Raw genomic sequence first — 55414 nt, 5'->3', positions numbered from 1 at the left:
GTAATCAGCCGCGCGACCAGGAGAGAGAAGAACACCGCGATGGCGACCGTCAGGCCAAATTCCCGAAAATAGAGGCCAACGACGCCGCTCATCAGACCCACCGGCGCGAAGACAGCGATGATCGTTGCGGATATCGCGATGACCGCGAGGCCGATTTCGTCGGAAGCATCCAGGGCCGCCTGATATGCAGATTTCCCCATGTTGCGGTGGCGGACGATATTCTCGATCTCGACGATCGCGTCATCTACCAGAATGCCAGTCACCAGCGTAATTGCCAGCAGGCTCAGGATGTTGAGCGAAAAACCGAGAAGATCGAGGGCGAAGAATGTGGGGATGATCGAAAGCGGCAGCGCGACGGCAGCGACGATGGTCGCGCGCCAATCGCGCAGAAACAGAAACACGACGACAATCGAAAGTGCGGCTCCCTCAAGCAGCGTGTCCATCGCCGAGCGGTAGTTCCCCGCCGTGTAGGAGACATTGTCATCGACAAGCCGAAAGCGGACGCCAGGGTTTCCAACGCCCAGTTTCGCAACGGCTTTGGCGACCGCATCGGCGACAGCCACATCGCTTGCGCCTTGAGAGCGATAAATGGAGAAACCGACGATGTCATCGCCATTCAACGTCGCGAACGCGCGAGGCTCTGCGATCGTATCGCGGACGCTGGCCACATCCGCCAGTCGTACGCTGTTTTCGCCCGAGAGGGCCAGGCGCTGTTCGGCAAGCTCCGCCACCGTCTTTGCCGCTGCCGCGGTCGTCAGAACCTGCTCATTGCCATCGATGTCGCTGCGGCCGCCGGAGCGGTCGAGCTGGGTTTGCATGATCGCCTCGTTCACCGCGCTGACGGAGAGCGATAGCGCCTGCAATCTATCAGCATCGAGCTCCACATGGATTTCGCGATCGGCGCCGCCGATCCGCTCTACGCGCCCTACTCCAGCCAGAGCCTGGAGATCACGGGTGAGAATATCGTCGACGAACCAGGAGAGTTCCGCCACTGTCATGTCCTGACTGGCGACCGCATAGGTGACGACGGACTGCGCCTCCTCCTCGATCCGCTTAATCACCGGCTCGTCTATGGTGCTGGGCAGATCGCCCCTTATGCTGGCGACCGCATCCCGCACGTCGTCCATCGCCCGATCGGGTGAAACGGAACCAAGCTCGAATTCCACGGTTGTCACGGACCGGCCCTCGCCGATGGTCGAAGCGAGTTGCTTGATGGCGGGCAGAGAGGCGATTGCGTTTTCGATCAGCCGCGTCACTTCGGTCTCCAGCTCGATCGGAGTCGCTCCCGACTGTTCGATGGTGACGCTGACGGCCGGTTCGATGATCGTCGGGAAGTAGGTGACGGGCAAACGGGTAAAGCTGTAAAGTCCGACGGTGGTCAACACCACGAACAGCAGGATGGACGGAAGAGGATTACGGATGGCCCAAGCCGAGATGTTGCCGTTCTTCACTGCACGACCTCCTCGCCGTCCATGTCCGGAAGCGACGCCAGACGATCTCCCGGCCGGCGGCTCAACGCGGCGATGACCGGCTGGACCTTTTCCTGAGCCTTCAGGAAACCGCCGGACTTCAGGACGACCATTTCTCCGTCGCTCACACCGTCCACGATCTCCACGAAGCCATCTTGCCGCGCACCGACAGTCACGCTGCGAACGTTCACGATCCCTTCCTTGACGACGAAGACACTACTCATGCCGCTCGTGGTTTTGACGGCGCTCCCCGGCAGCAGAATGTTGCGGCGCGAGGAGGTGTTAATGCTGCCGCGGGCGAAAAGACCTGGCGGCAGCCCTTCGTGCGCATCGAGTTCGATGCGCACCTCACCACTGCGCGTTGCCGGATCCAGTTGCGCGGCGTTCAGTCTCAACGTGCCGCCAAGCGGACCATCGCGCCCAGGCAGGGTGATGTCCGCGCGCATTCCCTCATTGAGTCCCATGAAACTGGTTTCGGTAATCTGGGCGACGAACTCCACGACGGCATCTTTCGCGATGACGAAAAGCGGGCCACCAGAGCTCGATGTCATGGCGCCGATACGTGCATTTCTTTTCAGGATGAGCCCTGCGTCCGGGGCCCTGACCGTGCTTCGTTCGATCGTCAGCTCGATCTCCTTCCGTTCGCGCGAGATGAGCTCTGCGTCCGCCTCTGCCAGAGCAAGCGATTGCCGCGCGAGTCCCAGTTCCGCAACGGCGCGTGCATGGGCGTTCTGATGTTCGTCCAACACCTGCTGGGAAACCGCGCCTTTGGGCTGAAGCGCACGACTGCGCTCCAAAATCTTTTTGGCTTCCGCTTCGCCGACCAGCGCTACCTCGAGCTTGCTTGCTTCCACAGAAACGGCGGCCTTGGCCCGCAGGATGTTGACCGAATTCTTCTCAAGCAGCATCCGGGCATCTGTGGTGTCGAGCACGGCCAGCGCCTGTCCCTTTTCGACAAGTTGGCCGGCTTCGACCAGAATCTGTTCAATCGCCTGCCCCTGAATCGACGGATGAACCTGAATCTCCTCCCTGGCAGCGAGCGAACCTACAACAGGGATCCGTTCTGTCACCGCACTTTGCCTTGCAACGACCACCGTGACAGGCATCGCCTCTTGGGCCTGAGATACGGCCAGGACGCCAAGCCAGAGGAGCACGGCGCCCGTCGCTGGACGCGCATGTGATTTGATTGATCGAGATATCCCACCCATGAAACGACCTTCCGTTTGACCAGGAGGCAATTGCCTCATGGCGATCGAATGAGACCGTAGCGATTGCGCGCGGTTATCAGTGTGTCGTCACATTAAGAAACGTTACGCCGCTCCCGGAGATCGCGTGCGCGCATGCACTTCCGATGTCTGGCCTTGCATCTAGTTTAAAGCGACACACCGAAGCGGGATGCGAAGAGTATCTTTAGGCGGGTGGCATCCTCGGCCTCGACCACAGGATCGGTAAGCGAGATCCAGCAATCGATATAATGCTGCGGCGCGTAGATATGGCCGTAGCCGACAGGCGAGGTGGTCGCGATCATCATGTCGAACAGAAGCTGAAGCATGGTTACGACCGGTATCCAGGTGAGCTCCGGCGAGACATCGGGAGCGCGTGGCGGCTTCATCCATTGCGGCTCTCGGAATGCCGATGAGGCGCTGAAGAACACGACCGGATCACTCGCATATTGCAGATATACCAACCTCAGCGGCCCCCAGGGGGCAGCGCTCCGGTCAGGTGCATGTTCCTGATTGGCAAAGCGGATGACCGATCCGTCGCGGAAGGTCGGAAGCCATTCCGGCGTATCGGGATTGCGACCCGCGATAGCTGTTTTCCATTTGGTGCTGCGGAAGGGAGGGCCGCTCCACAATGCGCCGTTGATCGGATCCCCGACGACATTGTAGATGTCGAGTGACTGCTGCGAGTTCAAGGCACCGAGGCTCAGCCCATGCAGATACAGTTTAGGGCGTTTATCGCGCGGAAGATGGGACCAATAGCCATAGACCGCATCGAAAAGATCACTCGCAGCTTCCTCGCCCTGCTCCGGTTCGAACAGAAGCGAAAGCCAGCTCGTGAGGTAGGAATATTGCACGGCAACGCTCGCAACGTCACCGCGCTGGAGATATTCGAGCGTATCGATCGCGGCAGGGTCTACCCATCCCGTGCCGGTTGGCACGATCACCACCAGTAGAGATCGATCGAACCCACCCTGTCGCACCAGTTCCTGGAGCGCCAGCGCTGCACGCTCCTTGCTCGTCTCGGCATTGTTCAGCCCGGCATAGACCCTGATCGGCTCTTGCGCGGCACCTCCCCAGAAGGTTCCGATCTCCGCGGCCTGGGGTCCTGACGCAACGAAATGGCGGCCCTGCCGTCCTAGTCCCTGCCACGAGATAAGCGAGGAGGCGCTGCCCGCCTTCATCGCGCTTTCCGGCCGTGGCTGGTCGTTCTCGATCAGCGCGTCCGCCTCGCGGAAGGAGGCATCTGCCGCGTCCAATGCGAGGCGAAGCAATATGCCCTGGCCAATCGACCAAAACAAAGCGCATGCAAGCATGAGTCCGACCACATTGGAAAGCCGCCGCGGAACCACGCGTGAAAGCCAGCCCGAAAACAGAAGGCAGGCATTGCGAAACGAGCGGCCGACAATAAGGGCGACCAGGAAGGTCGCTGCTGCCACGGCCGCCAGCCACAACGGCTCGGCACTGGCGATCGGCGGCATCTTCCAGAGAAGCCGGACGGAATTCTGCCAAAGCGCCGCATGCCAAAGCGCGAAAAGGCAGAGAAGCAAACCGGCAAGGCAGACGCACCACAGCGCCCACCTCGGCGGCTTATTCGGCACGGGCAATTCGAGATAGCGCCAAAGCCATGTGAGACCGGCGCCGAACATATAGCCGACAGCGGCGCTTAGTCCGGAAAGCACGCCCTGCACGAGATAGGACCGGGGCATGAGGCTTGGCGTCAGCGATGCAGCGAAGAAAACGAGACCGATGACGATGCCTGGAAGCGAGAGGGAGCGAAACATTCCGGTGAGCAGGCGAAGCATGTCACTCCTTTGCGGTCAGCTTTCGAGATGCTAAGGCAATGCTGATCGAAACGCCATCGAATGTATGAATGATGGAGAACGCGTTGCGCCGATTCGCGGACGCTTGAGGAGAAAAATATTCATTGCCATCGGCAGTCGGCGTGAGCGTTTTACCGTTGAACATAGCCGTAAACCATACAGCATGTCGGGGTATAAAACGCCCGATAACTTGCACCGCCTCTCCGGCAATCTCCAACGTCTCTACCGCTTTCAATCACTGGTGCTGGCAATGCATGCGGCAGCTTAGGAAACAGCTGATGGAGCCTTTGGCAGGAAGAGGTGGACGCTGGTGCCTGCACCGACCTCGCTGTCGATGTGAATATGGCCTTCGGATTGGGTGACGAACCCGTAGACCTGACTGAGCCCCAGGCCAGTGCCTTCGCCCTCACTTTTCGTCGTGAAAAAAGGCTCGAAAACCTGGGCCAGGACATCCTTGTTCATCCCGCACCCGGTATCACGCACTGTCACGCGCGCGAACCCCGTCTCTCCGCTGGGAAAATCGGCGACATTCGATTGGGCATGGGCGGTTTCGATGGTCAGCGTGCCGGCATCCTTCATTGCGTGCCGCGCGTTGACGGCGAGGTTGAGAATGGCAACGTCGAGCTGGTTCGCGTCGATCTGAACGTTTCCAACTGACGGCTCGAATACACATCTGAGCTCGATGTCCCGACCAAGCGTGCGCTCGATGAGGCCAGTGAGCGAGTCAAGCCTTGCGTTCAGGTCGACGTTTTCGGGAGAAAGCTCCTGCCGCCGGGAAAAGGCGAGCAACTGTTGCGTCAGCGCTCCGCCGTTCTCGGTTCGCCGCAGCAACTCCTCGATTAAAATCGCAGCTTTTGGATCGGCGTTTTCCGACCCAAGTTGCTTTCGCAAGAGCCGTAGCCCTCCCCCAAACGCAGCAAGCAAATTGTTGAGGTCATGGATGATGCCCGCAGCAAGCCGACCGACAGCTTCGAGCCTTTGCGCTTGGCGAAGCCGCGCCTCATGCGCTCGCCGGGCCGAGACATCGCGCAGGCTTGCCAGCAGGGCGGCTTCGCCGTCCCACGTGACCTCGACCACGCGCATCTCGACTTCGGCGGCCTCACGGCCGGGACGATGGACGGTGATCGTCGTGGTTTCTCCTGATGTTACAGGACGGCCGAGCGGGACATGCAGCAGTTCTTCGCGAGAATGCCCGAAGATTTCGGAAGCAGCCGGGTTTGCGTACAGAACGGCGCCGGAACGATCAACAACGAGGACCCCATCCGCGGTGGTCTCAATCAGTTTCTGAAAGCTCGGCTGGGGAATGCCGGCGAGACTTGCCCCCTCCGCACTCCCGCGGCGTTTACCGCGGCGGCTATTCAGGTCGGTGATTTCACTCATCGCTGCTCGTTTCCGCAATGGCGCCACCGCCGAACACGTCCGGCGCAGAGACGGCATGCCCCAGATGCATGCCCTGACTGTCGATCGTAAAGCGCCGGATCTGCTTATCGTGCTCGCTACCGCGCATCTTCAGCACCATCAGCCCGCGATGCATCATATCGGCTTTCTGTATATAACGCAGCAGGATGATGGAATCCGTCAGAGTCGAAATGTGTTGCTCACTGGCGCTCGTGCCGCCCACAAGAGACTTGTCAGTCGCCGTGCACAGCCCCGCAATTTCGCGTTTCTTGATGAAGGAGGTCAAACTGATCAGGAATTCCCGGAAACCTGTCTCGGGAGCGACCCGCTCAAGCGCCGACAGGCTGTCGATGGCAATGCGGTCAGGCTTGAATTCTTCAACCAGCTCGCGGATCATCAACAGGTGATCGGGCAGGCTCTGGGCTTCCGGATAGAGGCAGACCACTTTAAGCTTGCCTTCGGCCTCCATTGTTTCGAAATCGACCCCCCAGCCTTGAGCATTGCGGAAGAGCTGGCCGCGGCTCTCCTCGAAACCGACGAGCAGGGCGCGCTCCCCCGCTTCCACACCGCCCGCAAGAAAATTGGTGACAAGCAGTGTCTTGCCGGTTCCGGTTGCGCCGCTCACAAGCGTAACGCTATCGCGGAAAAAGCCGCCGCTGGTCATTGCATCCAACTCGACATTGCCGCTGGTCACGCGCTTCATGCTGGATTGCTGTTCAAGCCGCAGGGAGGAAAGCGGCACCGCAACAATGCCCTTCTCCTCGACGAGCGTGATCGGAACTTCACCCTCCACATGCCGGCTGCCACGCATCTTTAGGACCTCGATCGTACGCCGGCGCCGTTCGCGGTCGAGAGCGTTCCGGAGAATAACGACGTTATCGGCGACGAACTCCTCGATCCGGTGACGGGAGATCTCGCCATACTCGCTGTTGCGTTCGGCGGTCATCAGGATCGTCAGTCCCTCCCGTTTGAGAGTAGATGCGATCCGCAATAGCTCGCGCCGAACAGCGGTAGGGTCGGCCACGAAGTGATCGAAGAGCTGGGTGATCGAATCCAGGACAATGCGCTTGGCCTTGGCCGTCTGGGCCGCATGCAGCACCCGCGCGAGGAGGCCCGACAGATCGAAGTTGCCGATCACCACCTCGTCGCGCTCACGCGGACTGGCATCGACGAAAGCAAGCTTGTTGTCCTTCCGCCAGCCGGCGATGTCCCAGCCGAAGCTTGCCATGTTGACCTCGATGTCCGAAGGGGGCTCTTCGAAGGTGACGAACACGCCTGGTTCGTCTCGATCGGTGATGCCATGCGCCAGAAACTGCGTGGCAAAGACCGTCTTGCCGCTGCCTGGGGTTCCGCCGACGACAGTCGTGCGTCCACGCGGCAAGCCGCCCATCACCAGATCGTCGAACGCTTCGATGCCTGTTTTCACCCGCTCCAGAACGGGATCAATGGGGGGCTCTTCTGCAGTCATGGGATGGCTTCCTTTTTGCGATAGCCGAAGAAATCGAGAACCTGCGCCACGTCTCCGATATCACCGATCAGGCGACGCGGCGGCTGCGAGGCGTCGGATAGGGTTGGGGTTGCGAGAATGCCGGCATGCTCCGCCTCTTCCGGGCGATCGAGGATGTCAACGATCTCGATGTCGAGGGCACCGCCCATGGCCTCGATGAGCAGCATGCGGCTTTCCAGTGCACGAAGCGCGCCAGGCGTCTCACCCGCGATGTAAAGCCACAAGTCAGGGCGGCTGGCTGGACCGGATACGTCTTCGATGCTCATACGTCACGCCCAGCTTCTAGGAAAGGTTAGGTGTCGGCGTGCTTGGTGCACCCCCCGGAACTCACAGATAGGCATTGCTAATCTCCCGAGCGGCATGCTGAGTTTCGCTCGGGAGACGATATACTATCGCTCGCGCTCGATAAGGTCTGATCGGCCCTTGTGTGGGGTTGTAGACAGAACTTCATTTTCTGTCTGCCCACTAGTGAACATTCAAGGCCTCTGCACGTTAAGAGCTTCTATGACAAAGAGGCTTTGACAATGGATGCACGCAACCGCGGTCATGATTTCATCGGCAATAACCTTCTACGCGCACTTCGAACCGATGACTGGACGATCCTCCAACCCATGCTCGAGCACTGGTCGGCAGACACGGGCACACCGCTGCATGAACCGGGAGATAATGTTCGCTACGCCTATTTTCCGTGCGGATCGAGCCTGATTTCCTATTTGGTCGTGATGGGAGATGGACGTGCCATCGAAACGGCGCTCATCGGTCGGGAAGGGGCGGTGGGAGGTATCGTCAGCCAAGGTCGGCTACCCGCCTATTCGCGTGCGGAGGTGCAGCTCGGAGGCTTATTCTACCGCATTGATTTGCATAAGCTCGAGGAAGCGAAATCGCGCTCACTGACATTGCGCTATTTGTTTGCTCGCTATGCGGATTGTCTTATGGCGCAAGTATTCCAGTCGGTGGCCTGCAATGCCGCACATTCCATTGAGCAGCGAACGGCGAAATGGCTTTTAGCCGCCATCGAACGGACCGGCGCGATTGAAGTGGGGCTTACCCAGGAACAGCTCGCAGCAATGTTGGGTGTCGGTCGCAGTTATCTCAGTCGGGTAATCCAGGATTTGAGATCACGGAAAGTCATCGAGACACGACGCGGACGCATCGGCGTCAGCAATGTCGAGGGCTTGCGCGCGCTCGCTTGTGAATGCAACGCTTGCGTCAGCCGCCACTTCGACGACGTCCTGAAAGGCGTGTATCCCGCCGAGGAGAACGGACTGGCCGCGAAATAGGTGTAATACTCAATTATGTCGATCCGCGATGATCAGCTGGTGGGTGCCTCCATCTCTTTCCTACCACTTCGCGCCGGATGCCAGCCAGGCGGCTGGTCTGCATTCCAAGGCGAGAAGGCTGGGATGAGACGAAGGAAAGATTTCGTTGTCCCAGCCTTCCGATCCTACGCAGCGCTTAGCAGTTCCTCGCTTTTCGCCCAAAGCTGCTCAGCTTTGCCAGTGTCGAGCGCATACGACCTTACGCCGTCGGCAAACGGGTTGGCCGTGTCATCGATCGGCGTTCAGATGCCGATACCACCGGCTATGTTCACGGTCTCACCGCTGATGTAGCCCGCATGTGGTCCGGCGAGGAAGCAGACGGTTTCGGCCACCTCTTCGAGGGTTGCAATGCGACGGATCGGATGCATATCTAGTATAGCGTCAAGGTTCGGAAGCTCACCGGCAACCTCCGCCGCCATATCCGTCGGCATAATGCCGGGCTGCACGACGTTCACGGTGATGTTGCGGGGGCCAAGGTCGCGTGCGATGCCCTTCGCGTAGCCGGCAAGCGCCCACTTTGTTCCGGCATAGTCGGCGACACCCGGGAAAGGCACGACTGAACCAAGGCGAGAGCCGATGAAAATGATACGGCCGCCGTCGGTCAGTCTGGGCGCCGCCGCGCGCGTGTTGGCGATTGTGCCCATGACGTTGACCTGCCACTGGCGATTATATTTGTCTCCATCAAGCGCGGGATCGTCCACCGTGTGCCCTTGAATCGCAATTCCGGCATTGTTTACGAGGATGTCGAGCTTGCCGAATTCGGCAATAACCCGCTCGATCAATGGCTTAGCGGTAGAAAGGTCGGCCTGGTCGCTCTGGATCGCGAGAGCCTGCACGCCCTTCTCCTTCAGCTTCTCAACCACGACTTGGGCCTTCTCGCCCGAGGCGGCGTAGCTGATCGCGACGTCCGCCCCCTGATCGGCAAGCGCCTCCGCCACGGCAGCGCCGAGGCCGCGCGAACCGCCGGTCACGAGAGCGACCTTGCCCTTCAATATGTTCGACATGGGAATCCTTTCTATACGCCATTAAGGCGCCGCCTGATCTTGGCGAGCGACAGTGTCGTTTTCATAACGATCATTACGATAACGATTGTTATGAAATGTAGACAGGCGCTGTCAAGTGGTTTAATAATGGTCATTATGAAAAAGCTCGGGTTGGACTGATGGGACGCCATCGCGAATTTGACGTGGAGAAAGCCCTGGACGCGGCGCTATGTGTCTTCTGGCGCAAGGGCTATGAGGGTGCCTCCTATGCGGATTTGGTCGAGGCTGCCGGCGTGGAAAGACCCGCCCTCTACTCTGCATTCGGCAACAAGGAAGCGCTCTTCCGCCGGGTCTTGGACCTCTATTACGAACGATACTTGGACTACATCCCGGAGGCGCTTCAGCTCCCGACGGCGCGGGAAGTTGCGGCGCACATCCTGTACAGTGCAGCCGACCTCAATACGCGCTATCCCGACCACACAGGGTGTCTCGGCATCCATGGAGTCCTGGCGGGATCGGATGAAGCGGAACCTGTGCGACAAGCCTTGATAGATGCTCGCGCGGCCGGTGAGGCACAGCTTCGCGAACGCTTCGAACGGGCAAGGGCCGACGGCGACTTGCCGGAGATGGCCAGACCCGATGCCCTTGCGGCATTCGTGATGGCTGTCCTTCACGGGATGGCGGTGCAGGCTAAAGCCGGCTTTACCCGCGACAGGCTGGAAGCTGTTGCTGAGCAAGCGCTTTCCACGTGGCCTAAAGGGAGTTCCACGCTTTCCGGAAAATCATCCTGAACCGCTAGGTGAGAAGCGCGCCGGTGCGGGCGTCCCAGCCCGTGAGCGCCATGCGGGCAACTGCCTCCAGCTCGGTGCGCCCGGTCCCATCGCGAGCCAGGATAGACATGCCAAACTGAACGGTCTGCACGAAGCGCGCAAGTGCATGGACGTCAGTGGCGACTGGAATTTCACCATCTGTCACCGCTTGTTCTAGCCGTGCCTTCAGACGTTCGAACGTGACGGCACGTGCTGACCGCACAAGTTCGCCCAATTCCAGATGGCCTTCACTGCCGACCGATGAAAGGGCCACCATGCAGCCAGCCGGGATGTCTGCAACACAGCCGGTCAGAGCCGCGGCCGAATCCAGCAGAAAAGACGAGATGGCTTCACGCGCCGTATTCGCAGAATGGAAGTTAGCCCATACGAGCGCCTCGTAGCTTTCGCGGTAAAAACCAACCGCCTCCGCGTAAAGCGCTTCTTTTGAACCAAAAGCCGCATACAGGCTAGGTGATCCGATTCCCATCGCCTCGGTCAGATCAGTCATCGAGGTGGCCTCGAAGCCCTTGAGCCAGAAAAGGCGGGTGGCCTGCTCCAAGGCAGCTTTTCGATCAAACGCGCGGGGACGCCCGCGAGCGCGGGTCGTGCCCTGATACCTCTTGGCCGGTATGGGGAGCCGCAAGATGTGGCTGCTGCCGTGGCCTTCCTTGTAAGTCCTGCCGCACGACACATTACAGGAACTATCCTCACCGTGGATGGCGGCTTGAACACCTGAATAGGAGCACATGCGGAACTCAAGATGCGGGGACCGACAGATGTCGCCCTCGCGTCTACTCAAAGGACGGGCTGACGACCGTCTTCGTGTCGATCAAGCGACAGGGACCGCATCGACGGCAGCCCCTGCAGCGTCGCGCCGTCGATGCGCGTTTATCTAAAGCAGCGCAATTGCTCTTGTCGGCCCGCCCGTGGCGCCTTTGACTTTCGGCGTCCCTAGAAACATATGCGCGCCGGCCTCGGGAATGGCATCGAGATTTGCTAGACATTCAACGCCCCACCGGCCGCTTCCGAGCCATTCGTAATGGACGGGGAACGCGCCGCTTGAATTGAGGCCGGTATCGAGTGACAAAGTATCGACCCCGATACCTTTTACCTTCCTCTCTGAGATCAGAAACTGCACCGCCTCCACATGAAACCCCGGCGTGTGATTGCGTTTCTGGCTGTCATTGCTGGTGAACTTCGGATCTCCCACAAGCTTATGCCAGCCCGAATTCATCACGACGCAACACGCTTCCGGAAGGGGACCGTTCCTGGCTTCCCACGTCTTGATGTCATCTGGAGTTAAGGCGGTATCGGGATCGTCAGCCGCCCTGGCTCGGATGTCAATCACAGCCAAGGGGACGATCAGGTCTGAGATCGGAATCATATCTGCAGTCGTTCCGTCCGCAGAAAAGTGTATCGGCGCATCAATGTGAGTGCCGCTATGCTCCACAATCATCCAGCGATTTAGGTTGACCCTGTCCTTCGCGAATGTGGCAAGGTGCTCGACTGTGAACCATCTCTCGCCACTGAAGGTTGGAAATCCCTCGTAAAGTGAGTGGGAAAGATCGACGGTCTCGTTGATGGTTACTTTTGGAGACGGCGCAGGCGCGGCCATCGACGGTGCGGCCGCCATGCCGAAACCTAACGCAAATCCAGCCTTCAAAAGACCGCGTCGCGTTGCCTGTTCGCATATGGCATGAAAGCATCCTGGAGGGCACATGGAATTCTCCGTTCTCGCGATCGCGGTGGCACGCCCAACGGCGTTGGATGGTTTATGTCGCGGGTCTAAGGATGAGCGGCGGCGCTCGGAGCTGCCGCTCTTACTCTCAATCCCGGGGACCGGCGCCCGGAATGCGCCCCGGAGCCGCACCTGGTGCCGACTGAGGAAGCGGGTTTGCTGCGATGAAGTTGATGCCGGCAGGATTTGATGGTGTCGTCGTAAGTGTCTCATCGAACGTCATGGCGCTGTCATTGGCGGCGCTCCACGGCTTCCACTCGACCTCCTTCGTCTGCGGGTCGCCCGTATTCGCAAAAGCAATGAGGCTCGCCATCATCTTCTCGGAAAGATTACGATCGGCGTCCGTCCAAGCCCGTCCTTGACGGAACTTGTTGAACGTCTCAAGCGTGCCGAACCAGAACGGTATATCGGCGGTGTGGTAGGCTCCGACCCTCTTCTCATCGATATCGGCATAGTCCACGCCGGGAGCAAACGAGTGCTTTCGGGAGAACATGCTGATATAGGCGGGTGACTTGTTGTGCTTTGCCTGGAGCATTGCGCAATGACGGGCGTTCTTTGCAAGGCGTGAGTCCAAGGCAATCTGCGTAATCTGACTTGCCGCTTCGGCATCCGTGGTGGCAGGATAAATCGTGAGAAACTCCTTGGCCTTGCTGCCGTAGATACTCTCCGCCATGTCTGTATAGCCCTTGAGGGTCTTCACTGCTGAAAAGGGTGTGTTTGTCTCGTCCCGGTTGTAATGCGCGATGATCGGCACGTCCGACATCTCGTTGCTGGTCAGGATTTCTTTCTGGCTTCTGGGCGTGAAGTAACCGTCGATCACACCGTTGGCTTTGACACCCTCTCTTTTCGTGCCGACCTGGGATTCGCTTTGGATCGCCAGAATCTTGTCGGCGGGGATGTTTCTCATAGCGGCGAGGTTTTTGGCGCCGAGCAATTCCTGCGCCTTCAATCCGGTTTTCTCACCCTCGGCAAGCGTATCGGTTTCAATGTCCCAGGCGCATCCGGAAGACATGACCGCGCCGCTGAACAGGCCCTTGGAAAGCGGACTAAATATCTGCTCTGTGACCGATCGGGCACCGGCTGACTGGCCCATGATCACGATGCGATCCGGATTGCCGCCGAATTTGCCGATGTTCGCTTTAATCCACTTAAGAGCCGCGTTTTGGTCGAGGTAGGCGTAGTTGCCGGAGTGACCGTCTTGTTCGGCTGTGAGTTCGGGATGAGCCATGAAGCCAAGGAGGCCAACACGGTAGTTGAAGTTGACAAATACGGCGCCTCGTTTGGCGAGTTCCTCACCTTTGTAGGAATCCATGCCGCTGGAGCCGATTGTACCGCCTCCGCCATAGATGAACACGATCACCGGCAACTTGCTGCCTTCCTTGGCATCTCCGGGCGACCAGATGTTCATGTAAAGGCAATTCTCGGAAGTCGGCTCCTCGCCGAAATAGTGGTTGATGTCATGTGGACGCAGCACCTGGATGCATTCCGGGCCAAGCCGGTCTGCGTTCCAGACCCCTTCCCACGAAATCGGCTGCGGCGGTCGCCATCGCAGATCCTGTACGGGAGGAGCAGCATAGGGCACACCGAGCCACGCCTTGACCCCGGACTTTAGGGTCTGTCCCGCAATGAGCCCTGACTCGGATCTGATTGGCGCAAGCGGAGAGACAACCTGGGAAACTGCCTGGGGAGCCAGAGCAAGAAGCCCAGCTGCGAACGCTAAGCATCGAAGCCTGGATGTTGACGGTGCCTGGTGGTCCGATCTTCTGCCTGGGGTCGTATGCATATGTTTCCTCCTTGCGTTTGATCTGATCGCGCAGCGCGAAAAATCGGCATAGAGTTCAGTGCATCAGAGGAGGAATAGACGCGGCTCACCATCCGGGAACCCGATGGGTTTCGGTGCAATAGCTCAAGAATGTCTGAGAAGCGCGTGCTTCTCCTCCCATCTCAAATTGATAACGAACTATTTCGTTAATTCAAGTGGGAGACCCTCGAATTCTGCCGTTCGGCTGTCAGCGAGATCGACCGCCGTGCCGCATGACGCGCCGCGATCGCTCCGAAGACGATTGCGGGCCCGATCGTGATTCCAGGTCCAGGATAGGCTCCGCCCATGATCGATTGCAGGTCGTTGCCGCAAGCGTAGAGCCCGTCGATCGTGGACCCGTCCTTTCGCAACAGACAAGCGTTCTCGTCGCCGACAAGCCCGATTGCCGAGCCGATATCGCCGGGCCACAGCTTCACGGCGTAATACGGCGCGGTTTCCAAGGCTCCAAGCGTCGGGTTCGGGCCATGCGCGGGATCACCGTTGGCCTTCTCGTAAACCGTCATGCCGCGCGCAAAGTCGCTGTCGATGCCGCTCTTTGCAAAAGAGCTCATGCGTGCCACGCTATCCTTCAGCCCACCGGGGTCGATGCCGAGCTTGGCAGCAAGCTCTTCAAGGGTCGCACCTTCCGTCAGATATCCATCGGCGAGGAAGGGCCGGAGATTAGCGCCGCCGGGACGGATCATTCCCATGCCGTACTTCGCAAGCGCCTTTGAATCGGCAATCAGGTAGACGGGCATATGGCTTCCATCCCGGTCCGCCGCATACATGGCACAGACGAACAGATGATAGCTGGTGCTTTCATTGACAAAACGCCTCCCGTCGCGGCCGACAGAAATGATGCCCGGTTTGGACCGGTCGAACACGAAATGCGGGAACACGGCCATGGATCCGTCGCTTCGCCGGCGCCGCGATACCGGTGCCCAAAAACAAGGCTGTCCCGGTGCATCGCTGTGATAGGCACCGAGGGCAAGCGCCAATTCATGCAAAGCGCCCGTACTGCCGGGCGCAGATGGCGAGAATTCCGGCTGCGGTTGCGGCAGTTTTTCAGCGCGCATCCGCGGGTGCTGTGCGAATCCGCCGGTGGCCAGGATAATCCCGCCCCTTGCGGCAATCGTGCGTTCCGTATTCCCTTGCCGCAAAGTGACGCCGGTCACGCTCCGCGCGCTCGTCTCCAGTGCGACGGTTTCCGTTTCCGCGACGGTCGTGACGCCAAGCTTCCTGGCGGCGAGCAACATCCGTCCGATCAGGGCACTCCCCATCACCAGTCGGGGACTGCGTCCGTATCGGAGCTTTCCGAAGACGTGACGCGCGATCAGTCTTGCCGAATAGGCCGCTGACCTGGCGGATTTCGCGATCTTCATCAGATGCCCGATATCGTCGCGGTCAACCATCATTCCGCCGAGAACGGTGAACTCGGGGATCGGCGGCCTGATGAGTTTCAGGTCCTCGCCGAGCGGCGCGGCATCGAAGGGAAGTGGTTCCAAGGCCCTTCCGAAACTGGTCGATCCGTCCAGCTCGTAAAGGTAGTCGGGATGGAAAGGACGGGCGCGAAACCTGACGTCCGTTTTTTTCTCCAGTGTCTCGACCACATCCGCGCCTGCCAAGATGAAGGCTTCGCGCAACCCTCGGGGGCTCTGGTTGCCGACTGCCGCATCCAGAAAGCGGGAGACCTTGTCGACACTGTCTTCCGCGCCGACCGATTTCGAATGCCGGGTCAGCGGAATCCAGGTCGTTCCTGCGGAGAATGCCGAAGTGCCACCGAGATATTCCGTCCGCTCGACGAGGAGCACGCGGGCTCCTTCGAGTGCAGCGAAGATTGCTGCCGACATTCCGCCGGCTCCCGAGCCGAGCACGACGACATCATAACTCTGTTCGGTTTCCGCCAGGACCCGATGCATGTCTGTTCCTTCCGCAGTTTCGGTCGAGCCGGTCTGAGCGACCTCGGCTCAGTGATGAGCGAGAATCTCACCCAGGAACGCCCGGGTGCGTTCGTGCTTCGGAGTGCGGAAGAACGTTTCGGGATCGTTTTCCTCGATGATCTCACCGTCGGACATGAAGATCACGCGATCGGCCACCTGGCGCGCGAAGCCCATTTCATGGGTCACGCAGATCATGGTCATGCCGTCGCGGGCAAGCGAGACCATTGTATCGAGAACCTCCTTGACCATTTCGGGATCGAGCGCCGAGGTCGGCTCGTCGAAAAGCATGGCTTTCGGCTCCATGCAAAGGGCACGGGCGATTGCAACGCGCTGCTGCTGGCCGCCGGAAAGCTGGGCTGGATATTTCTCGGCCTGATTGCCGATCCTGACCCGCTCCAGATACTTGCGCGCGGTGGCTTCCGCTTCGGCACGGGAAAGCTTGCGCACCCGCATCGGCGCCAGGATACAGTTTTCCAGAACGGTTTTGTGTGGAAACAGATTGAACTGCTGGAACACCATGCCGACTTCCCGGCGAACAGCATCCACCGCCTTTTGGCTGTCGTTCAGCCGGTGGCCGGCAACGTTGATCTCGCCGCTCTTGATCGTTTCAAGGTGATTGATGCAGCGAATGAGCGTCGACTTGCCGGAGCCCGATGGACCGCAAAGCACGATCTTTTCGCCCTTGGCAACCGTGAGATTGATATCCTTCAATGCATGAAACGCACCGTAGTACTTTTCGACCTGCCGCATCTCGATCATTGAACTGCGCGCGTCGTTTGCCGTTGCACGGCCATTGATTTTTGCTGTTTCTGTCACATTCCTCTCCTCTTATTTTGCAACGCCCGCCGACATCTGTCGCTCCAGGCGTCGGCCCCAGAGCGATAGCGGCCAGCACATGACGAAATACATCGCCCCGACGACGCTGAAGACGAGCAGCGGTCTGTAGATCTGATTGGAGACGATGGTGCCGGCCCGGGCGAGTTCGATGAAGCCGACGATTGCGGCGAGCGATGTCCCCTTGAGCAATTGCACCAGGAAGCCGACGGTCGCCGGCAGCGACAACTTGAAGGCCTGCGGCATGATGATATCGACCATTCGGCTGCGGGCATGCAGGCCAAGCGCCTGCGCCGCCTCGTTCTGGCCTGGCGGCACGGCCTGAATGGCGCCCCGCCAGATCTCGCCGAGGAATGCCGAGGCATGTGCCGTCAGCGCGATCGAGACCGCCCCCCAGGCCGGCAGGTCGAAGGCCAGCAGAGGCAGACCGAAATAGGCGACGAACAGCTGCATCAAGAGCGGTGTTCCCTGAAACAAGCCGATCCAGCAGATCGCCGGTATCCGAAACCACGGGGAAGCCGAAACCCGCATCAGGGCAACGATCGTCCCGAACACGATGCCACCGGCAAAGCCGATGGCCGTGAGAAATAGCGTCCAGAGGAGACCCTGCAGAAGATAGGTGATTTCCTGAATTCCCATCGCGCGTCCTCCTCAACGTTGCGGATAGCTGAAGGCCCAGCGGCCAATGGACGCGAGGAGCCACATCGTCGCGAGCGAGATCACCAGGTAGATGCCGGTGAGCGTGAAGTAGACTTCGAAACTGCGGAACGTTTCGGCCTCGATCCGCTGTCCGACCGAGGTCAGTTCATAGGCCGAGATCGAGGTGCAAATCGCTGTCGTCAGCGTCAGAAGAATGAACTGGCTGGAAAGAGACGGATAGATTGCCCGCAGTGCCGGCGTGAGCACGATGAGCCGAAAGACCTCATGTTTGTGCAGGCCAAGCGCAAGACCGGCCTCGGTCTGTCCCTTGGGGATACTTTCCACACCACCCCGGATGATCTCGATCGCATAGGCTCCACCATTGACGCCAAGCGCGATGACTGCCGTCATCGTCGGATTCAGGCGTATGCCGGCGAGCGGAAGCGCGAAGAAGATGAAGAAGATCTGCACCAGAAAAGGCGTGTTGCGAACGACCTCGACGAAGGCGTTGACGAGCAACGAGGGCAGCCACATCTGGGCTCTGAGGATGACGACACCTAAGATGCCGATGATCATGGCGATAACCATGCCGGCAAAGGCCAGGAATAAGGTGCCGAGCGTACCGAAAAGCAGGGACTGCCAGGCATCGGTCACTACGCTGAAGTCGAGTGTCATTGTTCTCCCCTATCCTGGGTCTTTCTTATTCGTCCCATTCCGGTTCCCAGTCGAAGCGGGAATAGCGTTCGCCGCGCGCAAGCCGATGGATCGCTTCCATGTCCGCGGCTGAAAGCTCGAAATCGAATATGTCGAGATTGGCTTGCATGTTCTCCTTGCGGGAAGAACGCGGGATCGCTCCAACGCCGTCCTGCTGGATCAGCCAGCGTAGCGTCACCTGCCCTGCCGTCTTCCCGTATTTGCGCCCCAGTTCATTGAGCAGGTCCGAATTGAAGACCTTGCCGCGCGCGATCGGCTGGTAGGCGTTCAGCAGCATGTCTGCGCGATGCATGCGGGCGAGAAGCTTCTGCTGGGACAGGAACGGGTGGTATTCCACCTGATTGCAGAAAAGGTCGGCTTTGTGCAGGTCGAGCGCCTCGTCGAGCAGCGCCACCGTGAAGTTGCTCACGCCGATCAGTCTCGTGCGCCCCTTCGCCTTCTCCTCGCCGAAGGCGGCCAGCGTTTCCCCGAGAGGGGTTTCTTTGGTGGGCCAGTGAACGAGCAGCAGGTCCACCTGATCGAAGCCGAGCCGCTCGAGGCTTTCTCCGACGCGGCGGGAGACCGTCTCCGGCGAGAGATCATTGAACCAGATTTTCGTAGTAACGAACAACTCGTCTCTCGGCACGCCTGATGCTCGGATGGCTCTGCCGACTTCGACCTCGTTTCCATATCGTATCGCGGTATCGATCTGCCTGTATCCGAGATCGATCGCGTCCCGGATGGCCGCCTCGCCCTCGGGCCCCGTCAGCTCGAATGTTCCAAGCCCAAGCGCCGGAATGGTGACGCCGCGGATTTCTTTCGTTGTCGAAATCGCCATCAGCCGGCCCTCGCAGGTATGGCATCCAGTATCGAAAGGCTGGCGCGCTTGGCTCTTTCCGCCCAGGTAGCCGGAGAGAGGCCTGCCGATTGCCGGTCGTTCGGAACCTCCACCGCGATCGGCAGACAGTCGGGAAGGCTGGAGAAGATCGAACCGAGATCGATCGCTCCCTCCCCGGGCATCAGCCGCTTGTGGCGTGCGGCAAAATTCAGACCCTCGCGTGTCGGCGGGATCTCCGCTGGACCGTCGCAAATCTGTGCGTAGTTCAACCATTCCGGTGGAACGTCCTTGATCAGCGCCACCGGCGTGCCGGATCGCGAAACATGGAGCGCGTCGATGATGACACCTTGATTGGGCTGACAAGCAGCCTTGAGGACACGCATCGCTGCGGAAAGATCGTGCAGTTCCGATTGCGGCATGAATTCGAGATCGGCGGAGAGCCCGAATTGTGCGGCTGCCTGGCATAGCTCGACATAGGACCCGGTCAGCCGCTGCTCATCGGGATCGTCGCCGGCGACGAGGATGGCACGGGCGCCGAGCTCACCCGAGCATTCGAGGAACGGGAGGTATGGCTCGGCTTGGAAATCCGCCGAGAGGCGGATCATCTCGACATCGAAGAGGCCGATCCCTTGATCAGCCATCAGGCCACGGAGGTCCCGGAGCCGGGCCGGGTCGTTCATGAGCGGAAAGGCGATGCCGCCGGGTGCAGCAGGCAGCATGCGAAAACCGACATAGTCATATCCGGCCGCGGCAGCAGCCCGCACGGAATCTTCCGGCGTCGCACCGAGGCAGGTTAGGAAGGAGAGGGAAAGCTTCCTCGTCACGCCGCGGCCCTGCCTTCACTGAGCATCTCCGCCAATGTGATCGTCCGATCCTCCCGGGCGGCACGGTCGACGGCGAGCGTCGCGGCGAGTGTCGCCATTCCGTCGCGGGCGGTGATCAGCGGCTTCTCTTTTCGCTGGATGACGGCGACGAAATGCTCGAGCTGTTTGCGATAGGTCGGCGCTCCACCGACACCACGGAATTCACGCACCAGCGGATGCTGCCAGTGCTCGTCCTGACCGGAATGTCGCCAAAGATACATGTCGGAAACCGACAGCGCTGCCTTGCGTCCGGCAAGGAACAGGCAAGGGCCGGGCTGCGTGGGATGATAGAGCGCCTCGCCGGAGGTGTATTCCCACGCCCAAGGACTGACGGCGTTGTCGGAGACGATAAATGTTCCGAGAACGCCGTTGACGAAGCGAATGGAGAGGCTGGCGGTATCTTCGACTTCAAATCCACGTCGTGCGTTGGAGGTGAAGGCTCGGATGCTGTCGATCTCTCCCACAAGATACCGCAGGACATCGATGTCGTGGATGAGATTGATGAGGAGCACCCCTCCTCCGAGCTTCTTCCGCCATTCCATGTTGAAATAGTTGGCCGGCTTGTCGAAAAGCGTCATTCCGTTGACGGCGACGAGTTCGCCGAGTTCGCCGGCATCGATCGTCTGTTTGGCTGCGCGTATGTCGGGACTATGGCGTCGCTGGTGACCGACCAGAACCGGCACGCCCGCCTGCTCGGCAGCCTCGGCAATTGTCGCAGCCGAGGCGATGGTGTCGGCCACCGGCTTTTCAATGAGGCAAGCGATCCCCCGTTCGATGCAGGCCAGCGCCGCAGGAGCATGGAGCCGATTCGGCAAGGCGACGATCACGCCGTCCGGCCGCATCTCATCCAGCATCGACGCGTAGTCGGCGCGATGCGGAACGGACAGGCGCTCGGCCAGAGCGGCGGCCTCCGGGGAAGGATCGCATATCGCAGCAATTGATACATCCGGATGCGATGCCAGCAGTTCGGCATGTTCGCGGCCGATAAGCCCGGCACCGAGCAAGGCTATTCTGGTCATTTCGTCATCTCCGCCATGGCGCGCAAGGCAAGCCGGTAGCCGTAGGCGCCGAAACCAGCCATGACGGCCGTCGCCGTCTTCGAGACCAGGGAATTGTGATAGATCTCTTCCCGCTGATGGACGTTCGAGATGTGAAGTTCGATCTTCGGGCCGCTGAAGGTCTTGAGCGCGTCCAGAATGGCGATCGATGTGAACGTATAGGCTGCGGGATTGATGATGATGCCGGCGGCCGCGTTTCGGGCGGTGTGAACGGCCTCGATGATCTCGCCTTCGAAATTCGATTGCCGGAAGTCGATGGCAACGCCAAGTTCCACGGCATCGGCTTCGCACCAGCCGCGAATTTCGTCGAGTGTGGTGCGGCCGTAGATGTCCGGTTCGCGCTGGCCGAGAAGATTGAGGTTCGGACCGTTCAGTATGAAAATTGTTCGCATGTCGAAACTTCCTGCTGCCGATCGAGGGCGCGGCTCCGCAAGCGTTGCCGCGCATCCCGTCTTCGTCATGGTTTGAATGGAAGCAGTCGCAGGCTGCTATTCGACGGTGAACGGAACGCCGTCGAGCTTTTCAGGAAAGTTCGGCAGCTTGTCTTCGCCGAGCCATTTCTTGTTGATGGCCTCAAGGCGGCCGTCGGCGCGGATCTTGTCGATGAACTGGTTCAGCCAGGCGTTGATTTCCTTATCACCCAGCTTGGTGGTGATGCCCATCCACTGTTCGTTGAAGACGATTTTCTGTTCGAAGTCGTTGCCCGGGGCCGCCTTGTCCAGATTGATCTTGTAGGTGGTGTTGCCGCCGATGGCATCGACCTGACCGGACACGAGAGCCTGCATGTTGGAGCTGTCGTCGTCGAAGCGGCGGATATTGGGAACGTCACCCAAAAGCGTGGTGATCGCCTTGTCCTGCGCTGCGCCGCGCGGCACGCCGATACGCAAATCCTTGGCGTCTTCGATCTTCTCGATCTTGTTCTTGGAGCTGGACAGAAGGATGATCTTCAGGCCGGCGTAGGGCTTGGTGAACTGAACCGCCTTGGCGCGATCAGGATACATGCCCATGACGGCCATCTGCAGATCGACCTTGCCGGTGAGCAGGTTCGGAATGCGGGCAGCGACCGCGTTCGGCACGAACTCCACCTTGACGCCGAGCTCCTCGCCGATGAGCTTTGCCACATCGACATCGTAACCGATATTCTGGCCGCTGGCGTCGATGGAGCCCCACGGAGCCTGCTCGCCCATGACGCCGACGCGAACGACGCCGGCTTCCTTGATTTTTTCAAGCGCCTGCGCATCCGCCGTGGATGCGACGCCCGTGAGGCCCAAGCCTGCTACGACGGCAAAGGCTGCGGCACGAAGTGAGAAATTACCCAACATAGATCCTCCTCTGGGTTGCTAGTCCTGACCGAACTTCGGTCCAGTATCTGAAAAGGGCGCCAACTCCTCCGACGCCTGTTTCCAATTCCCTAGTTGCCTCGTTATTAACCAACCAGTTGGTTGATGTCAATGTTTATGCTATCCAGCATGACAAAGCTCGTTCGTTCGGTTCAAATTACCGCTATGAACGGCCGTTGACTTGCAGTGCCGATACGAGGGGCCGAGATGACGAAGATTGACGAGAGCAACGGCGGACTTGGCGCCGGCGAACGCGCGCCGGAGCGCCGCCGGCGCGCATTGCTTGATTCCGCGATACTGGAGTTTTCCACCTTCGGGATCGGTGGCGCGCGCGTGGACAGGATTGCCGAACGCGTCAACACCAACAAAGCCATGCTTTATCACTATTTCGGCAGCAAGGAGGAACTCTACCTTGCGGCGCTGCAGGACATTTACACGGATATTCGAAGCGCCGAGGAACGACTGGAACTCGATGTGTCCGAGCCGGTTGCCGCCATCGGCATGCTGGTGGCCTTCACCTTCCGCTATTACATCGATCATCCGGCTTTCGTGCGGATGATCAATACTGAGAACCTTCACGGGGCCATTCACTTGCGGACAGCTGGCGATATGCCGACCCTGAACCGGCCGATCCTGACGAAGGTGAAGGCCATTCTTGATCGCGGCGTGGCGCAGGGCATATTCCGCGACGGCATCGATCCGCTCGACCTCTATATATCGATCACGGCGCTCGGCTTCACCTACGTTTCCAACCGTCACACGCTGCAGGTTCTTTTCGGCCGCGACCTTCTGGCCGAGGCTGCGGTCAAGGAGCGGCTGGAGACGATGACCGAAATGGTGCTTCGCTTTCTGAAGCCGTAGCGACATTCAAGCAGCCTCCGCAAGCGCGCGATAGTGGGCTACGGTCAGCGCGATGCCGTCTCGCAGCGACGTGCGCGGCATTGGACCGAGAAGGTCCTCATAGGGCGTCACGGCAATTTCGGCGGCCATGGGAACGGGAGCGCCGTCAAACCGGATATCTGCAGCGGGTACTTCCGCCTTGATGGCTTCGATGATCTCGGGAACATCCGCGGTTCGGCCGGTCAGCGAGAAGGCATGGACGCCGTCGAATGGCTGGATCGCGGCAGCCGCGAACGCCGCCGCGGCATCGCCGACGAAAACGAGGTCCTGAGGACCTGAATAACCGATCGTATAGGGCCGTCCGGCCACGGCTTCACGGCAGGCGATGGTCGGCCCTGCGGTCAGGCCTATTTCGCGGCCCGGGCCGTAGACCACGGTCGGGCGCATGCCGACGCTGGCAATGCCCTCGTCGGACCAATAGGCCCGGGCAGACCCTTCGCAGGCCAGCTTGAAAGCCCCGTAGAGCGTTACCGGATCGGGTCTCGCGCCATCATCGGGGCCGAATACTGCGGCGCTGCTGGCATAGGCGACCCGTGGAATCCCGTTCCCTTTCGCGGCCTCGAAAACATTGAGCGTCCCGATCAGATTGACCTTCGCGCCAAGGATCGGGTCGGCCTTGCAAGCGGGAGTGAGCAAGGCTGCCAGATGAATAATGGAATCGCAGCCGCGCGCGGCTTCTGCAACTGCCGCCGTATCCGTCACGTCGCCCTGGACCCATTCGATCTTGTCGGCCCGTTGCCCGACAATCTCCCGCAATACTCGCCGATCCGTGGAGCGGTCGAATATGCGCGCTTCATGGCCCTCTTTCGTCAGGGCTCGCAGGATCCATCCTCCGAGAAAGCCGCCTCCGCCGGTAATCAGTATCCGCTTCATGGCTGCACCTCCTCCGAGGTCAGCGTGAAGGCGGTTTCGTAGATATTGACGATGGGCGACATCAGAGCGCCGGTCGCAATCGCCAGCTTCTGTGCCTCCGGCAGTGCAGCCTCGAGGCCGGCGCGATGCGACCCCTCGACAAGCACGACGACATCAAATCCTTTTTCGGACATCTCGCTACGCAGTTCCGTTTCGCGTGTACGGACGCCAGACACCTCGCCGCGAGCGATGCCCAGATGGACGCACGAAACCCCCGGCAGAGCCAGGATGGCTTCGACGAGCCCTTGCGCCCCTGCCCTCAGGACGGCATCGGCATCCGACCTGCTGAAGTCGAATCTAATAGTGGCCATGCTGCCCCCATCGCCTCCCCCGGCGGTGGCGATCCTGTCGCAGGCGACCCTGAGAAAGTTCTGGAAACTCGGCGCTACGGCGGCGGTCCAGGGCGTCGGATTATTCAAACGCCGCAGATAGGCATCGGAGCGAAACACCTCGACATTTTCGGCCGCGTAGATGGTGCCGAAAACGTAGCGGGCGGCTTCCGGAGCATGCAGGCGCTTGCCCGTGCGGAAACCCGGGATGGAAAGGCGCTCGGGCATATGCTCCCGCGTATGCCACTCGATATACTCGCCATGTTCGCCTTCGGCGATATCGTGCCAGATGGCAAGAAAAGCCGAGCCCTTCAGTCCCATTTCCCTTCTCCTCCGATGCTTACCTTCGTCGGCCGCCTGCTAAGGCCGCTTGACAAGCGGATCGTTTCCGCTCCATGTAGCCTACTAGAATGTTAGTATGTTGCAAATGTCAAGCGGGTACTTTTTGGACCCGGTTGAGAAACCGAGGAGGATTTGATGCAGGCAACAGAAACGTCGCGGGTCGCAATCGTTACGGGTGGCGCCGGCGGCCTGGGTTTTCCGATTGCTGCCCGCCTGGCGGCAAAGGGACACAGGGTCGCGATATGGGACATCGACGGCGAACGCGCCGAAGCGGCGGCCGCGAAACTGCCGAATGCGAAGGGTTATGCGGTTGATGTGACCGATCCGGCGGCGGTTGCCGCAGCGACCGCGAAAGTCGTCACGGACCTTGGGCCACTCGGGATTCTTATTACCTGCGCAGGCCACAACGGCCCCTTGAAGGAATTTGCGGAATACCCGATCGACGGCTGGCGCTTCGTCATGTCGCTCAATCTCGACGCGGTATTCCATTGCTGCCAGGCGGCAGTCCGGGAAATGCTCAAGACCGGCTACGGCCGCATCGTCAACATGGCGTCCATTGCCGGCAAGGAAGGCAACCCGAATGCGGTGGCCTACTCGGCGTCAAAGGCGGGGGTAATCGGTCTGACGAAATCGATCGGCAAGGAACTGGCGCCGACACAGATCCGTGTGAATTGCGTAACGCCTGCAGCGATCGAAACCGAAATGCTCGAGCAGTTGACCCCCGAATTCAGGGCTTATGTCACGTCCAAGATTCCTGTCGGGCGGCTTGGCCGGGCGGAAGAGGTCGCTTCACTGGTGACCTGGCTCGCTTCGGAAGAGTGCTCATTCTCGACCGGCGCCGTTTTCGACGTATCCGGCGGCCGCGCAACCTACTGAGGCTTTCCGTGCATAATCACCATAAACTCTCGCTCGCCTATCTCACCGTTCAGGGCTGCCCGCCGGTCGAGCTCGTCACATGCGCGGCCGCTGCCGGTTATGACGCCGCCAGCCTGCGACTCATCGCGCCGCACGGGCTCAGCCTCGCTCACCCGATCGTCGGCAATAAACCGTTGATCCGGGAAATTCAGAAGACGGCGGCGGATCTTGGAATATCCTTTCTCGACGGGGAAGTGTTCACGCTCTTGCCGGAAACGGATGTGGGCAACTGGCTGCCGATCATCGAGACGGCAGCGGAATTCGGCATGCCGCTCATGCAGATCACCTGTGAGGATCCGGAGCTCTCTCGCGCCGCGGACAATCTGGGACGTATCGCCGACGCAGCCTCCGAACACGGCATCAAGATGGCAATCGAGTTCATGCGCTGGCGCTCCACCGCAACCATCGAGGATGCCGCGCGACTGGCAAACGCCTCGGGGCGCGGCAATGTCGGCATCCTGCTCGACGCACTGCATCTGTCACGATCCGGCGGCAGTCCTGCCGCAGTCGCCGCCCTGCCACCGGACCTCATTCTGTATCTTCAACTCTGCGATGCGCCTATGCGGCAACCGATCGACAATGCCGGTTGTATTGACGAAGCCCGCAATGCAAGGATGATGCCCGGCGATGGCGGACTGTGGCTGAAAGAGCTCATGGCCACGCTTCCGAAAGATATTACGATCAGCGTCGAGACGCCCCACAGGGGCGACGCCATGCTGAGCTTCCAGGAGAAGGCCAAGAGCGGCATGGCTGCCACCCGCGAATTTCTGGCCTCGCTGCCGGCCTGAAGGAGGCCTTGAGTACTGCAGCGCTTCCAATAATCTGCGACCTGCGGCATGGAGGGGAGCTATTGGGGGATGGCGTGCCGTTATTGCAAGTCCTCCGGCTCAGCGGCCGGGGGTGTTTGATCCAAAACCTTGAAATGAAACCAGGCAGGCTTCAGGGAGACGTTACGAAGTGGATCCTAGACCACGAGGCTCATTGACAGCGCGCGTGACCGAGCGCTTGCGCCGGGCTATTCTCGACGGCGAGCTGGAACTTGGCGACGCCTTGTCGGAAGACAAGCTCGCAACCATCCTTGGTGTCAGCCGCAGCCCGGTTCGAGAGGCATTCACGGCGCTCGAACAGCAGGGCCTGATCGATATCCGGCCTCAGCGCGGCAGCTTTGTTTTCCTGCCAACAAACGAAGACACCAACAATCTTTGCGAATTCCGTCGGATGATCGAGCTGGAATCGATGCGCCTCGCCATGCAGCGAAAACGCGGCGAAACACTCGCCGCGATGAAGGCCGCGGCGCAAGACATGCAGGCAGCCATCGAATCGGGAGACAACCTTCGAAGTGCCGGTGCCGACACGGAATTCCACGCCGTTGCGATCGAGAACAGCGGCAATCCCTATCTGATCAATGCCTATCGGCTTGTGTCGGGAAAGGTGGCGGCTCTGCGCTCGCACAGATCGACGCTACCGACCCGCGAACAGGCAAGTGCAGAACACTTTGCGATCATCGCGAAACTGGAAACCGGCGATCTCGATGGCGCTCTGGATGCGCTTGGCACCCATATCCTGAAAATGGCGGAACGCTACAGTCTCGAACCCGCCCCTACCCGTGTCGGCGCGACAAGAAGCGGTCGGGCGTCTCGTAACGCGTCCCTGGATCACATAGGACCGCTACCCGATTGAAATGCCCCCGTTCTTCCTTGCTTGGGGCAGGCATCCGGGCAGGCGTCTATCGCCCGATCCTGTTCCAGCCGCGCGCACTATCTCCAAAAGCCGTATATCCCTCCCGGGTTACGGCAACCGTGTCCTCCAGCTTGATGAAGCCGAGGCGGGGATGTTGCCAGGTGGTCTCGATCGACAGGACCATGCCAGCCAGAAGCGGCTGCGCCCGGTGCGGCGCTGGATAAGGGACCGGACCATTGTCCAGAAGCCGCGGCGCCTCGTGCGGGATGAGGCCCATACCGTGGGCCACGAAACTCAGGCGGCCTTCGCGCGGTTTCGCTACCAAAGCCTCTGTCGCCGCGAAAATTTCCGAGCCGATCGCTCCGGCCCGGATCGCACGACGCGCGGCTTGCTGTATTTCATCGATTGCAGCGAGTGAATCGTCCAGCTCGCCGGACGGATTTCCGACAATGCCCATCCGGCAAAGATCGCCTATATATCCGCGATAGTTGCCTCCCGAATCCAGCGAGATGACGTCGCCGTCAGCGATGACCTGACCCGATGGCGCGCGGTTCATGTCCTTGCCAGCCGTTATCAGGCAATATTCGAAGCTCAAGCCACGCCGAACTTCTTCTCGGCGCAGAATTTCCACGACCTCCTGCTTCGTCTGACCGGGTTCGATCTTAGAAAAGGTCGCCACCATCGCATCGACCACTCCTTCCGACGCAATCTTCAAATAGCCAAGTTCGGTTGAGGATTTTACCGCCCGCAGCTCTTCCAGCACAGTGGTGCAATCCGATATGAGAGCCTTAGGCAGCGACGCTTGCAGAACTTCGAACGAATTGGCCGGCAGAAATGCGGATTCAATGCCGATAGAGGCGGCGGCAAGATCTTTTGCGGCGATATGTTCGAGCCCGAATTGGATCGTATCCACCGATCCGCGCGCCCGCAGATCAAGATGATCCGGCCAAAGGCTGCCGAGCTCCCGTTCATAACTCTCGTTGGGATTGCCGATATAGGCGACCAGATCGGGGCGCCCCTTCGGATAAACCATGACCGGAAGATAGCGGCTGAGGCCCGTCGCATCCATGTAGTCGAACATGAAGAAGCGGTAGCCGCCCAGCAGATATTGAACATTGTGCTTCGACGTTACCAGGAGGACATCGAGGCCTCGTTCCTCCATGAGCCGATCGAGCAAATCCGTATCGAATGGCGCTGACGTTGCCGGATGCCGCTTCATACCCTCGCTCCCCTTTGCCTCGCCCTTAACAGCGCAAAGACATCGTGTTGGAGCTTCAGGCGCTCGACAATGCTTCTGCATGGGCCGCGATCACCAGTTTCTTGCGACTGCCCCGCCTTATTGACATACAGTACCTCAGTTTGCAATTGTTAGCCGGCTCCGGGATATCAGCGTTGGAGCCATGGAGAGTTGTAAAATGAATGTTCGTGGAGACTGTTGGGAATGTGGACATTGTCCCCTTCCCCGCTGTGACCCGCGAAGCTTGAAGGAGCCCGAAATGAAGGCGCTTGTTTACCTCGGGAAGGGTAGTATGAACTATCGCGAGGTGGCCGATCCTCAACCCGAGCCGGGCGAAGCCGTCGTAAATGTCGTCGCCTGCGGCATCTGCGGTTCGGACATGCATGGGTATCACGGCCATGATCCACGCCGGGTTCCCCCGATGATCATGGGTCATGAAATCGCCGGAGTGGTGGAGACCGGAGCGATGGCCGGCACCCGCGTCACCATAAACCCTCTTTTGACCTGCAGGAACTGCAACGCCTGCCTCTCCGGCTATCCGCAACTGTGCGAGGAGCAGCGCAATATAGGGCTGCCGCCGCATGCCGGCGGCTTCGCTGAAAAGGTCGTCGTGCGGGAGACCAATCTCGTCCCGATACCGGACGACATGGACTTCAAGACCGCAGCGCTGAGCGAGCCGGTAGCCGTTGCCTACCATGCCGTTCAACTGGCGGCCCGCAGGCTGGATCGTCCTCTTTCAGCCCTGCGCATCGCCGTCCTGGGCGCAGGCGCCATCGGGCTGGCCACCGCGCTGGTGGCTGTTTCCCAAGGTGCTCACCGGGTCTGGCTTGGCGAGACGAGCGCCAACCGGCGCGCGACCGCAGCGGCCGCGCATGGATACATAAAGCCATATGAACCGGGCAGCCCAAATGATCCCGGACCTGCATCCGCCGATCTTGTTTTCGATGCCGTCGGCGCCAGAGCGACACGCGAAGCGGCTTTCCAAATGGTGCGGCGTGGCGGAACCATCGTCCATCTCGGATTATTGCCCGGATCCGAAGGTGTCGACGTGCGCCGGATGACACTCCAAGAAATCGCCTTCGTCGGCTCCTATTGCTATTCGATGACGGATTTCCGTGAAACGGTGGCTCTGCTCTCCGCAGGCCGGCTCGCCCCCCTGAACTGGGTCGAGACAAGACCGATGTCGGAAGGCGCGCTTGCATTCGAGGATATCGATCTCGGGCGCGCGAGTGCCGCAAAACTCGTCCTGACCACGTGAGAGGGGATTTCGCGCGCGTCTTATCATCCAGGGGAATTCCGTGTAACCGTGACACACCTGTTCATTTCAGATACGAGCGCTTATGGGCGACTTTGACGGCGTGAAGGCCAACAAGAATATCAATCCGATGAAGAAGAACCCGATTCAGCCGCAATCGCTGGCAGCAATCGTGGCCGACCGACTGAAATCCTCCATTCTCAGCCGGCAGCTTGCGCTTGGAGAAGCTCTATCGGAGGAAAAGATCGCTTCCGCCATGGAAGTCAGCCGCACGCCCGTACGGGAGGCGCTGACCCTGCTGCAGTTGCAGGGCCTGATCACGATCCTGCCGCGCCGCGGCAGTTTCGTCTTCAAGCCGGATCGCCGGACGCTGCATGATCTGGTGGAATATCGCCTGCATCTCGAGCTTCTCGTCGCCGGCTGGGCAACCGAACGGGCGCCGGAGGCTTTGCACGCGTCCCTGATGGAGGCACTTGCCGCCATGGAGAAAAGCCGCGCGGAGGACGACGCGCTGGCCTATGCCACAGCAGATACGCAATTCCACGACGCCTTCTTCATCCACTGCGCGAACCCCTTCTTCGTCGAAGCCTACGATATCGCCGCGGGGCGCATTGCAGCGCTGCGTTCGCACCTTTCGGGACAGCTCGGCCTGCACCGGCAAAAGACGTTTCAAGAACATCAGGACATGGCTGAAGCGGTAAAACGCCAGGACGTCGATCTGCTGCACAAGCTGCTCCGACAGCACATCGAAGCCATGGAGCCGAATTATGCAAGCGCGCTGGAAATATTGCAGCCGTAATCCTGTATCGGTTCCGCGAGGAAAGCCTAGCCGTTTGAAGGTACGCCGCGCGTCACTCCGGAAGACCGGCCTTGCGGCAGCCATCGACGAAGTGCTCGAGTGTCGCAGCGTCGCGGAACGGCTCGGTCGCGGCCCAGTGGCGGATCGTGAAATGCGGGTTGGAGACGAGGAACAGCTCGGCCTCTGCATGCGCCTCGCCGAGCCGGCCGAGCTGCGCGAGGCTTGCCGCCAGAAAACGGCGTGAGCTTGTCCGATAGGTCTCGTCCCTGCGCAGTGTCTCGACAGCCGCTTCGTATTGGCCGGCCGCATATTGCGCCTGCCCAAGCGTCAGATAATACCAGCTTGCCGGAAATGGGTTCAGCCGGAACGCCTTGGCGATATGCTCAAGGCCTTCCCCCACCCGTCCGGCCAGAACCGCGATGTCGGACAACGCCGCCCAGGCGTCGGCCTCGTTGGGATCGAGCTCAATCGCCTTTGCGAATTCCCCATCCGCCTCGGCGAAGCTGCGGTCGTAGGCAAGCAGGTAAGCCAGGACCCAGCGACAACCGGCATCGTTCGGATCGATCGTTACCGCCTTGCGCGCCAGTTCCAGGGCAACGTTCCGGGTCGTTTCCGTTGGTCCGCCGGAATGTATCCATCCCATCCAGTGGTTCAGGGCAAGCCAGCGATAGGCCTCGGCATATTCCGGATCGAGCGCAACCGCGCGCGTGAGCATCAGATGCGCTTCCCGCGCCGCCTGCGGTGAATCATCCATCAGCTTTCGCGCCCCCACGCAGAGATCGTAAGCCTCGATATTCTTGGGCCGATTACGCGGCGGCGGTGCGCGCAGCCGGCCGAGCAGCGCCTCGACGATCTTGGCCGTCACCTCGTCCTGAACGGCAAAGATATCCTCGAGGCTGCGATCGAAGCGTTCCGCCCACAGGTGCTCGCCGCTCATCGCATCGACCAGTTGGGCATTGATGCGCACGCGCCCTGCGGCGCGTCTTGCGCTCCCCTCCAAAAGGTAGCGCACACCAAGCTCCTCAGCGATCGCGCGCACATTCACCGCCCTCTCCTTGTAGGCAAAGGCCGAGTTGCGCGCGATGACGAAGAGGCCGGAGATCCTGGAGAGGTCCGTGATCAGATCTTCCGTCAATCCGTCCGCGAAGGATTCCTGTTCCGGGTCGTTGCTGAGATTCACGAAGGGCAGCACGGCTATCGATGGTTTGTCGGGCAGCGGCAAGGGTTTGCGCCTGGCGCCACCGAGTTGTTCGACGGCGCCCGTGAAGCGGTAGCCGACACGCGGGACCGTAACGATCCATTCACCGCCCCCATCACCGGCCGGGCCAAGCAGCTTGCGCAGCTGCGAGATCTGGACGGTGAGATTGCCTTCCTCGACGGCCATGCCCGGCCACGCCGCGTCCATCAGCTCGGCCTTGCCCAGGATTTCCCCGGGCCGGCCGACGAGCGCCGCAAGCAGCTTCAGCCCGCGGTGACCAACGGCAACGGGATCGTCGTTCCGAAGCAGCGTTCCCGCACCCGGATCAAGCACGAACGGACCAAAGGCAAAGCGCGATCCCTGCATGCGGCGCATCTATAATCCGTTTGGAAGTCTTTGAGAACTTTTTGGAAGGGCTTAATGACGACGCCGTTGGTATCCTGCAGAATTCATCCTCTTTCAGGTCGAGGGCTCCCAGATCCTCGGACATATCGAGGTTGCCATGAACGATACTCCTCCCACGGAGCCGACCGAAATGCCGGGCCGGCATTTACACGGCACGACATCACTGCGACAGGATCGAATCCCATGGGCCGCTATGGCGGGCATCATTGCGACCGTCATGGTGTTCGCCCTGGCACAGGGGCTCACCTATCCGCTGCTCAGCTTCATCCTGGAGCGGCAGGGGGCGACGCCCGGCCTGATCGGCCTGTCGGCGGCGATGACGCCGCTGGGGTTCATCGTATCCGCGCCCTTCATTCCGGCAATGGCGCTGCGCGTGGGCGGGGGGCGGCTTGCCATCCTGTGTTCGCTCCTTGCGGCACTCACCCTGACCGCGATTGCCTTCATGCAGGACGTCTGGGCCTGGATGCCGCTGCGCTTCCTGCTCGGCTTCTTCGCCAATCCGCTTTACGTGATCAGCGAAACCTGGCTGATCACGATCACGCCCGCGCCGCGCCGGGGCCGCATCATGGGCCTTTATTCGTCGATCGTTTCGGGCGGCTTCGCTCTCGGCCCGCTGTCGCTTGGCCTCACCGGCACTGAGGGGTGGCCGCCCTTCATGATCGGCATCGCGGCCTTCCTTCTCTGCGGCCTGATCGTGGCTGCGGTCGTGCCACGCCTGCCCAAAATGCCGCATGAAGGCGAGGCAACATCGCTCCGCGGCTTCTTCGCGCTGGCGCCGCTCCTCTTGTTTTCGGTTTTCACGGCCGCCGCCTTCGAGCAGATCCTGCTTTCCCTGTTCGCGGTCTATGGCGCGACACTCGGCAGCGCCGAGGGGCGCATCGCTTCGCTCATCACCTGTTTCATCGCGGGCAATGCCGCGCTGCAGATCTTGCTCGGGCGCGTGGCCGAACAGTTCGGCTCGACCCGAACCATGTTGTCCTGCGCTCTAGTGTCGCTGGCCGGCTGCTTGGCTCTGCCGGCGATCTTCAACACCTGGCTCATCTGGCCGCTCGTTTTCGTCTGGGGCGGGGCCTCGTTCGGGATCTACACCATGGCGTTGATCCAACTCGGCGAACGTTTCACCGGTCGAGCCTTGATCGCCGGTAACGCGGCCTTCGCGTTCGTATGGGGCATCGGCGGCATCGTGGGCTCGCCCGCGGCAGGACTGGCGATGCAACTGATCGGACATCAGGGGCTGCCTTTGTGCCTTGGCCTGCTGTGCTCTCTTTTGATGGGGTTTCTGATGGTGGAGAGGCGGCGGGGCTGATCGAGCACCTGTCCCCGGGCGTCCATATCATACCAGCTCCTCTCTCGCGTTTGAGGACACGGAAGACAAAGCAGATGCAATGCGGGCGAGCCTCCACACGGCTATTTGGGGAGGCAGTGCTTCTCAATGTCCTTTGCCGCGAATGCCGCGGCTCGCCGCCATGCCTCGTCCGTATCGCCGCGGTAACTTAGGAAACGATCACAGGTCGGCTTGTTGCTGGCCAGGTCCAGCACGGCGAATTTTACTCCGCCGACCAGCGTGCTCAATTTCTGGACCTCGCCGATCAGCAGGTATCCGGCGCCGACATTTCTTGCTTGGACGGACAGCGTTTCCAGTCCGGCAGTTCCTGCCGTGCATTTGCCGGCCCCGCAGGTCAATGGGACAACGTTCATCCGTCTGCTGGCCGAAAGGCTCTCCTGAAGCGTAGTTCCCAACGCTTTCAGCCGCTTTGCGTGCTCGGCACTTTGGTCTTTGACCTCTCCCGAGGTATCTCTGAAGTCGAAATCGGTGATCGCCAAAGTCATCGGCTCTGCGGCACCGGCCAAACCGGAGGATGTGCCTGCGGCGGCGACGGCGAGCATCATGAAAAGCCCGCTATATGCGGAAAAACGGTCCGATCCGAGTGCGCCTGGGCATCGCATTCTCCGCATTTTCTCCTCCCGGCCAGAACAATAGCAGCCGGGACGCTAAGGGCCAATACACCGTTTCTTCATGCGTGAAGCAAACGAAAGCAACCCAGCCTGGCTGCCCTCCATCATCGATCGCCCCTAAAGATTTCGGTGAGGCGAGGCGTGAATATGGTGGATATTTTCCGGGGCCTTGGGCAAGCTCTTCGAGAGCGAACAAGAAGAAGCCCGAGGAATATGAGTTCGAAACCCTACGATCCCGCCGAAGAAGGCGCGGAGATGTCCTTTCGCGAGCAGATGTCCTATTCGGACTATCTGCATCTCGAAGACGTGCTCGGCGCCCAAAAACCGATTTCCGGCGCACATGACGAACTGCTGTTCATCATCCAGCATCAGACCTCCGAGCTCTGGATGAAGCTCGCGATCCACGAGATCACCTCGGCGATGGCTGCGATCCGCAATGACGATCCCCAGCCGGCCTTCAAGATGCTGACGCGCGTCGCCCGCATCTTCGAGCAGCTCAACAATGCCTGGGATGTGCTGCGAACCATGACGCCCAGCGAATATACCGAGTTCCGTGGCCTGCTCGGCAAGTCCTCGGGCTTTCAGTCCTATCAATATCGGGCGATCGAATTCCTCGCCGGCAACCGCAATCTCGCCATGCTCGGGCCGCATGGGCACCGGCCGGAAATCCTCGTCATGCTGGAGGACATCCTTGCCCGCCCGAGCCTCTATGACGAGGCGCTGCTGCTGCTTTCCCGGCGCGGCTTCGATATCGGCGCCGATGCCACACGAACCGATTGGCGCGCAACGCGTAACGAAAACCCGAAAGTGCTGGAGGCCTGGCGGGCCGTCTACAGCATCCCCGGCAAGCATTGGGAGCTTTATGAGCTTGCCGAAAAGCTCGTCGATTTCGAGGATTATTTTCGACGCTGGCGCTTCAACCATGTCACCACGGTCGAACGCGTCATCGGCTTCAAGCGCGGCACCGGCGGCACGTCCGGCACGCAATATCTGAAGAAGATGCTGGAAGTGGAGCTGTTTCCCGAGCTCTGGCGGGTGCGCACCGTTCTGTAGACCTGCCTCCTTGCGCTTAGCCGACTTGTCGCTAACTCCCGCAGAGCGCTCGCACGTTCAACAATCCCCAGCCGTAGATCGCGTCCTTGCCGGGTGCGCCCATGTCTTCGGCGCTCCGCATCAGCTCCGCCTCGATCTCGCGCGACGTGAGTTCCGGCCGGGCAGCGAGCATGACGGCGGCGGCGGCCGTGACGAATGGGGCCGCAAACGACGTGCCGCTCTTCTGCCGCCCGCCGGAAATGGATGCGGCAGTCCACACGCCGACGCCCGGCGCGGCGATATCGATATGCACCCCGCGTCCGGCCCGGCGATAGGGTTTTCGCGCCCGGTCGACGGCGGTCACCGCGATCACGTCTTCATAGGCGGCCGGATAGACCGGCTTGGCGTTCGGCCCGTCATTGCCGGCGGCGGCGACGAGGGTCGCTCCCTGCCCGATTGCCGCTTTCACCGCCTGTTCGAGCAGCAGGTTCGGCGGGCCTGTGAGGCTGAGATTGATCACCTTGATGCCGCGCCGGGTCAAAAGATCGAGGGCGCGCACCAGGTCGTAGACATTGGCGATGTCGGCCGCATTGCCGAAACGGCGGAAGGCATCGACCGCCACCAGTTCCGAAGCCGGCAGAAGCCCCGGCGCCCGGCTGCCGGTCGAACCGACCAGAAGGGCTGCCACCGCCGTGCCGTGCTGCTCGCCGGACCGCGGCAGCGCCTCATCGCTCAGGCGGATGACCTCGATGCGGGCAGCAGCGAGTGCCGCATGATCCGCGTTGATGGCCGTGTCGATGAGGCCGATCCGCTGCGGTGCAGCGCAGGTGTCGCGGCCGGCCTCGATCGGCCAGCCCACCATGTGACGCACCAGCGCGCAACGGCCATTGCCGCAGGCGGAGGAGCTCTCCTGCTCCGGCTGATAGAAATGGTTGAAATCCACTGCGGCGTCCGGCGCTTCGGCCGCTATCGCCTGACGGGCCGCGTCGAGCGTCATGCCTGATGGGATGGTCAACCGCACCAGCTCGCCGGCCGTCAGGGCAACCGGCAATCGGTCGTCGACAGTGAAGCCCGCCTGGGTGAGGCTCGTGATGCTCGCCTCGTCGAGGCCGACCGCAACGATCTCGTTCGGGGCCCGGTCCGGGATCCTGGCCGGGCGGGGCGGCGGCGCGCGGCGCGATTCCCGCCATGGCCACCGGAACAGCCTGCGGATATCGCCGCGCCGGTCGTCGCCATAGTTGCCGCCATCCCGACCGCCGCGGCCTCCGCCGTCATCGTCATCCCCTCCTCCATCGTCGTCTCCGCCGTCATCGTCGTCATCGGCATAAGCGATGGAAATGCCCGGCAGGACACCAGCATACCGTGGCGCCGGTAGCAGAAGACCCGCGACGAGAACCAGGCAAAGGAGCATAGCCAGACGGCGGGCATGTCTTGCAGCTAAGTACCGCATTCTCCATCTCCGATAGAAAACAGACCGCATGAACGGCTTTTATCTCCCGCCATGCTACCCGGAGTAGACGTTTGACTCGACAGAATATTCCGCGCCGTGCCAAAGATTTCCCATGACGAACGACGCACCCACAGTGCCGGAACGGCTGGTCGATTTCCTGCCTAACCTGCGGCGGTTTGCGATCTCGCTCTGCCATTCGCGCGAGCTTGCAGACGATCTCGTGCAATCCGCCTGCGAGCGGGCGATCCTTGCTGCCGACAGTTTCGTGCCCGGCACCCGTTTCGATGCGTGGATGTTCCGCATCCTGCGCAATCTCTGGATCGACCATCTGCGGCGCCGGAAGACCGCAGGGCCGCAGGAGGATATCGACGAGGCCCGCGATGTCGCCGTCCCTTCCGGCGAGGCTGCTTCCCATGCCCGCATGGCGCTTCTGGAGGTGACCGCGGCATTGCAGAAACTGCCCGACGAACAGCGCGAAGTGCTCGTTCTCGTCTGTGTCGAGGAACTGAGCTATCGGGATACCGCCGAGGTCCTGTCCATTCCCATTGGCACCGTGATGAGCCGGCTGGCGCGGGCGCGGAAAAATCTGGCCGAGCTGACGGGAATAAGTGGCGAGGAAAAGCGTTCGTCGGGCATGAAAGGCGACGTGGCATGATGGAACAGGAATTCGACGACGAAACTCTGGTGACCTTCGCGGATGGAGAGCTGGACGATGCGACCGCCGCACGGCTGGAGGCTGCGCTCGAAAAGGACGAGGTGCTGGCTGCCCGCCTCGCCGTCTTCCTCGACAGCCGTACCGCCATCGCCGCGGCGTTGAAGCCGCTGATCCATGAGCCTGTCCCGGATGGGCTGAAGGTTGCCGTCCAACGGATGGCGGAGAATGCAAAGAGCCCGGAAACTGCCCCGGATGGCAATGTCGTCGCCTTCCGCCGGAAACAGGTCTCGTCCGCGCCGCCGGCCCGGAGAACCTGGCTCATGCCGATCGCGGCTTCGCTGGTGGCCGTCGCGGGCATCGGCGGATTCATGCTGGGCCGGGAAATCGGTCCCACGACGCCAGACGCCAATGCCGGGCTTGCAGCCGCACTCGATCGGGAGGTTTCCGGCCGCGACGTGGCCCTTGGCACGGCCGGCGAGAGCCTGCATGTCGTCTCCAGCTTTCGCGACGAGCACGGCGATCTCTGCCGCGAATACGAGCTGAGACGGGCGGACGGCAACACCATATCCATCGCCTGCCGCGAGGACGGTGCCTGGGTGACCCGGCTTGCTCTCTCCGCGCCCCGGGCGCAAGGCTACACACCGGCATCCGCCCAGGAGACGATCGACGCCTATCTCGCCTCGATCCACGCCGGTACACCGCTTTCACCGGAAGAAGAAGAGAAGGTCCTTTCGGAGCTCCGGTAAAATTTCGCATTGTCGGGAATAAGAAAGCATCCGTGCCGTTCTTCTCGCCATGAATTCGTGAGGAGACCGCGATGAACCTCTCTCTGCTGAAAAAGCCGCAACCGAAGATCGCCTTCCTCTGCCGCAAGGAGGACGAAGGGATCATTCCCGCGCCCGTACGGGCCAAGACCGCCCTGCCCGACTGGTTCCGCAAGCTTCCGCCGGTGAGCGAGGATCATGTTTCGCCAACCGACAGCGGACTGACGGTGAAGCGCTGCATGCCCTTTCTCGACGCCATGGCGACGGGCTGGGTGATCGGCCTTGCCGCGACCGTGCGCATGGAGATCGCCGATGAAGGCAAGACCGTGAATTGCGGCTGGGATTTCGACCGCACGCTCGTCAGCAATCACGCCAGCCATCAGGTTGCCGGCAACCCGCGCGAGCCGCTGCCCCCCTGCAAGTTCCACAATTACTGGACCATCCGCACGCCGCCCGGCTGGAGCTGCCTCTTCGTGCCGCCCCTCAACCGGCCGAACGGCGTGTTCGAAGTCGTGGCAGGCGTGGTGGATACCGATACCTATCAATCGGAAATCCATTTCCCCTTCTTCGCCACCGGCGAGGACGGACTGCATGTGCTGGAACGCGGCACGCCGATCGTGCAGGTCATTCCCTTCCGCCGGGAGACGTCGGATCTCGCGGCCGACATCCGCGCCGAAAACGAACAGGAAAGCGTAACCCGCCGGACGATCTTCCGCAAGACGCTCGCTTCCGATGGCTGGTACCGGAAATTCGCCCGCGCCCAGCGCTGACGTAAGGTCAGGAGCCCTTTATCACCGTCGGCGCGCCGCGTGCCGGCGGCAAAGCCGTACATCAGGATAATTATATAACCGCTTGAAATATTAATAATTTTTTTGGGAATAGACCTCTCTTCCAGCCGTTTCTCCTTCGCAGCCGGAAAGGGCTGCAATTACAAAGGAGAAACACCATGAAGAAAGTCATCGCAATGTTGAGTGCGTTCCTGGCGGTGGGTGCGGTTCCTCCCGCACCGGCCGTTGCCGACGATCCGCTCACCCGCTTCCTGGATAGGTCGATCCGCAACGGCAAGGCCACCTATGCTCAGGCCCGGCGCGACCGGGATGACGGGCGCAGCGATTGGTCGAACTCCAATTCCAACCGCAACTCCAACAGCTCTTCGAATTCATCGAGCAATTCGAATTCGAACAGCAATTCCAATTCGTCCAGCAACTCGAATTCTAATAGTAGCTCGAACAGCAGTTCGAACTCTTCGAACAATTCCAGTTCGAACAGCTCGTCCAACTCATCGAGCAATTCCAGCTCGAACTCCTCCTCCGACGACGATTGATCGGCTGCTGCACGAGGAGACGTCCGTCGCCCTTCAGGAAGGGCGGCGGACGCCGTCTCAACTCAGGGCGAGGTCGAAAACGTGGTGATGGATGCGACCGTCGAACATTTCGAGCAGGCCTTTGGTGACTTCCCGGCTTTCGTAGCGCACCGGAGATTCTAGCGCGGCAGCGAGTGCCTCGCGGCTCTCGTACATGGTCGAAAGCACCATCGGGTAGGCCGGAGCCCCCTCGTCCCGCTCGGTATTGTAGAGCACGCGCACTTCCTTGATGCCGGGAAAGGCGAGCCACATGGGCATCAGCTTCTCGGCGACATAGGCCTTGAACGCCTCCTCGCGGCCGGCATGGATCGTGCCTTCGAAAAAGGCCTGACGAATGATCATCGGGATTTTCCCACTCAGTTGACGGTGGTCGGCGGCTTCTCGCCGGCGAAATGGGCGGCGATATTGGCAAGCACCAGTTCGCCCATGGCGACGCGCGTCTCGACCGTGGCGCTGCCCTGATGCGGCATCAGCACCGTGTTGGGTGCGTTGAAGAAATCCTCGCGGATGCGCGGTTCGTTGAGGTAGACGTCAAGGCCGGCGGCGGCGATGGTGCCGTCATTCAGGGCCGCGAGCAGCGCATCCTCGTCAACGACGCTGCCGCGGGCGATGTTGATCAGAACGCCCTTGGATCCCAAGGCCTTCAAAACCTCGGCGTTGACGATGTTCTGGGTCTCGGCATTCGCCGCGATAATGACGCAAAGCACGTCGCTGTCTTCGGCCAGCGAAACCGGCGAGGCGCAGGATTTCCAGGAGATTTCCTCGACCGGTGACCTGTTCCAGTAGCGGACATCCATGCCGAAGGCCTCCGCGCGGCGGCCGAAAGCCTTGCCGATCTGACCGAGACCGAGAATGCCGACGCGCTTGCCCTTGGGGCTGTTGCCGAGCGGAAAACCTTCCTTGCCCCATTTGCCCTCGCGCACGAAGGCGTCGCCCTTGGCGATGTGGCGCAGCACGCCGAGCATCAAAGCGATGCCCATGTCGGCCACGTCGTCGGTCAGCACGCCTGGCGTGGTCGTGACGTCGATATTGCGGCTGCGGGCGAACTTCAGGTCCACCTTGTCGGTGCCAACGCCGTTGATGGCGATCACGCCGAGCGACGGCAGCTTTTCGATCCATTCGTTGGAAAGTCCCGTGCCGCCGCCGGTCGCAACGCCGCGGATCTTCGGCAATGCGGCTTCCAGCGTCGTCTTCTGAGCCGGGTCATAAAGGCGATGAACCGTATAGGCGGCATCAAGCTGGTCCTCGATGAACGGCATCATCGGCTCAACAAGGAGGATATCTGGTTTCACGTCCGGAACTCCGTATTCGAATTGCTGCGGCTCAGGAAATCTGGCCGAGGAAGTTTTTCAGCCGGTCATTCTTGGGGTTGCCAAAGAATTCGTCCGGCGCACCCACTTCGAGGATTTCGCCGCGATCCATGAAGATGACGCGGTCGGCGACCTGACGGGCGAAGCCCATTTCATGCGTCACGCAGAGCATGGTCATGCCTTCCTTGGCAAGATCGATCATGGTGTCCAGCACTTCCTTGACCATTTCCGGGTCGAGTGCCGAAGTCGGCTCATCAAAAAGCATGATCTTGGGATTCATGCAGAGCGCGCGGGCGATCGCGACACGCTGCTGCTGGCCGCCGGAAAGCTGGGCCGGATATTTTTCCGCCTGTTCGGGAATGCGCACCCGCTCCAGGAATTTGCGGGCCGTCTTTTCCGCTTCGGCCTTGGAGATGCCGCGTACCTTCATCGGCGCCAACGTGCAGTTTTCCAGGACCGTCATATGCGGGAAAAGGTTGAACTGCTGGAAGACCATGCCGGTCTCCTGCCGCACGATGTCGACATTCCTGCCGCCGGCCGTCAGGTCATGGCCGTCGACGACGATCCTGCCGTTCTGGATCGTCTCGAGCTGGTTGATGCAGCGGATCAGCGTCGATTTACCCGAACCGGAGGGGCCACAGATGACGATCCGCTCCCCCCGGTTGACGGAAAGCTCGATGTCCTTCAGCGCGTGGAAGCCGCCATACCACTTGTTGACGCCTTCCATGCGGACGGCCCAAGGGGAAACAGTGTCGGAAGCTCCCCGCACGTCCGTTGTCGATGCGTTTGCCTTAACCTCAGTCATGCGAGGAACTCCCTTTCAGTCTTACTTTGCGTCGGTCACGAAGTCCGGCAGCGGCGTGCCGAGCCACTTCTCGTGGATTTTGTTGAGCTCGCCATTGGCTTTCATCTTGTCGATGAAGGCGTTGACGGCCGTCAGCAGTTCAGCCGAACCCTTGCGGACCGCGATGCCCTGTACCTGCTGGCTGAGCTGGATCTTCTGGTCAAAACGGCCCGGAGCAGCCGTTTCGATCTGCGCTGCGACGACGTTCGAAACACCGATCAGCTCGACCTGGCCCGAAAGCAGGGCCTGTACCGCGCTGGCGTCGTCATCGAAACGCTGGATCCTCGCGTCCTGCGGAGCGATCTTTGTAACGGCCGTGTCCTGCGTCGAGGCGCGGGCCACGCCGACCGTCTTGCCGGAAAGATCTTCGGGCTTGGAGACCTCCGTGCCGGTCGCACCGAAAACGCCGATCGAGATACCGGCATAGGGCTGGGAGAAATCGACGCTCTTGGCGCGCTCTTCGGTGATGCCGAGAGAGGCGACGAGCAGGTCGACCTGATTGCTCTGCAGATACGGAATGCGGTTCGGGCCGGTGACCGGCACGATCTGGACCTTCACGCCCCATTCCTGGGCGAGCAGCTTGGCGACGTCGGCGTCATAACCGTCCGGCTCGTTATTGGTGTTCATGATGCCGAAGGGTGGGAAGTCGACCAGCATGCCGACCTTTACCGTGCCCGCGGACTTGATGCTTTCGACGGTCTGTGCTGCAGCCGTCGAGGCCATCGCACCGGCCATCAGGCCCGCGCCGATCGCAGCCACCATCATGCGTCTCGAAATATTCATGTTCCTACCCTTTCTGTTGCGCCGGGTTACCTCCCTCCGGCTCGGGTCCCGTCAGCGTGTCGTCGCCCGGGAAAATCTCACTTCCATCTGCCGCGCGAGCACCGAAAGCGGCCAGCACAGCACGAAATAGACCGCCGCAACCGTGCCGAACACGAGAAACGGGCTGAAGGTCGCATTGTTGATGATCTGCCCCTGGCGGGTGAGTTCGGTGAAGCCGATGATCGCCGCAAGCGACGTGCCCTTGATGAGCTGCACCAGGAAACCCACCGTCGGAGCGACGGCGATCTTGCTCGCCTGCGGCAGGATCACGTAGCGCATGCGATTGTAGTAGCGCAGCCCGAGAGCGGTTGCTGCTTCCCGCTGGCCCGGCGGCACGGCTTCGATGCAGCCCCGCCAGATTTCGCCGAGGAAGGCGCTCGCATGCAATGTGAAGGCGATCGTCGCCGCGACCCAGGGATTGATCGCGAAGCCGAAAATGTTCATGCCGAAGAAGACTAGGAAGAGCTGCATGAGCAGCGGCGTGCCCTGGAATATGCGGATGAAGCCGGTGGCGATAAGGCGCGGCCATCTGGAATCGGAGACACGCGCCAGCGCGATGACAAGACCGCCGACCCCACCGCCGGCAAAGGCGATCGCCGACAGTGCGATCGTCCACTGCGCCGCGAAGACGATGATCCAGAGTTCGTTCCAGCCGAAAGGTCTGATCAAAGGCATGGTCAGTCTCCTATCGGCTCAACGGATATTTGAAGGCGGCCTTCTCGATCACCGAGAAGATGGTCGAGAAACCCACGGACATGGCGAGATACATCAGCGTGATGACGATATAGACCTCGAAGCTCGCAAAGGTCGCCGACTGCAGGTCGTTTCCGGCTGCGGCAAGATCGTCGGCCGAGATCGCCGAAACGACGCTCGAGGTCAGCATCAGATAGATGAACTGGCTCGTCAGCGCCGGATAGACGGTTCTCAGCGCCGGTTTCATGATGATGTAGCGGAAGACCTGGAGCTTCGAGAGCCCGAGCGCGGTGCCCGCTTCCACCTGCCCCTTATGGATCGATTCGATGCCGGCGCGGATGATTTCCGTGCCATAGGCACCGAAATTGACCACGAGCGCCAGAAGCGCCGCACTGTTTGGCGTCAGGCGAAGACCGAGCGACGGCAGGCCGAAGAAGATGAAGAAGATCTGCACCAGGAACGGCGTGTTGCGGATGATCTCGATATAGGCATCGATCACCCAGCGCAGCGGCGCGACGCCGGACGTCTTGCCGGCGGCACAGAGGATCGACAGGATCAGGCCGAGGATCATCGCCGCGACCGAAAGCTGGATCGTCAGCCAGGCGCCGAGAAGAAGCTGATCGAAACCCGCGAGCACGGGCTCGAAGTTGAAATTATACAACTTGGGACCTCCCCAATGATGTCGGACAGGCTCGCGCTCCTCTGCGGCGCCTATCAATTTAGATCGATCTAAGAGCTTTTCGGCCGGGCGTCAACCGGGAATTAACGCTTTATTATAGGGCGGAGATCGTGATTTTGGCGCAGGATTGGCGAATATGGAGCTGTGTTTCCTTCACAACCCTGCGAGGCGGACACAGTGGATCGGCGAGCCGGTCGAGCAGCAGCCGGGCGGCGTTTTCGCCGATCGCCACCGGCGCGGTCGATACGGACGTGAGCCGCGGACGTATCACGTCGGCTTCGGCAACGTCGTCGAAGCCGACCAGCGAAAAATTCTCCCCGACCTTCAGCCCGAGATCGTGAAGCCCGGCCGACAGGCCAAGCGCGATGACGTCGTTGAAGCAGATCACCGCCGTCGGTTTTTCCGGACTGTCGAAAAGCAGCTGCGCCGACGCCGGAATCTGAGCGGTCTGGTAAGGGACGCGGATGATCCGGTCCGGATCGAAGCCACGCGAGACCATGGCCTCCCGAAAACCTTCGATACGCTCCAGATAGGCGGAATGGATCGGCCCGTGGACGGCAAAGACGATTTTTCGATGGCCGAGCGAGGCGAGATAATCGACCGCCTGATGCATGCCGGCGGCGTAGTCCACGCCGGCGTAATCGGCCGTGTCGGAGATATGGCGAAGCACCTGCACGAGCGGCAGTTTCCATTCATCGACATGATCCAGGAATTCCGGCTCGGTTCCGGCCGCCGGGCACAGGATGACGCCGTCGACGCCGTGCTCGCGCATGCGCCGCATCACCATGTCCTGCCGTTCGACCAGGTCGCCGCTGTTTGCCAGGATCACCACCATGCCGGCGGCGTCGATGACGGCTTCGATGCCGGACAGCAGCTCCGCGAAAAACGGGTTCGTCAGGTTCGGCACGATGACGCCCACCGTATGGCTACGCTCAGCCCGAAGGCGCGCCGCGCCCATGTTATAGACATAGCCGAGCTCGCGCATTGTCGCCTCCACACGGGCGCGGGTTTCGGCGCCGACAAGAGGGCTCTTGCGGATGACGAGCGAGGCGGTCGCGCGCGAGACATTGGCATGCCGCGCCACATCGAGAAGCGTTACGCGGCTTTTCTTTCGATCATCGGATGGCATGGATGTCACTTAGCAGAGGTATCGGGGACCGGAACAGCCCTCGCTTATAATCTGCCTTTCATGCTGTCCTGGTCAATCCAATCGCGATCGGCCTCATCATTCCGCCGCGGCGAGCAGACCTTCCATCTCCATCAGAAATGAAAATTCGCCTGCCAGCCCAGGCGCGCAGGCGACCACAGGCCCGCCCCGCTGGAGGAGGTCGGCAAGCGGCGGCACGGCGACGATCGCCCCCGCCTCTTCCGCAATCCGCACCCCGGCCAGCATGTCCCAAACGGAAAGATGCCGTTCATAGTAAAGATCGGAAATGCCTTCCGCCACGCGGATGAGCCCGATCGCCGCCGCCCCCATGCGGCGATAGTCTATCCCACGCGCGTAGAGCCTTCGCGAGACCGCAAGGTAATCCTCGAAGTCGGTTCGGCGGGAATGGCCGAGAATGGCGATGGCATGATTGGGGTCGCTGGTCTTCGCGGCCGCGATCGGTTCGCCTTCCTTGAAGGCCCCCTGCCCCCGGACCGCGTGAAAGACCTTGTCCTGAGCCGCGTCGTAGATCACGCCGATGAGGATCTCGCCGCCTGCGACGAAGGCGATCGATACGCCCCAGTGGCGGAAACCGCGGATGAAATTCGTCGTGCCGTCGATCGGATCGACCACCCAGGTACCGCCTCCGGTCCCGTCCTTATTGGAACGCCCGCCGCCCTCCTCGCCGAGGAAGGCATCATCCGGGAAGTCGCCAAGCAACGCCGTGCGGATCGCCTGCTCGGTGCGCCTGTCGGCGACGGTGACGAAATCCTGCAGGCCCTTGTTCTCGATCCCGAGCATGTCCGGCAGGGCTTCCGCCCGGAAGGCAGCCGCCTCCATGCCGACCCGTCGCGCAACTGAAATGGCGGCCTCGGCGCGTGCGTTCAGGGCAGAAGGATCAAATGCGGATGTGGATGCCATTATGCACTTTTTCTCTTGATCAGCGTCACGGGCGTGAACTCCACCCGCGCGACCGCATCCGGTTCGGACATGCGGCTGGTGAGCAGGTCGATCACCTGTTCGGCCTGCACGTCGCAGGGCTGCAGGAACGTGGTGAGCTCATAGGCGCTCCAGCTTGCCTGAGGGATGTCGTCATGACCGATCACCTTGATGGAGCCGTCCCGCCTGCCGGCTTTGGCAAGCCCGTCGAGTACGCCGCAGGCCATGTAGTCGTTGACGCAGAAGACACCGTCGATGCCGAGGTCGAGCAGCCTTTCCGCCGCGCCGTGGCCATGCCGGTAGTCGTTCAACACCACGGGGATCAGCGATGCTTCGATCCCGAGCATCGTGCAGCGGCTCTGGAAAGCCTCCGCACGGCGGCGCGAGGAATAGGAGACGGCCGCGCCGGCGATGACCGCGAGTTTTATGGCGCCGGCCGCCAGCAAGTGGTCGGCGGCGGTATAGCCCGACATCCGGTCGTCCGAGACGACGCGGTCGACGAAGGGAAAATCCTCGCCTTTGTTGATCAGCACGATCGGCACGCCTTCGGCGGCACATTCCTCGAAAATATGCGACGGCGGCGCGTCCGACGTGACGATGACCCCCGAGACCGCATAATGCAGCAACTGCTCGATGACGGTGGCGCTGTCCGCCTCCTTGGAGGTCGGCAGAAGGATCGGCCGGTAGTTGCGGGCGATCAGCGCGTGGGCGAGATTTTCGAGCTGCTGGGTGCGGAAGGGATTGTCGAGGCCGGCGGCGACCAGCCCGACGAAGTCGGAGCGCTTGTTCGTCAGGCTGCGGGCGAGATAGTTCACCCGGTAACCGAGTTCCTTGGCCGCCTGATAGACCTTCTGCCGGGTCTTCTCCGAGACGCTGGCATCCGGCGTGAAGGCGCGCGACACGGCGGCACGCGAAACGCCCGCTGCGCGGGCCACGTCGAAGGAGGTGACCCGCCGCGGCTCGCGCCCCGCGCCAGTCATTTCCCTGGGACGCATCAGGTCCGGCAGGTCGGTGCAGATGCCGAGGACCGGCAAAGCCATGATGTCGTTCAACACCTCCGGCCGTTCCTCATGCCAGAGCACGAGTTCCCTGCCGTCGGAGAAGGTCTTTTCGATCAGTTCGTCGGTGACGAATTCCTGTGGCGTGTCGCTCGCCCGCTCCCAGCAGAGATGCAGGATATCAGCCTCTGCCTCGTCGCCGAGCTTGTGCGGATCGGCTCCGACGCGGACCAGCACGGAAAGCGGCCAGTCGCAGCCCATATCGTGCAGTTCGCGCACCTGCGCCACGTCGAAGGAGCCGAGGCAGGCGAAACGTTGGTCCATGTCCTTGAGATGCTGCCAGCAAAGCGGCCCCGTGCCCGGCCGCTTCAACTCCACATAGAGCCCGCAGCCGGTCTCGCGGCCGAGTGCTGCGACTTCCTCGAAGCTCGGCACGTCCGGCACGGCTTTGCGCAGGGCCGCAAACGTCATCTGCGAGATATGCAGGTCCTTCTGGAAGACGCGTTCCAGATGATCGTCATGGGAGACGACGACCACGCCGTCGGCAGTCATCTGCGTGTCGAGTTCCCACATTTCGGCGCCGAGTTCGGCGGCCCGGCGGAAGGCGGCAAGCGTGTTTTCCCGGCTATGGCCGCTCGCGCCGCGATGACCGATGCAGAAAGGCAGCTTGCCCTTGTTTTCCGGCCAGCCGAAGCGGGTGAAGAAGGGGGAAAAGTCGCGCATTACCCAAGTCTCCGGCCGTCTTCGGCAAAGACCAGAGCCGCCTTGCTGTCGAGGCCCCACCGAACGCTGTCGCCGAGCTTGATGTCGTTGCGAACAGGCTGGATCGAGCGCAGCACGGAGCCATCCGGCAGGACCACGTCATAAAGGTTCTCGCGCCCCTGCGTTTCCGCAAACGCCACCTTCCCCTCCACCGGCACGTCGCCGGCGCTTCCGAAATGCTCCGGCCGCACGCCGAGCGTCAGCGCCGTGCCGTCCGGAATGCCGGCGAGCGCGGCAAGTGGCAGCCTGAAATTGCCGCCGCCGAGCACGAAGGTGCCCTGTTCGGCCCTGCCCTTCAGGAAGGAGATCGGCGGATTGCCGAGGAAGCCGGCGACGAAAGCCGTCCGCGGGTCGTTGTACATCTCCGACGGTGTGGCGATCTGGACGATCTCGCCCGCCTTCATGATGGCGATGCGGTCGCACATGGACATCGCTTCCACCTGATCGTGGGTGACGAGGACGGCGGTAATGCCCGTTTCCAGCTGGATGCGGCGGATTTCGGAGCGCATTTCCAGCCGAAGCTTGGCATCGAGATTGGCGAGCGGCTCGTCCAGCAGGAGCACGTCCGGCTTGCGGACGAGCGCACGCGCCAGCGCGACGCGCTGCTGCTGGCCGCCGGACAGCTGGCCGGGACGTCGCTCGAGCAGTTCGGAAATGTGGGTCAAGTTGGCAATGGCCCGCACGTCCCTGTCGATCTCCGGCTTCTTGTCACCACGAACGGTGAGTGGGAAGGCGATGTTTTCGAAGACGCTCAGATGCGGATAGAGCGCATAATTCTGGAAGACGACCCCGACGTTCCGTTTCTGGCTCGGCAGGCGGCTGACGTCGCGCTTACCGAACAGGATCTGCCCCTCATCCATGCGATGGATGCCGCAGATGGCGAAGAGTGTCGTGGACTTGCCGCAGCCCGACGGTCCAAGAAGGGCGAGCATCTCGCCGTCGTTGATCGTGAGGTTCATGTTGTCGATGACCGGCGTGCCATCGAACGTCTTGGTGAAATTCCGGATCGATATCTGCATTAGCCTTTGGTGCCCCCGCCGAAAATGTTCATGAGCCGGTTCTGGAAGACGATGAAGAGCGCGAGGATCGGCAGCGTGTAGAACAGGCCGACCGACTTGAAGATGTTGAAGTTGTAGGTGCTGGAATTCGGGTCCGAGACCGCATTGAGATACATGGACAGGACTTGGAAATCGCTGGATGGCGCAAGGATCCGCGGCAGCATGTATTCGCTCCATCCGTCGATGAAGGCGAAGATCGCCAGCGACAGCAGCCCAGGCTTGACTTGCGGGAGGATCAGCCGGCGCCAGACCGTGAAACGGCTGGCCCCGTCCTGAACGCCCGCCATCTCGATTTCCCAGGGCACCGCGTCATAAAAACCCTTCATGATCCAGATTCCGAACGGCAACATCAGGCTGGACTTCACGAGAATGACGCCGGTCAGCGAATTGTAGAGCCCGGCGAATTGAAGCACCAGGAAGACGCCGATGATCAGGGTGACCGATGGGAAGGCATGCATGACCATGATGCCGGACAGCACGAAGCGCCGAAACGGCAGGACGAGCCGGGAGAGCGCATAGCCTGCCGTGGCGGAAACGCTCACGACAATCACCACCATGCTGATGGCGAAGAGAACGGTCGTCAACGTCGGCTTCCACACATCGCCGGTGATCGCGGGATCGATGAGGAAACGCCAATGCTGCAGGGTGAATTCACTGGGCAGGATGGAGCCTGCAGGCGCATTGGTGAATGTATCGACGACCAGGAAGAGATACATCACGGCCAGCGGCAGGCTGAGCACCAGAAGGAGCAGGATGATCGGCCAGGCGGCGAAATTGCGTGTCATGTCCGCCTCCTAAAATTCGATCCTGGGCTTCGACATCATGTCGTCGAAGCGGAACAGGCGCAGATAGACGACGGAGAGTACCAGTCCGACGGTCACGAGGATCAGCGCCATGGCCGCGCCAAGGCCGTATTGCAGGTTGCCGGTGTAGTTGTTGAGCGCCGTCTTGAAGGCTTCGAGCGCCCAGACCGTCGTCGTGCTTCCCGGACCTCCGTTCGTCGTCAGCCAGATCTCCTGGTAGGACGAAAGCAGCGACAATGTCTGGTAGCTGGTGACGAACAGGATCGGCCAGCGCATCTGCGGCAGGATGATATAGCGGATCTGTTGCCAGCGGCTGGCGCCGTCCACTTCGCTGGCCCACAATTGCTGCACCGGAATGGCCTTCAGCGCGCCGGAAAACAGGATCATTCCGAAGGATGCGCCGACGAAGCCGTTGACGAGGATGACCACCGTCCAGGCGCTGCTGACGGAACCCTTCATGTAGTTGAAGGCGGGCAGGCCGAGTTCGCGGGCAATGTTGAACAGGAACCCGTCGTCCCAGGTGAACCATTTCCACAGGACGGCATAGAGGACGACCGGCGTGATGCGGGGCAGCAGCCACAGAACGCTGAAGAAGCTGGCGCCGGCCGGCGGAAGATAGAAGGTGGTGATCGCCAGGAACAGGCCGACAAGGACGTTGAACGCCAGCGTCAGCGTCACATAGAAGACCGTGTTGGCGACGATGCGCCAGGTCTCCGGCGACACAGCGAGGCTCTTGAAATTATCCGCCGTCCAGGTCCAGCCGGTATAGCTCGCCTCGACGATCCGCTCGATCGTGCCTTCGGCCGGCTGGTCGAGTATCTCGTGAAGCGCGGCCGTCATCGTAGCGCTGCTTGCATAGCGGACATTGAGCACGGACGTTTCGAAGGCCTCGGCGGCGATCTTGAGGTCGCGCACGCGCGTCGGCCTGGAAGGAAGAGCCTTCAGGTCGCGCTCGAAGTCGCTCGCCCTGCTATAGGTGCGGCCGTCGAGCCTTTCGGCGATTTCGGCCAGCAGTTTCGGTTCGACATTGGCGGCGCGCGCCTTTTCCAGCCCCTTCTGGTCGATTGTATAGACCGAGCGCCCCAGCATTTCGATGGTCTCGCGGCCGAGGCCTTCCTCGGACAGCGAACGAAGCAGATTGCCGGTGATGACGTAGGAGCCGCCGGTAATGCCTGTCGCCGTGCTCATGTTGGTGAAGGCGAAAACGCCGGTGAGGACGGCCGGCAGAAAAAAGAAGCCGAGCAGCAAGACCATCGCCGGAGCCATGAAGGCCAGGCCGAGAAGATTTGCCTTGAGACGCATGTATCACCGAAGGTCGTGAGGAGAGCCGGGCGGATGAAGCTCCGCCCGGCAGGAGGGTTGGATCAGCGGATGACGACCTTGTCGCCGAGCGCGGAGCGTACTTCCGTCTCGGCAGCCTTGACGGCGTCGGCGACCGACGAGGTCTTCGTCCAGGAGGCTTCGAGACCCTTGTACATGGCCTTCCAGATCACGCCGAAATCGCTGTTGTTCGGAATGGCGGTCGCGTGCGGCAGCAAGGCTTCCGTCGCCACGGTGGTCCAGCGGTCGTTGGCGTAGAGCGCGATGCCCGCCTGCGCCGTGCCGATGGCAAGGTGGCCGGACTTGATGGCATGCAGCGTGTTGAAGCGCGGCTCGGAGGCAACGGTGATCAGTTCGGCGGCGATCGTCGCGTCCTCGTCCGTGCCGGTCTTCGACAGGAGATAAACGAGCGGATGGGTGATCGTGTTGGCGCGGCCCTTCTCGTTGCCGGCCGGGATGAGGCTGTACTGCATCTGCCCGAAGAAGTCTTTCAGGCCCCACTTGGTTTCCCATTCGGCCTTGTGCCAGGTGCCGCCGTGCCAGATGCCGGCCTTGTCGCTGGCGACAGCCTGATGCCAGGTGTCCCAGGTGGTGCCGAGATAGGTGGCCGGAACGACGCCCTTGGCGACCGCATCGACGAAGAACTGATACATGCCCGTCAGCGCCTGACGGTCGAGAACGAGCTTGCCGGACTCGGCGTCGGTCATCTCGCCGCCGAAGCTTTGATAGAACTGCCAGTAATCGGTGCCGTTGGACGGACGCGGCATGAAGCCCTTGCCCGGCTCCACCACCTTGGCGTCCTGCATTTTCTTGGCGTCGTCAAGCATCGAATAGAGCGTGTATTCACCGCGTTCTACCTTGCCCGGAAGCGCCTCGATGTCGGCATCCGTGTAACCGATCGCCTTCAGGTGGCTACGGGAGAAGAAGAACGGGCGCGCTTCGGCGTCCTGGGGAACGCCCCAGATGCGGCCGTCATAGGAGGAGACGTCGATAAGGTTCGGATAGAGCTGGTTGAGCGGCCAGGCGCCGAAATCCACATAGTCCTCGATCGGGCGCAGCAGGCCCGACTGCGACCAGGGACCGATATCCTCATGGCCGGAGACGATGATGTTGGGCGCCGTGTTGGATTCGGCCGCCAGCGTCACCGCCTGCTTGAAGTCGTCCCAGCCGGTCCAGGCCTGGCCTTCGACCTTGATATTGAGGTCTTCGCCGCGGATCTTGGCTTCCCGCTGGACGATATCGGCGGCCATCTTGATGGCCTCGATGCGATAGTCGTTCGTCGGGCCGGTGCCGCCGGCCCATACCTTGATAGTGACATCCTTGGCGGAGGCAAAGACGGCGGTCGAGGCCAGAAGAACGGCCGCAAGCGTGGCGGATTTTAGTATCGGAAGAACAGTCATGGTTTTACTCCCCGAAGAGCGAAATGGCTGCTCCTTTGCGCTGGACGACCGGTCGTCCCTTGGCGCGAAGAAGCGCTGAAGATCATCACAACGAGGTCGGTTTAGAGGTGCCGCATAACACCCGGATGACAAAATGTACGCGTGTGCAAAATTTCATTTCGTGACGGAATTTTCATAAATGCGCGGTTCGGAACAGGCGGAAGCGGTTGCCGGATCGGCGATGATCAGCGCTCCAAAGCGACCGTCTTGATGACGGCGAAGACCGGCTTTTCGGGTGTCAAGTCGAGGCGTTCGACGGAAAGCGCGGTGATGCGGGCGAGCACCATATCCTCGCCGCTGCGGATGCGGATGCGGACCATGCCCTCGCCGTCCGGCTCGATCGATGCGATTGCTCCTTCGAGGATATTGAGGGCGCTGAGGCCTTCGGGCCGCCGGGTCGCGACCATCACGTCGCGCTCGGGGATTTGCACCCGCACCGTCCGGCCCTCTTCCACATGCGCGTCCGGCACGACGATCTGCGCCGCCGAAAGGCGGATGGTCGCCAGCCGATGCGGAATATCGATCGCCTCGACCGTGCCCGCGAGCACCGCGCCGGCATCCCGCCGGTCGGAGGAAAGAAAGGCGGTGCCGCCAAGAATTTCCGACGGCGTGCCGACCGCCTCGACACGGCCGTCCCTCATCATCACCACCTTGTCTGCGAGCCGCGCCACCTCGGCCACCGAATGGCTGACATAGACGATCGGGGTCGAGGTCTCGTCGCGCAGACGTTCGAGATAGGGCAGGATTTCCGCCTTGCGCTCATCGTCGAGCGCAGCCAGCGGCTCGTCCATCAAAAGTAGCCGCGGCGCCGACAGGAGCGCCCGGCCGATCGCCACACGCTGCTTTTCGCCGCCGGAGAGTTTCCCCGGCCGCCGGTCGAGCAGGGCGCCGATGCCGAGGAGCTCGACGATGCGGCTGAAATCGGCGGCCGGCGCATTCTTCGGCGCGAACCAGCGGCCGTAATCGAGGTTCTGGCGGACGGTGAGATGCGGGAAGAGCCGGCCTTCCTGGAAGACGCAGCCGAAGCGGCGGCGGTGTTTCGGCACGAAAATGCGCTCCTTCGTATCCAACAACACGTCGCCGTCGATCATCAGACGGCCGTGGTCCGGTTTCAGGAGGCCGGCGATCACCCGGATCAGGGAGGTCTTGCCGGAGCCGGACCGGCCGAACAGCGCGGTCACCCCGCCATCCGATGCAAAGCCGGCATCGAGCGAGAATTGTCCGAGCTTCTGCTTCGCTTCGACGACAAGGGTCATTCGATATCGACCCTCCTGCCGACCAGATAGGCCATGAATTCGGAGGCGAGCAGCGCGGCAAACGAGATGGCGACCGCCACCAGCGTCAGCCGCATGGCACCGGCGTCACCGCCCGGCACCTGAGTGAAGGTGTAGATCGCCGCCGACAGCGTCTGGGTTTCGCCCGGAATGTTGGAGACGAAGGTGATTGTCGCGCCGAATTCTCCCATCGCCTTGGCGAAGGACAGGATCATGCCGGCGATGATGCCGGGCAGGATGAGCGGCAGCGTCACCGTCGCGAAGACCCAGGCCGGATGGGCGCCAAGCGTGCCGGCGGCCTCTTCGAGCTTGCGGTCGACCGCTTCGATGGAGAGCCGGATCGAGCGCACCATCAGCGGGAAGCCCATCACGCCACAGGCGAGCGCGGCTCCCGTCCAGCGGAAGGAAAAGACGATGCCGAGATATTCATCGAGGAAGGAGCCGATCATCCCGCGTCTTCCGAACAGGATCAGCAGAATGAAGCCGGTGACGACCGGCGGCAGGATGAGCGGCAGGTGGACCACGCCGTTGAGGATCGACTTTCCCCAGAACCTGCCCCGGGCAAGCAGATAGGCGACGACGATGCCGAACGGCAGGCTGACGATCATCGCGACGCCGGAAACCCGCAGGCTGAGCCTGATCGCGGTCCATTCCTCGTCGCTCAAGACAAGCCAGTCCAAACGTCCATCCACCCGTAGCGGCAATGCAATATATCACACTGGATATATCGAGATGGTGGGAATGGCTAGGCCCTGCCGGGAAACTTATTTCGGAGGTTTCGGAAGGTGGCGGTGGGAGAGCACGATGGCATCGCCAAAGTCTCTCCCTCCACCAGGGCATGCGCTACCGGTTAGCGGTTGTCGCGGCTTTCATGCTTGAAGATCGGGCCGTCGCGACGGTCGTCTGCACGGACCTGCTCGATGCTGCCGGTCCTGACGCTGTCGATCTTGCTGTCGACCTTTGCGCTGCGGGCGCTTGTGGTGATCGGAGCCTTCGAGACACCTTCATAATAGTCGCCTTCGGCAAGAGCCGAGCCGGAGAAGGAAGCAGCCATGACCATGGCGGCGATAGCGGATATAGAGGTCTTCATTGTTTCATTCCTTTCAGAGTGCATCCGCGGCTTAAAGTTTGCGACCGGCCGGCGGATATGTTCGGTATATTGGATGAACTGCGCGGTTAGTGGTTGTCGCCGTTATTGGCTTCGAAGACCGACCGGATGTCGCCCTTGTCGCTGACGCGGACGTGGTCGATGCTGCCGGTCTTGACGTCGTCGACCTTGGCAGCGGCCTGGGTCTTGGTGGCGCCTTCATAATAATCGCCTTCGGCAAGTGCGACGCCGGCGAAGGAAGCCGTAGCGATCATGGCTGCGGCGAGCGTGGAAAGAACAGTCTTCAGCGTGGAAAGAACAGTCTTCATTGTCATATTCCCTTCAAGGACGGAGCCGTCTTGGGAGGTAACGCTCCGCGATTGATCTTTCGGAAAGCCCGTTGTCGTGCTTCCGACGACGGAGATGGGAGCGGCGGCTTGCGATCACTAGGCCGCGGTTTCCAAACGGAATGTTCGGCAATTCGGAACAACAAGTGCGTGAACGGCTCTTGAATGGAGGCAAGGACGGTGGCGGTGCAGTGCCGCGGTCCGTCTCGATTGCAGGCCAACCAGTTGGCCCAAAAAGGAAAACGGCCCGCACGGAGCCGTTTTCATCCGCGTTTCATGACGTGGGGGTCAGTTCAGAACGGTAAAGCCTTCCTTCTCGAAAAAGGGGGCAGCTTTTGCCGACTTCAAATATTTGAGATAGGCGGCAGCGTCTGGAGATTTCGATTCCGACAGGATTGCGATCGGATAGATGATCGGCGGATGGGCAT

General features: G+C 61.1%; 58 protein-coding genes and 2 pseudogenes (2 of these 60 cut by a window edge). 14 read left to right on the top strand and 46 right to left on the bottom strand.

Going from position 1 to position 55414, the window contains the following annotated elements; all coding sequences use genetic code 11:
* From ACMGE0_RS15050 to ACMGE0_RS15020, 7 genes are all read right to left on the bottom strand, one after another.
* Positions 1 to 1451, bottom strand: partial view of an efflux RND transporter permease subunit gene (locus tag ACMGE0_RS15050; protein WP_436816669.1) — the 5' end (the start) only. Its footprint begins 1630 nt before the window's first position; 1451 of the gene's 3081 nt are visible here — the first part of the coding sequence; its start codon is at positions 1449 to 1451; its stop codon lies beyond the left edge, outside the window.
* Positions 1448 to 2575 (bottom strand): efflux RND transporter periplasmic adaptor subunit, encoded by a 1128-nt coding sequence (locus tag ACMGE0_RS15045; protein ID WP_436816668.1) that lies wholly within the window; start codon positions 2573 to 2575, stop codon positions 1448 to 1450. The genes ACMGE0_RS15050 and ACMGE0_RS15045 overlap by 4 nt, the downstream gene beginning before the upstream one ends.
* A gap of 266 nt (positions 2576 to 2841) precedes the next feature.
* Positions 2842 to 4494, bottom strand: coding sequence for an alpha/beta hydrolase (locus ACMGE0_RS15040; RefSeq protein ID WP_436816667.1), 1653 nt, complete (start codon positions 4492 to 4494; stop codon positions 2842 to 2844).
* A gap of 1 nt (position 4495) precedes the next feature.
* Positions 4496 to 4747 (bottom strand): hypothetical protein, encoded by a 252-nt coding sequence (locus ACMGE0_RS15035; RefSeq protein ID WP_436816666.1) that lies wholly within the window; start codon positions 4745 to 4747, stop codon positions 4496 to 4498.
* 29 nt (positions 4748 to 4776) lie between these two features.
* Positions 4777 to 5892, bottom strand: coding sequence for a two-component system sensor histidine kinase NtrB (locus ACMGE0_RS15030; RefSeq protein WP_436816665.1), 1116 nt, complete (start codon positions 5890 to 5892; stop codon positions 4777 to 4779).
* On the bottom strand, positions 5885 to 7378 hold the full coding sequence (kaiC, locus tag ACMGE0_RS15025) for a circadian clock protein KaiC (protein WP_436816664.1): 1494 nt from the start codon (positions 7376 to 7378) through the stop codon (positions 5885 to 5887). Before kaiC ends, ACMGE0_RS15030 begins: the two co-directional genes overlap by 8 nt.
* On the bottom strand, positions 7375 to 7683 hold the full coding sequence (locus tag ACMGE0_RS15020; RefSeq protein ID WP_436816663.1) for a circadian clock KaiB family protein: 309 nt from the start codon (positions 7681 to 7683) through the stop codon (positions 7375 to 7377). Before ACMGE0_RS15020 ends, kaiC begins: the two co-directional genes overlap by 4 nt.
* Positions 7684 to 7941: 258 nt before the next feature.
* On the opposite strand from ACMGE0_RS15020, the gene ACMGE0_RS15015 reads away from it, so the two are divergent.
* Positions 7942 to 8697 carry a Crp/Fnr family transcriptional regulator gene (locus tag ACMGE0_RS15015; RefSeq protein ID WP_436816662.1) on the top strand — a complete coding sequence of 252 codons (756 nt, stop codon included), beginning with the start codon at positions 7942 to 7944 and terminating at the stop codon, positions 8695 to 8697.
* Positions 8698 to 8978: 281 nt separating this feature from the next.
* Here the strand turns inward: ACMGE0_RS15015 and ACMGE0_RS15010 are convergent, their stop codons facing one another.
* On the bottom strand, positions 8979 to 9740 hold the full coding sequence (locus ACMGE0_RS15010) for an SDR family NAD(P)-dependent oxidoreductase (protein WP_436816661.1): 762 nt from the start codon (positions 9738 to 9740) through the stop codon (positions 8979 to 8981).
* A 158-nt stretch (positions 9741 to 9898) separates the two neighbouring features.
* On the opposite strand from ACMGE0_RS15010, the gene ACMGE0_RS15005 reads away from it, so the two are divergent.
* Entirely contained in the window at positions 9899 to 10510 is a 612-nt protein-coding gene (locus tag ACMGE0_RS15005; protein ID WP_436816660.1) for a TetR/AcrR family transcriptional regulator, read from the top strand.
* A gap of 4 nt (positions 10511 to 10514) precedes the next feature.
* On the opposite strand, the gene ACMGE0_RS15000 is transcribed toward ACMGE0_RS15005, so the two are convergent.
* Complete coding sequence (locus ACMGE0_RS15000) at positions 10515 to 11171, bottom strand: TetR/AcrR family transcriptional regulator (RefSeq protein WP_436816739.1); 657 nt, start codon at positions 11169 to 11171, stop codon at positions 10515 to 10517.
* On the opposite strand from ACMGE0_RS15000, the pseudogene ACMGE0_RS14995 reads away from it, so the two are divergent.
* Positions 11133 to 11264 (top strand): annotated as a pseudogene (locus ACMGE0_RS14995) (SDR family oxidoreductase); the annotation flags it as partial. The gene ACMGE0_RS15000 and the pseudogene ACMGE0_RS14995 sit on opposite strands and share 39 nt — an antisense overlap.
* 156 nt (positions 11265 to 11420) lie before the next feature.
* Here the strand turns inward: ACMGE0_RS14995 and ACMGE0_RS14990 are convergent.
* From ACMGE0_RS14990 to ACMGE0_RS14940, 11 genes are all read right to left on the bottom strand, one after another.
* Positions 11421 to 12161 carry a cyclase family protein gene (locus ACMGE0_RS14990; protein WP_436816659.1) on the bottom strand — a complete coding sequence of 247 codons (741 nt, stop codon included), beginning with the start codon at positions 12159 to 12161 and terminating at the stop codon, positions 11421 to 11423.
* 193 nt (positions 12162 to 12354) lie between these two features.
* A complete protein-coding gene (locus ACMGE0_RS14985) occupies positions 12355 to 14049 on the bottom strand; it encodes a carboxylesterase/lipase family protein (protein ID WP_436816658.1) in 1695 nt (564 codons plus the stop codon).
* A 185-nt stretch (positions 14050 to 14234) separates the two neighbouring features.
* Entirely contained in the window at positions 14235 to 15986 is a 1752-nt protein-coding gene (locus tag ACMGE0_RS14980) for an FAD-dependent oxidoreductase (protein ID WP_436816657.1), read from the bottom strand.
* Positions 15987 to 16034: 48 nt separating this feature from the next.
* A complete protein-coding gene (locus ACMGE0_RS14975) occupies positions 16035 to 16757 on the bottom strand; it encodes an amino acid ABC transporter ATP-binding protein (RefSeq protein WP_436816738.1) in 723 nt (240 codons plus the stop codon).
* 78 nt (positions 16758 to 16835) lie between these two features.
* Positions 16836 to 17480 (bottom strand): amino acid ABC transporter permease, encoded by a 645-nt coding sequence (locus tag ACMGE0_RS14970; protein WP_436816656.1) that lies wholly within the window; start codon positions 17478 to 17480, stop codon positions 16836 to 16838.
* A 12-nt stretch (positions 17481 to 17492) separates the two neighbouring features.
* On the bottom strand, positions 17493 to 18155 hold the full coding sequence (locus tag ACMGE0_RS14965) for an amino acid ABC transporter permease (protein ID WP_436816655.1): 663 nt from the start codon (positions 18153 to 18155) through the stop codon (positions 17493 to 17495).
* Positions 18156 to 18180: 25 nt separating this feature from the next.
* On the bottom strand, positions 18181 to 19011 hold the full coding sequence (locus ACMGE0_RS14960) for an aldo/keto reductase (RefSeq protein WP_436816654.1): 831 nt from the start codon (positions 19009 to 19011) through the stop codon (positions 18181 to 18183).
* The gene (locus ACMGE0_RS14955; RefSeq protein WP_436816653.1) at positions 19011 to 19835 is read right to left on the bottom strand and encodes a sugar phosphate isomerase/epimerase family protein; all 825 of its coding nucleotides are present in this window, start codon (positions 19833 to 19835) and stop codon (positions 19011 to 19013) included. The genes ACMGE0_RS14960 and ACMGE0_RS14955 overlap by 1 nt, the downstream gene beginning before the upstream one ends.
* Positions 19832 to 20893 carry a Gfo/Idh/MocA family protein gene (locus ACMGE0_RS14950; protein ID WP_436816652.1) on the bottom strand — a complete coding sequence of 354 codons (1062 nt, stop codon included), beginning with the start codon at positions 20891 to 20893 and terminating at the stop codon, positions 19832 to 19834. Before ACMGE0_RS14950 ends, ACMGE0_RS14955 begins: the two co-directional genes overlap by 4 nt.
* Positions 20890 to 21324: a type II 3-dehydroquinate dehydratase gene (gene aroQ / locus ACMGE0_RS14945; protein ID WP_436816651.1), complete on the bottom strand. Its 435-nt coding sequence runs from the start codon at positions 21322 to 21324 to the stop codon at positions 20890 to 20892. The genes ACMGE0_RS14950 and aroQ overlap by 4 nt, the downstream gene beginning before the upstream one ends.
* A 96-nt stretch (positions 21325 to 21420) precedes the next feature.
* Positions 21421 to 22254 carry a transporter substrate-binding domain-containing protein gene (locus ACMGE0_RS14940; RefSeq protein ID WP_436816650.1) on the bottom strand — a complete coding sequence of 278 codons (834 nt, stop codon included), beginning with the start codon at positions 22252 to 22254 and terminating at the stop codon, positions 21421 to 21423.
* A gap of 225 nt (positions 22255 to 22479) precedes the next feature.
* Between ACMGE0_RS14940 and ACMGE0_RS14935 the strand changes: the two genes are divergently transcribed.
* Positions 22480 to 23133, top strand: coding sequence for a TetR/AcrR family transcriptional regulator (locus tag ACMGE0_RS14935; protein WP_436816649.1), 654 nt, complete (start codon positions 22480 to 22482; stop codon positions 23131 to 23133).
* 6 nt (positions 23134 to 23139) lie between these two features.
* On the opposite strand, the gene ACMGE0_RS14930 is transcribed toward ACMGE0_RS14935, so the two are convergent.
* Both ACMGE0_RS14930 and ACMGE0_RS14925 read right to left on the bottom strand, forming a co-directional pair.
* Positions 23140 to 24045, bottom strand: a complete 906-nt coding sequence (locus ACMGE0_RS14930) for an NAD-dependent epimerase/dehydratase family protein (RefSeq protein ID WP_436816648.1) — start codon at positions 24043 to 24045, stop codon at positions 23140 to 23142.
* Positions 24042 to 24734 carry a hypothetical protein gene (locus ACMGE0_RS14925; RefSeq protein WP_436816647.1) on the bottom strand — a complete coding sequence of 231 codons (693 nt, stop codon included), beginning with the start codon at positions 24732 to 24734 and terminating at the stop codon, positions 24042 to 24044. Before ACMGE0_RS14925 ends, ACMGE0_RS14930 begins: the two co-directional genes overlap by 4 nt.
* A gap of 156 nt (positions 24735 to 24890) precedes the next feature.
* On the opposite strand from ACMGE0_RS14925, the gene ACMGE0_RS14920 reads away from it, so the two are divergent.
* The 3 genes from ACMGE0_RS14920 to ACMGE0_RS14910 all read left to right on the top strand — a co-directional run bounded on the left by ACMGE0_RS14920 (position 24891) and on the right by ACMGE0_RS14910 (position 27350).
* Entirely contained in the window at positions 24891 to 25631 is a 741-nt protein-coding gene (locus tag ACMGE0_RS14920; RefSeq protein ID WP_436816646.1) for an SDR family NAD(P)-dependent oxidoreductase, read from the top strand.
* Between the two features lie 8 nt (positions 25632 to 25639).
* Positions 25640 to 26458, top strand: coding sequence for a sugar phosphate isomerase/epimerase family protein (locus ACMGE0_RS14915; RefSeq protein WP_436816645.1), 819 nt, complete (start codon positions 25640 to 25642; stop codon positions 26456 to 26458).
* A gap of 193 nt (positions 26459 to 26651) precedes the next feature.
* Positions 26652 to 27350, top strand: a complete 699-nt coding sequence (locus tag ACMGE0_RS14910) for a GntR family transcriptional regulator (protein WP_436816644.1) — start codon at positions 26652 to 26654, stop codon at positions 27348 to 27350.
* 46 nt (positions 27351 to 27396) lie between these two features.
* Here the strand turns inward: ACMGE0_RS14910 and ACMGE0_RS14905 are convergent, their stop codons facing one another.
* Entirely contained in the window at positions 27397 to 28512 is a 1116-nt protein-coding gene (locus tag ACMGE0_RS14905) for a M24 family metallopeptidase (protein WP_436816737.1), read from the bottom strand.
* Between the two features lie 334 nt (positions 28513 to 28846).
* Between ACMGE0_RS14905 and ACMGE0_RS14900 the strand changes: the two genes are divergently transcribed.
* Positions 28847 to 29845, top strand: coding sequence for a zinc-dependent alcohol dehydrogenase (locus ACMGE0_RS14900; protein WP_436816643.1), 999 nt, complete (start codon positions 28847 to 28849; stop codon positions 29843 to 29845).
* An 82-nt stretch (positions 29846 to 29927) separates the two neighbouring features.
* Positions 29928 to 30641 carry a GntR family transcriptional regulator gene (locus tag ACMGE0_RS14895; RefSeq protein ID WP_436816642.1) on the top strand — a complete coding sequence of 238 codons (714 nt, stop codon included), beginning with the start codon at positions 29928 to 29930 and terminating at the stop codon, positions 30639 to 30641.
* Positions 30642 to 30693: 52 nt separating this feature from the next.
* Here the strand turns inward: ACMGE0_RS14895 and ACMGE0_RS14890 are convergent, their stop codons facing one another.
* Entirely contained in the window at positions 30694 to 32205 is a 1512-nt protein-coding gene (locus tag ACMGE0_RS14890) for a winged helix-turn-helix domain-containing tetratricopeptide repeat protein (RefSeq protein ID WP_436816736.1), read from the bottom strand.
* A 169-nt stretch (positions 32206 to 32374) separates the two neighbouring features.
* On the opposite strand from ACMGE0_RS14890, the gene ACMGE0_RS14885 reads away from it, so the two are divergent.
* The gene (locus ACMGE0_RS14885) at positions 32375 to 33550 is read left to right on the top strand and encodes an MFS transporter (protein WP_436816735.1); all 1176 of its coding nucleotides are present in this window, start codon (positions 32375 to 32377) and stop codon (positions 33548 to 33550) included.
* A gap of 101 nt (positions 33551 to 33651) precedes the next feature.
* On the opposite strand, the gene ACMGE0_RS14880 is transcribed toward ACMGE0_RS14885, so the two are convergent.
* Entirely contained in the window at positions 33652 to 34134 is a 483-nt protein-coding gene (locus ACMGE0_RS14880) for a DUF2380 domain-containing protein (RefSeq protein WP_436816641.1), read from the bottom strand.
* Positions 34135 to 34413: 279 nt separating this feature from the next.
* On the opposite strand from ACMGE0_RS14880, the gene kynA reads away from it, so the two are divergent.
* On the top strand, positions 34414 to 35253 hold the full coding sequence (gene kynA, locus ACMGE0_RS14875; protein WP_436816640.1) for a tryptophan 2,3-dioxygenase: 840 nt from the start codon (positions 34414 to 34416) through the stop codon (positions 35251 to 35253).
* Positions 35254 to 35284: 31 nt separating this feature from the next.
* Here kynA and ACMGE0_RS14870 read toward each other — a convergent pair whose 3' ends face one another.
* Positions 35285 to 36682, bottom strand: a complete 1398-nt coding sequence (locus ACMGE0_RS14870) for a S8 family serine peptidase (RefSeq protein WP_436816639.1) — start codon at positions 36680 to 36682, stop codon at positions 35285 to 35287.
* 112 nt (positions 36683 to 36794) lie between these two features.
* Here ACMGE0_RS14870 and ACMGE0_RS14865 point away from each other — a divergent pair, with 112 nt between their 5' ends.
* The 3 genes from ACMGE0_RS14865 (at position 36795) to ACMGE0_RS14855 (ending at position 38871) form a co-directional block, all read left to right on the top strand.
* Positions 36795 to 37337, top strand: coding sequence for an RNA polymerase sigma factor (locus tag ACMGE0_RS14865; protein ID WP_436816638.1), 543 nt, complete (start codon positions 36795 to 36797; stop codon positions 37335 to 37337).
* Positions 37334 to 38083 (top strand): anti-sigma factor family protein, encoded by a 750-nt coding sequence (locus tag ACMGE0_RS14860; RefSeq protein ID WP_436816637.1) that lies wholly within the window; start codon positions 37334 to 37336, stop codon positions 38081 to 38083. Before ACMGE0_RS14865 ends, ACMGE0_RS14860 begins: the two co-directional genes overlap by 4 nt.
* A gap of 71 nt (positions 38084 to 38154) precedes the next feature.
* Entirely contained in the window at positions 38155 to 38871 is a 717-nt protein-coding gene (locus ACMGE0_RS14855; RefSeq protein ID WP_436816636.1) for a DUF6065 family protein, read from the top strand.
* Between the two features lie 307 nt (positions 38872 to 39178).
* Here the strand turns inward: ACMGE0_RS14855 and ACMGE0_RS14850 are convergent, their stop codons facing one another.
* The 20 genes and pseudogenes from ACMGE0_RS14850 to modA all read right to left on the bottom strand — a co-directional run.
* Complete coding sequence (locus ACMGE0_RS14850) at positions 39179 to 39391, bottom strand: hypothetical protein (RefSeq protein WP_436816635.1); 213 nt, start codon at positions 39389 to 39391, stop codon at positions 39179 to 39181.
* A gap of 91 nt (positions 39392 to 39482) precedes the next feature.
* Positions 39483 to 39806 (bottom strand): hypothetical protein, encoded by a 324-nt coding sequence (locus ACMGE0_RS14845; RefSeq protein WP_436816634.1) that lies wholly within the window; start codon positions 39804 to 39806, stop codon positions 39483 to 39485.
* A gap of 14 nt (positions 39807 to 39820) precedes the next feature.
* Positions 39821 to 40726 carry a 2-hydroxyacid dehydrogenase gene (locus tag ACMGE0_RS14840; RefSeq protein WP_436816734.1) on the bottom strand — a complete coding sequence of 302 codons (906 nt, stop codon included), beginning with the start codon at positions 40724 to 40726 and terminating at the stop codon, positions 39821 to 39823.
* A 61-nt stretch (positions 40727 to 40787) separates the two neighbouring features.
* Positions 40788 to 41579 carry an amino acid ABC transporter ATP-binding protein gene (locus ACMGE0_RS14835; RefSeq protein WP_436816633.1) on the bottom strand — a complete coding sequence of 264 codons (792 nt, stop codon included), beginning with the start codon at positions 41577 to 41579 and terminating at the stop codon, positions 40788 to 40790.
* Positions 41580 to 41600: 21 nt separating this feature from the next.
* A complete protein-coding gene (locus ACMGE0_RS14830) occupies positions 41601 to 42401 on the bottom strand; it encodes a transporter substrate-binding domain-containing protein (RefSeq protein WP_436816632.1) in 801 nt (266 codons plus the stop codon).
* Between the two features lie 51 nt (positions 42402 to 42452).
* Entirely contained in the window at positions 42453 to 43109 is a 657-nt protein-coding gene (locus tag ACMGE0_RS14825) for an amino acid ABC transporter permease (protein ID WP_436816733.1), read from the bottom strand.
* A gap of 16 nt (positions 43110 to 43125) precedes the next feature.
* Positions 43126 to 43794, bottom strand: a complete 669-nt coding sequence (locus ACMGE0_RS14820) for an amino acid ABC transporter permease (protein WP_436816631.1) — start codon at positions 43792 to 43794, stop codon at positions 43126 to 43128.
* Between the two features lie 112 nt (positions 43795 to 43906).
* Positions 43907 to 44941, bottom strand: coding sequence for a LacI family DNA-binding transcriptional regulator (locus ACMGE0_RS14815; RefSeq protein ID WP_436816630.1), 1035 nt, complete (start codon positions 44939 to 44941; stop codon positions 43907 to 43909).
* Between the two features lie 96 nt (positions 44942 to 45037).
* Positions 45038 to 45880 (bottom strand): inositol monophosphatase family protein, encoded by an 843-nt coding sequence (locus ACMGE0_RS14810; RefSeq protein ID WP_436816629.1) that lies wholly within the window; start codon positions 45878 to 45880, stop codon positions 45038 to 45040.
* Positions 45880 to 46878 carry a LacI family DNA-binding transcriptional regulator gene (locus ACMGE0_RS14805; RefSeq protein WP_436816732.1) on the bottom strand — a complete coding sequence of 333 codons (999 nt, stop codon included), beginning with the start codon at positions 46876 to 46878 and terminating at the stop codon, positions 45880 to 45882. Before ACMGE0_RS14805 ends, ACMGE0_RS14810 begins: the two co-directional genes overlap by 1 nt.
* Positions 46879 to 47619: pseudogene (locus ACMGE0_RS14800) on the bottom strand (glycerophosphodiester phosphodiesterase); the annotation flags it as partial.
* A complete protein-coding gene (locus ACMGE0_RS14795) occupies positions 47619 to 48677 on the bottom strand; it encodes an ABC transporter ATP-binding protein (RefSeq protein ID WP_436816628.1) in 1059 nt (352 codons plus the stop codon). The gene ACMGE0_RS14795 and the pseudogene ACMGE0_RS14800, both read right to left, overlap by 1 nt.
* The gene (locus ACMGE0_RS14790) at positions 48677 to 49501 is read right to left on the bottom strand and encodes a carbohydrate ABC transporter permease (RefSeq protein ID WP_436816627.1); all 825 of its coding nucleotides are present in this window, start codon (positions 49499 to 49501) and stop codon (positions 48677 to 48679) included. The genes ACMGE0_RS14795 and ACMGE0_RS14790 overlap by 1 nt, the downstream gene beginning before the upstream one ends.
* A gap of 9 nt (positions 49502 to 49510) precedes the next feature.
* Complete coding sequence (locus ACMGE0_RS14785; RefSeq protein ID WP_436816626.1) at positions 49511 to 50821, bottom strand: carbohydrate ABC transporter permease; 1311 nt, start codon at positions 50819 to 50821, stop codon at positions 49511 to 49513.
* A 62-nt stretch (positions 50822 to 50883) separates the two neighbouring features.
* Positions 50884 to 52239 carry an ABC transporter substrate-binding protein gene (locus ACMGE0_RS14780; protein ID WP_436816625.1) on the bottom strand — a complete coding sequence of 452 codons (1356 nt, stop codon included), beginning with the start codon at positions 52237 to 52239 and terminating at the stop codon, positions 50884 to 50886.
* A 224-nt stretch (positions 52240 to 52463) separates the two neighbouring features.
* The gene (modC, locus tag ACMGE0_RS14775; protein WP_436816624.1) at positions 52464 to 53534 is read right to left on the bottom strand and encodes a molybdenum ABC transporter ATP-binding protein; all 1071 of its coding nucleotides are present in this window, start codon (positions 53532 to 53534) and stop codon (positions 52464 to 52466) included.
* Positions 53531 to 54232 (bottom strand): molybdate ABC transporter permease subunit, encoded by a 702-nt coding sequence (gene modB / locus ACMGE0_RS14770; protein WP_436816623.1) that lies wholly within the window; start codon positions 54230 to 54232, stop codon positions 53531 to 53533. The genes modC and modB overlap by 4 nt, the downstream gene beginning before the upstream one ends.
* Before the next feature lie 170 nt (positions 54233 to 54402).
* Positions 54403 to 54642, bottom strand: a complete 240-nt coding sequence (locus ACMGE0_RS14765; RefSeq protein WP_436816622.1) for a hypothetical protein — start codon at positions 54640 to 54642, stop codon at positions 54403 to 54405.
* An 86-nt stretch (positions 54643 to 54728) separates the two neighbouring features.
* Positions 54729 to 54968: a hypothetical protein gene (locus ACMGE0_RS14760; RefSeq protein ID WP_436816621.1), complete on the bottom strand. Its 240-nt coding sequence runs from the start codon at positions 54966 to 54968 to the stop codon at positions 54729 to 54731.
* Positions 54969 to 55274: 306 nt separating this feature from the next.
* A protein-coding gene (gene modA / locus ACMGE0_RS14755) for a molybdate ABC transporter substrate-binding protein (RefSeq protein ID WP_436816731.1) crosses the window boundary here: on the bottom strand, positions 55275 to 55414 show its end. 655 nt of this gene lie beyond the right edge of the window; the window shows 140 of its 795 coding nt (coding positions 656-795); its start codon lies off the right edge, out of view; it ends in the stop codon at positions 55275 to 55277.

This window comes from Neorhizobium descurainiae, from assembly GCF_051400715.1.
Lineage (GTDB): Bacteria > Pseudomonadota > Alphaproteobacteria > Rhizobiales > Rhizobiaceae > Neorhizobium.
The sequence above is the reverse complement of the archived record's forward strand: the minus strand, read 5'-3'. Positions and strand labels throughout refer to the sequence as shown.

Bases quoted from the DNA above. Each gene is read 5' to 3' on its own strand.
- ACMGE0_RS14895 (WP_436816642.1), top strand. From the start codon at position 29,928: ATGGGCGACTTTGACGGCGTGAAGGCCAACAAGAATATCAATCCGATG.
- ACMGE0_RS14810 (WP_436816629.1), bottom strand. From the start codon at position 45,880: ATGGCATCCACATCCGCATTTGATCCTTCTGCCCTGAACGCACGCGCC.
- ACMGE0_RS14840 (WP_436816734.1), bottom strand. From the start codon at position 40,726: ATGATGCCGTTCATCGAGGACCAGCTTGATGCCGCCTATACGGTTCAT.
- ACMGE0_RS15005 (WP_436816660.1), top strand. From the start codon at position 9,899: ATGGGACGCCATCGCGAATTTGACGTGGAGAAAGCCCTGGACGCGGCG.
- ACMGE0_RS14805 (WP_436816732.1), bottom strand. From the start codon at position 46,878: ATGACTGGCGCGGGGCGCGAGCCGCGGCGGGTCACCTCCTTCGACGTG.
- ACMGE0_RS14880 (WP_436816641.1), bottom strand. From the start codon at position 34,134: ATGATGCTCGCCGTCGCCGCCGCAGGCACATCCTCCGGTTTGGCCGGT.
- ACMGE0_RS14765 (WP_436816622.1), bottom strand. From the start codon at position 54,642: ATGAAGACCTCTATATCCGCTATCGCCGCCATGGTCATGGCTGCTTCC.
- ACMGE0_RS14905 (WP_436816737.1), bottom strand. From the start codon at position 28,512: ATGGAGGAACGAGGCCTCGATGTCCTCCTGGTAACGTCGAAGCACAAT.
- ACMGE0_RS14855 (WP_436816636.1), top strand. From the start codon at position 38,155: ATGAACCTCTCTCTGCTGAAAAAGCCGCAACCGAAGATCGCCTTCCTC.
- ACMGE0_RS14780 (WP_436816625.1), bottom strand. From the start codon at position 52,239: ATGACTGTTCTTCCGATACTAAAATCCGCCACGCTTGCGGCCGTTCTT.
- ACMGE0_RS14960 (WP_436816654.1), bottom strand. From the start codon at position 19,011: ATGGCGATTTCGACAACGAAAGAAATCCGCGGCGTCACCATTCCGGCG.
- ACMGE0_RS15045 (WP_436816668.1), bottom strand. From the start codon at position 2,575: ATGCCTGTCACGGTGGTCGTTGCAAGGCAAAGTGCGGTGACAGAACGG.
- ACMGE0_RS14965 (WP_436816655.1), bottom strand. From the start codon at position 18,155: ATGACACTCGACTTCAGCGTAGTGACCGATGCCTGGCAGTCCCTGCTT.
- ACMGE0_RS14815 (WP_436816630.1), bottom strand. From the start codon at position 44,941: ATGCCATCCGATGATCGAAAGAAAAGCCGCGTAACGCTTCTCGATGTG.
- ACMGE0_RS14790 (WP_436816627.1), bottom strand. From the start codon at position 49,501: ATGACACGCAATTTCGCCGCCTGGCCGATCATCCTGCTCCTTCTGGTG.
- modC (WP_436816624.1), bottom strand. From the start codon at position 53,534: ATGACCCTTGTCGTCGAAGCGAAGCAGAAGCTCGGACAATTCTCGCTC.
- ACMGE0_RS14990 (WP_436816659.1), bottom strand. From the start codon at position 12,161: ATGGCGGCCGCACCGTCGATGGCCGCGCCTGCGCCGTCTCCAAAAGTA.
- ACMGE0_RS14935 (WP_436816649.1), top strand. From the start codon at position 22,480: ATGACGAAGATTGACGAGAGCAACGGCGGACTTGGCGCCGGCGAACGC.
- ACMGE0_RS14890 (WP_436816736.1), bottom strand. From the start codon at position 32,205: ATGCAGGGATCGCGCTTTGCCTTTGGTCCGTTCGTGCTTGATCCGGGT.
- ACMGE0_RS14940 (WP_436816650.1), bottom strand. From the start codon at position 22,254: ATGTTGGGTAATTTCTCACTTCGTGCCGCAGCCTTTGCCGTCGTAGCA.
- ACMGE0_RS14920 (WP_436816646.1), top strand. From the start codon at position 24,891: ATGCAGGCAACAGAAACGTCGCGGGTCGCAATCGTTACGGGTGGCGCC.
- ACMGE0_RS14860 (WP_436816637.1), top strand. From the start codon at position 37,334: ATGATGGAACAGGAATTCGACGACGAAACTCTGGTGACCTTCGCGGAT.
- ACMGE0_RS14845 (WP_436816634.1), bottom strand. From the start codon at position 39,806: ATGATCATTCGTCAGGCCTTTTTCGAAGGCACGATCCATGCCGGCCGC.
- ACMGE0_RS14865 (WP_436816638.1), top strand. From the start codon at position 36,795: ATGACGAACGACGCACCCACAGTGCCGGAACGGCTGGTCGATTTCCTG.
- ACMGE0_RS15040 (WP_436816667.1), bottom strand. From the start codon at position 4,494: ATGCTTCGCCTGCTCACCGGAATGTTTCGCTCCCTCTCGCTTCCAGGC.
- ACMGE0_RS14885 (WP_436816735.1), top strand. From the start codon at position 32,375: ATGCCGGGCCGGCATTTACACGGCACGACATCACTGCGACAGGATCGA.
- ACMGE0_RS14870 (WP_436816639.1), bottom strand. From the start codon at position 36,682: ATGCGGTACTTAGCTGCAAGACATGCCCGCCGTCTGGCTATGCTCCTT.
- aroQ (WP_436816651.1), bottom strand. From the start codon at position 21,324: ATGCGAACAATTTTCATACTGAACGGTCCGAACCTCAATCTTCTCGGC.
- ACMGE0_RS14950 (WP_436816652.1), bottom strand. From the start codon at position 20,893: ATGACCAGAATAGCCTTGCTCGGTGCCGGGCTTATCGGCCGCGAACAT.
- ACMGE0_RS15015 (WP_436816662.1), top strand. From the start codon at position 7,942: ATGGATGCACGCAACCGCGGTCATGATTTCATCGGCAATAACCTTCTA.
- ACMGE0_RS14830 (WP_436816632.1), bottom strand. From the start codon at position 42,401: ATGAATATTTCGAGACGCATGATGGTGGCTGCGATCGGCGCGGGCCTG.
- ACMGE0_RS14980 (WP_436816657.1), bottom strand. From the start codon at position 15,986: ATGCATCGGGTCCTGGCGGAAACCGAACAGAGTTATGATGTCGTCGTG.
- ACMGE0_RS14795 (WP_436816628.1), bottom strand. From the start codon at position 48,677: ATGCAGATATCGATCCGGAATTTCACCAAGACGTTCGATGGCACGCCG.
- ACMGE0_RS15030 (WP_436816665.1), bottom strand. From the start codon at position 5,892: ATGAGTGAAATCACCGACCTGAATAGCCGCCGCGGTAAACGCCGCGGG.
- ACMGE0_RS14900 (WP_436816643.1), top strand. From the start codon at position 28,847: ATGAAGGCGCTTGTTTACCTCGGGAAGGGTAGTATGAACTATCGCGAG.
- ACMGE0_RS14970 (WP_436816656.1), bottom strand. From the start codon at position 17,480: ATGGGAATTCAGGAAATCACCTATCTTCTGCAGGGTCTCCTCTGGACG.
- ACMGE0_RS14985 (WP_436816658.1), bottom strand. From the start codon at position 14,049: ATGCATACGACCCCAGGCAGAAGATCGGACCACCAGGCACCGTCAACA.
- ACMGE0_RS14835 (WP_436816633.1), bottom strand. From the start codon at position 41,579: ATGACTGAGGTTAAGGCAAACGCATCGACAACGGACGTGCGGGGAGCT.
- ACMGE0_RS14785 (WP_436816626.1), bottom strand. From the start codon at position 50,821: ATGCGTCTCAAGGCAAATCTTCTCGGCCTGGCCTTCATGGCTCCGGCG.
- ACMGE0_RS14975 (WP_436816738.1), bottom strand. From the start codon at position 16,757: ATGCGGCAGGTCGAAAAGTACTACGGTGCGTTTCATGCATTGAAGGAT.
- kynA (WP_436816640.1), top strand. From the start codon at position 34,414: ATGAGTTCGAAACCCTACGATCCCGCCGAAGAAGGCGCGGAGATGTCC.
- ACMGE0_RS14925 (WP_436816647.1), bottom strand. From the start codon at position 24,734: ATGGGACTGAAGGGCTCGGCTTTTCTTGCCATCTGGCACGATATCGCC.
- kaiC (WP_436816664.1), bottom strand. From the start codon at position 7,378: ATGACTGCAGAAGAGCCCCCCATTGATCCCGTTCTGGAGCGGGTGAAA.
- ACMGE0_RS14760 (WP_436816621.1), bottom strand. From the start codon at position 54,968: ATGAAGACTGTTCTTTCCACGCTGAAGACTGTTCTTTCCACGCTCGCC.
- ACMGE0_RS15020 (WP_436816663.1), bottom strand. From the start codon at position 7,683: ATGAGCATCGAAGACGTATCCGGTCCAGCCAGCCGCCCTGACTTGTGG.
- ACMGE0_RS14930 (WP_436816648.1), bottom strand. From the start codon at position 24,045: ATGAAGCGGATACTGATTACCGGCGGAGGCGGCTTTCTCGGAGGATGG.
- ACMGE0_RS15010 (WP_436816661.1), bottom strand. From the start codon at position 9,740: ATGTCGAACATATTGAAGGGCAAGGTCGCTCTCGTGACCGGCGGTTCG.